The organism is Candidatus Thiodubiliella endoseptemdiera (genome assembly GCF_964212635.1).
GTDB lineage: Bacteria > Pseudomonadota > Gammaproteobacteria > PS1 > Pseudothioglobaceae > Thiodubiliella > Thiodubiliella endoseptemdiera.
In genome coordinates this window covers 344,559-402,229 of sequence record NZ_OZ156463.1, presented here as the reverse complement: position 1 = coordinate 402,229, position 57,671 = coordinate 344,559, and the positions used below count along the sequence as shown (strand labels likewise).

Here is a 57,671-nt window from a genome sequence, read left to right as displayed (position 1 = left end):
GAAAGCAGTAATGGCAATACTAATGTTGTTAGTCAAACTGCTCAAGTTAAAGTAAGCAGTCCAAGTGCGTTAACAGATTTAGCCTTCTCAGTAGCGGAAGATAATCTACTGGTGATTGATAAAAGTTCTATCATCAACAATATTGGTTTAAGTGATATAACTATCACCAATATTGTAAGTGAAAATTCCATCAGTTCCATTGATGAAAACGGCAATATCAAAATAGTGCCAAATGACAATTATAGTGGGATAGAAACTCTAACCTACACTGCAACTGATAGCAGTGGCAACACTTATCACAGTAATATCAATGTAGAGGTTGTTGCTAGAGCAGACAGTCCACTACTACTTATTGAGGCAAATGACTATGTATTTGATTTTGCCTCAGGCAATCTTAATAACTGGCAAACAGTTGGTGATGTTGATGTGGCGAGTAGTTATGATGGATTTAACTCAGCAGATAATGATGGCTATATGGCAAGGCTAACCACTGGATATGGTTCTGTTGACCAAAGTGTACTTGAGAGTTTTATGAATATGGGTAATGGTAAGCTAGATACCTTTAATGGCAATGCCACCAATGGCTCAGCCATGCAAACAGTGATAGATGTTAAAACAGGTGATGTAGTGTCTTTTGAATATATATTCTCAACCAATGATTATGCACCTTATAATGATTTTGCCTTAGTTAAAATTGGTGATGATAGTTTCAAGCTATCAGATGTTAGTACTGTAGGTGATTTTGGTGCATCCGATGGTTGGCAGAAATTTCAATATATCGCAACCAGTAATGGTAAGCTCAACCTTGCAGTTGCCAACCTTCTAGATACTGCAGTAAGTTCATCACTGATGATTGATAATGTGGTGATTAGCTCAAATAACACTTTAGAAGTAGCATCTAACTCAACCTTAGCATTGCCAATTACAGCAGTATTAAACGATACTGATGGCTCTGAGAGTTTGAGTATTAGTATTAAAAATCTGCCAAGTGAGATAATGCTTAACAACGGAATAAAGCAAGAAGATGGCTCTTACTTACTAAGTCAAAATGATTTAAACAATCTTCAACTCATAACAGGCGACTTTTCAGGTCATCTCAATATAGAAATTGAAGCAACATCAATAGAATCTTCAAATTCAGATACTGCAACAAGTTCTAAAACGCTAAGTATTGATGTTGTTCAAACAGGTGATGGCTTTGATAATCAACTCATTGGCGATGGAGGTGATAATATTATTAGAGGCTTGGCAGGTGATGACACAATAACTGGCAACCAAGGAGATGATACCTTGAGTGGTGGCTTAGGCAGTGATACATTTGTCTATAGTAATAATAATGGCAATGATACGATTACTGACTTTAGTTTATTTGAAGGTGATAAATTAGACCTCTCAGATTTAGTCGATTATCAAGAGGGGCAGAATATCACTGATTTTATTAGCGTTGAAAATACGAATGGCGATAGTATTATTAGTATTGATTCTGATGGTGTTGGTATTGGTGAGAGTTATGTGAATATTACACTATCTAATACTAGTCTATCATTTGAAGACTTATCTAATGCTAATGCTTTGATTGTGCTTTAAGTGTTGAATGTTTACTAGGTTGTTGTTATGAAAAGCAAAAATAATCACAAAATAAGCATCTCTTTGGCAAAAGTTGGTGACAAAGATACATTGATGAAATTAGCACAACAAGTCCATCACGAGAGTGTTTTTGCTGATATGCCGTTTAGCAGAGTTAAGTTTAGTGCATTTTATGACAAGATTATTAGTAAAAAGGCAATATGCTTAGTCGCTCGTATTGGTGATGAGATTGTTGGTTTTATTTACGCAACACTTGGTAGTTACTTTATTGCCGATTCACGCCCTATAGCAACTGTTAGCGTTATCTATATTAAGAAACAAATTCGCGATACATTAGCAGGTGGAAAAGTCGCTATGCGTTTAGTTAAGTCTGCAAAGAAATTTGCCAAAGATCATGGTGTGTCTCATTTATTATTTCATGTAACATCAGGCATCAGTATTGCCAATACTGATAGATTTTTTAGAAAAATAGGGGCAAAAACTTTAGGGGGTAATTATGCATTCAAGTTATAAAAGCCCTTAACCAAAGAAGTACGAGTTAATAACTCCAAGTCTTTTATTGCTTAAATTAATTACTTCGCCGATAGCTAATCACCTCAGTAAGGTGTTGGGTGTTAACGCTGTCTGAGTTATCTAAGTCTGCAATGGTTCTAGCGACTTTGAGGATACGGTGGTAGGCTCTGGCTGAAAGGTTGAATTTATCAATTGCCATTTCTAATAATTGCTTATTGTCTTTGTCTAGTTTAATGAGTTTGTCAATTTTATCAGGAATGAGTTTGTCATTGATTTTTCCTTGTCTCTTAATTTGTTTATTGTAGGCTTTTAACACTCTTTCTCGTATAACTTCACTTGACTCTGCGCTACTATTGGTTTGTTCAAGTAGTGCCTCTTTAGGCAGTGGTGGCACAGTAAGCACCATGTCAATTCTGTCAAGTAATGGACCTGATATTTTGTTTTTATACCGGTCAATTTGGTCTTCGGTGCAATGGCATTTTGATGTGCCATCGCCATAATACCCACAGGGGCATAGTTTCATTGCCTTGTTGCCGTTTCTTGTATTTACCGTTCCAAAGCCTATTGTAGGAATGCCCAAAGAATTAATCACACTGGGCGACCATATTAAAAAAAAGGTTGGAAAATATACAAACTCAAAAAGATGTTGGGAAAATCATAGGAACTGATAATTTTACTATAGTTAATTGGGAAAAGAATAGCACAAAAAACATACCTGCAAAATACTATCCTAAAATAATGGAGTTTTTAAATTACTGTCCCTTAACTCAAAATATTAAAAATATTAAAAACAAAAATGCACCAAAAACATTAGCCAAAAAAATTAAACTCCACAGACTCCACCAAGGACTTAATCAAAAACAATTTGCTCACCTGCTAAAAGTTGATTCAACCACGGTTAAGTTTTGGGAGGGTGGAGAAAGAAAACCTTCGGAAAAAATGGTCGAGAAATTACGACATTTACGGCTTTTATAAAAACTTTGAACTTGACATTTTTTATAAAAAATTTTAAAAAAATACTTGCAAAAAAAAACTGGTTATAATTGGAAAATTGTAATTCAAAAAAATGAGGCTAACAGCAATGATAAAAATAAACAACACAACAAATCTTAAAAACATATCAAAGTATTTTTTAGCAACCACTTTAGCACTTGGGTTGTTAAGTGCAGCTAACACAGTTATTGCCAACCAAAACTCTACGATAGACAACTACAACGACCGCTACACCCCAGAAGGTAGAAAAAAGGCAGGCAAGCGAGGCACCTACAAAAAAGATATCCATGTTTGGGTATACACCTCAGCCTTTGCCAAACGCTTTGGTATGCCAAAGCAGTGGATTGATGATGAATTAAAAGGCGCAGAGGCCTTAGCCTATCGACTTGATTTAGATGTCTATGGCACCAAGTGTGGTTACTTCTCTGAGGTAGAAAACTGCCGACCGTCTACCGCTTGTATTGTAGATATGTATATTGATGACAAGGCAGATTTGCCTTGGAATACTGAAAATAGGTTTGATAGTCGTTATGGTAGCAAATCTATTGGCGTTCTTATTCCTCAAAATATAAAGGATGATCCAGGTTGGAGGAAACGCGCTATTAAACGAGGTCAGCAATATAAGTTGGGGTTGGATGTAGTTTATGTCTCTGGCAGTAAAATACCACTAAATAATTATCACCTTTTAGAATATGATAGAGATATCTATAAAAATCTAGATTATATATCTGGCGCTATGACTTGTCGTAGTTTTGGCAAAAGCAGAGATATCAAGATAGAAATTGATAAACCTGTATTGCGTAAAAATGGCTCTATTAAATATAATTATGGTAGTCTTGCACACTCAATCACTACACCTAATTCTTTTATGCAACGCATAGAAGCCTATGACAAAGTTCAATACGAGCCCAATAGTCTGTTTAATGAACTCAGAAAACGCCTAAGCACCACTACAAAATCAAACAAATAACAACAATGGAGAAACACTATGCCAACACAAAATAACAACAACCCAATCACCTATTTTGAATCAACTTTATTGGCAAACGATGTTTATAAGAAGGATGCAAAAAACAGAGGGGTTAATGAATGGGAAGTAACTAATGACCAAAAAACAAATAATTTCGACTCAGGTCTACAAATCCAAAATTATCAAAATGCTAACCATCCTAACCATACTGTAATTGCTATTGCTGGCACCAATGGACTGAATGATTTGAATGATAATACATCTTTTTTAACGGGAAGTTTATCCGAGCAGTTTCAACAAGCACTCACCCATGTGGCACAAACAATTGATGCAGCTGTTAAAAACTCAGATGGTGCTAGTCAAACTGATACTTTTTCGGTAACAGGTCATTCCCTAGGGGGTGGTCTTGCCCAAATTGTTGCTTATACTTTTGGCTTAAACGGGGTTGCAATTGATGCTCCAGGTGCGGGTGCTATTGTGGCAAATAATGACTATCAAGTTTTTATTTCTTCACTTAGAGAGTCTTACCCAGATGCCTTTACCGAGGTTGCTGACACACCTAGTGTGGGTGCTAATTTCACCAACATCTCTGAGCAAGGTTCGGCAGTGAGTAGTATTGGCACACACCTAGGCGTTGAAGTAAAAATTGACGCAGTGAGTGACATTCAAACAAATGTAGGACTATTTTTAATGCGCCATCCTACAACTTTTTCACTAGGCTTAGCATTGACTGCCGATGGGTTAATAGACAATCACTCTTTAGAGGCTGCATTAGAATATATTGAACAAAATTATGAGGAAATACAGCAAGATGCTTCGGCTTTGCAATTGGAGCAATTCCAAAGCCAATTGGAAGCTTTGGCACACGAAGTTGCTCAAGGCAACCCAATCGACCAATTCACCTTCGACACCGCCACCCAAGCCTTCTCCCCATGGCAAAATGGCAACATCGTAGACCTTAACGAGCAAGGTGAGTGGTTCGTTAATGATCCAGATATCGCCTTTAGCGATATCGGTGATTTGTTTGATGCCGAAGATGCCATGCTTCAAGAACTACAAGAGGGCTGGATAACCTATAAGGAATTCAGCGCCTTCCAAGACTATGTGTTGGATTATTCCTTGGATGATTATGTTTTTGAACCTAACTATAATTTTGATGAATATGCCTACGACCCAATCGGTGCTTTTTATGACTCTCAGAGTGAAGAATATGACAATGCCTTGAGTATTGCTAGTCATACAGGTGTTTTATTGGATGCCAATAATCAGGCTTTAAGCATTGCACAGCTTCAAGCGCTAGATACTAATAATGATGGACAACTCAGCACTAATGAAACCACCAGCCTCAACCTATGGACAGATCTCAATGAAGATGGACATTTAAATACTGGCGAGTTAGTCAACTTAAGCACCCTTAACCAGCCTATTCAGCAATCTGATTATAGCTTTTATACTCAAGGCAATGGTCTTGTTGCCACTAACCAGCCTAATCAGGCTAATCAAGCAACTGAACCGACCACCCCTGATAGTAACTATCGTCATCTGCGAGATACGATTAACTTTATTGGTACATATGATGGGGTAATTTCTTGGGGTGCCGATGATATTAAAATCGATGAAGGTCGCACTCATATGCTAATCGGCACTGATGGCAATGATGCTTTTGATGTGAACTATTTTTCCAGTTACACCAGATACTTTAGCCTCAACGCACTCACTCACTTCTTAGCAGGCGATGGTAACGATCTGATGGGTGGTAGTGATAGAACTGATAACCTTTGGGGTGGTAAAGACGATGGTTTATTGGTATTTGACAAAAACAACAACGGCAAGATTGATGATGGTTCAGAGTTGTTTGGTAATAATACGGTTTTATCCAATGGCAATAAAGCTGCCAATGGCTTTGAAGCGTTAAAAGCCTTAGACAGTAATAATGATGGCAAAGTTGACAGCCAAGACGCAAACTTTAGCAATCTTAAAATCTGGCAAGACAAAAACTCTGATGGCAAATTAGACAAGGGCGAGCTTTTAAGTCTAAGCGAAGCAGGCGTGCAATCACTCAATACCACCTGCACCAACTCAAACGAAGTTGATAGCAGCAACAACGCCCATAAACAACAGGGCAGTTTTACCACTACTGATGGCACAAGTAACAAGATGAATGATGTGTGGTTTGATGTGGATTTGGTCAATTTAAAAAAAGTGGCTTGAGATGAATGAAATTTTAGCGTCATTTATACCAATAATAATTTTCACAATATTATTTTCATACCATGAAAGTTGGTTTTTAAATTCAAAATATATTTACAATGAAAAATGCACAAGCAAAACATCTAAAGCAATACAGTTTTTATTCAAGTTCTTTTTTTGGCCTGAACAACGAGGCTCTGGCAATATTGGAAACCTAATGTATTCTCGTAATAAAAGAATTTTTAACGGTCGTTGGTATTTGACTTTGACTTTTATCTATAGCGTTGGACTCGTTTTTCTTTCTTTAGACTTGCTCAATACCTTCTTGGTTTTAAATCACAAACCCAAGTTTTTATTTATTTATTTAATAATGATGATGGTGGCAATATTATTAAGATATTTTTTGTATAAATTTGATGGTGTTAACCAACTCATTTATGAACGCAAAAACAACATCAAAGTAGAGGGCGAATATCCATGGCAAGACTACTACCGCAAAAAAAAGAAGCAAAACTTAAAAATAAGAATAAAAAACAACTTAATAATAAAGGAGAATAACAATGGCTAAAATATTATTACCAACTCAAAGAGAAATAGATATTATTTTTCAATCTACTAAATTTCAAGTAAGTACTCTTCAAACGGTATCTGAAAGCAATGCAACAGAAGCTTTAGTTACAGGCGCCGATACCATGCATGCTGCTATTAGTATTTTTAAAACTGGCTTAAAAGTTAATGCTTTTGGTGCACTTATTAGTGGTACAGACTTATACAACTCAATAAATAATTGGGATAATATTTCAACTATAGATAAAGTAACTACCATCACGGGCGCGCTAAGTTCTGCTGCTATTTTTCTAAATCCAATTTCGGCATTAGCCTTTGGTGCGCTTACTCTTGGTCTTAGTATGTATGCTTTTGCTGAAGGCGACGAAGTGGCTTCAGCAGCAGTTGATGGACTAATTGACACTGTAGGCAACGCCATAGGCGACACTTGGCAGGACGCCACTTCATTACTTGATTTGGCTGATAGCAAGGCACAAACCCCTGCAGAAAAAATACAACAAATCAACAACCCAATCATTATCAAGGAGTCTCAAGCAGGCAACCCAATCGACCAATTCACCTTCGACACCGCCACCCAAGCCCTATCCCCATGGAAAAATGGCAACATCGTAGACCTTAACGACCAAGGTGAGTTGTTTGTTAATGACCCAGATGTTGCCTTTAGTGATATTGGTGATTTGTTTGATGCAGAAGAAGCCATGCTTCAAGAACTACAAGAGGGCTTGATAACCTATGAGGAATTCAGCGCCTTCCAAGACTATGTGTTGGATTATTCCTTGGATGATTATGTTTTTGAACCTAACTATAATTTTGATGAATATGCCTACGACCCAATCGGTGCTTTTTATGACTCTCAGAGTGAAGAATATGACAATGCCTTGAGTATTGCTAGTCATACAGGTGTTTTATTGGATGCCAATAACCAGGCTTTAAGCATTGCACAGCTTCAAGCGCTAGATACTAATAATGATGGACAACTCAGCACTAATGAAACCACCAGCCTCAACCTATGGACAGATCTCAATGAAGATGGGCATTTAAATACTGGCGAGTTAGTCAACTTAAGCACCCTTAACCAGCCTATTCAGCAATCTGATTATGGTTTTTATACTCAAGGCAATGGTCTTGTTGCCACTAACCAGCCTAATCAGGCTAATCAAGCAACTGAACCGACCACCCCTGATAGTAACTATCGTCATCTGCGAGATACGATTAACTTTATTGGTACATATAATGGGGTAATTCTTTGGGGTGTTGATGATATTAAAATCGATGAAGGTCGCACTCATATGCTAATCGGCACTGATGGTAATGATGAGGTTAATATCAACACAAATAAAAACACTATATTAGCAAACAATAATAGACTTGTATTTATTAATGTCAAGTCTTATAATCAAGGACAAACTTTAAAAGCGGCTTAATCTTTAATAAATTTATGGAATATATACTACCCAATGTAGCTATCTTTTTTTTACTGGTATCAATTTTGTATGGGGCTTACTATCAGTTGTTTTTTAAAAAAATAATTTACTATACGCTACATAAACCAGAATCAAAAATTTTATTTTGGCTTAAATTCTTTCTGCCTGATGAGTATATGCTATCACACGGCACTAGTTTTAATGTGCACTATTCGCGCAACAAAAGACTATTTAGTAAAGGCTGGTTAATATTATCATTTCTTTCTTTCTTGGGATTTCTTTTTGGCACTCCAGCTCTTTTGCTTGAAAATGCACAAAGAGTGCAGGAATTAGCAATACAGTCTATTAAAAAACAAAATTTACAGTATGTTTCTGCAAGATTAATCGTTGAAAAGAAAAATACAAAAAACCACATATTTTTATTGTGACAAAAGATAATAAAAAATATAAGTTTAATGATTATATTTACAAGAAAAATAACCCAAACATGGGTACGTACTTACAGCTAATACGCAACAATACGGAGATAGAGGTTGCTTATGTGCCTTTCCCTTATATGGGGTTTTTTGAGACTGAAAAATTACTTAGTTTAAAGTCTAAACAAGGGAAGGAAATCATACAGTTTTCTAAAGTAAAAAAAGAAATTCTCACTAGAAATATTTGGCTTTATAGTGAGAATACTTATTATGCGGGTATATTGCTATTGTTACTCACTATTGTTGCATTACCAATTCGCTACTATTTATATGGCTTTGATGGCGTTAAAAAATTAATAAAAGTTAAACACGAAGAATTAAAAAGATATGGTAAGTTTATCCATCAAGATGAGCGTTATATGAGTAAAGATGATATTCTTTCTGGCAAGCATTAGGGAGAAATTGAAATAAAAAAGGGGAGTAAAAAATGGCTATAAATCAAAATAACGTTAAATTTGCACAGGAAGCAATTGACAAAATACTAGGTGCAACTAGTTTTTCAGTTGGAAGTGCGACAACTTTACAAGAGGGTATTCAAAATGGTGATGCATGGCTTTATATAGACTTTAGAAAGGCAGCTTAATTATGAATGAAGATTTACAATCCATACTAGGATTTATAGCGTTGCTTATTCTAGGATTATTATTTGCCGCTCAAGAAAGATTATTTTTGCAATCAAGATACGCAGATGATGAAAAATGTAAAAGTAAGATATGCAAAACCATACGGTTTCTCATTAAATTCTTTTTTTGGCCTGAGCAGCAAGGTTCTGGGAATATTGGAAACTTAATGTATTCTCGTAATAAAAGAATTTTTAATGGTCGGTGGTATTTAACTTTGACAGCAACTTATACTGGAGGGTTAATTTTTACTGCTCTGTTTTTTATATTCCCTCCATCTGATGTATCTATTGGTTTTTATGATGAAAATTTTGGTTTTAAAAGCTTTTTATTAGCCATGCTATCACTTGTATTGAGATATTTATTTTATAAATTTGACGGGGTAAGCCAACTCATTTATGAGCGTAAAAACAACATTATAGTAGAAGGCGAATATCCATGGCAAAATTACCACAATAAAAAACGAAGAAAACAATAAATAATGAAAAATTTAACCACTAAGGAGAATAATAATGGCTAAAGTGTTAACGCAAAGAGAAATGGAAGAGTTTTTTCAAACTATTAAATTTAATACAGGCACTCTTCAAACGGTATCTGAAAAAAACCCATTAGATGCTATTATAATAGGTGCAGATACCTTGCATGCAGGTATTAGTATCATTAAAGCTGGATTTGGGGTTAATCTTTTTGGCTCATTGGTTGGCAGTGCTGATTTGATTAATACAATAAGTAACTGGGAAAACACTTCAACCCTTGACAAAATCACAACCCTTACCAATGCAGCTAGCTCTATTGCTGTATGGAAAACACCTTATTTAGCATTAGGTCTTGGTGCGGCGGCTTTAGGGCTTAGCATGTGGGCTTATGCTGAAGGCGATGCAGAAGTAACTGCAAAAATTGATGGGCTACTAGATGTCGTCGGCAACGCCATAAGCGACACTTGGCAGGACGCCACTTCATTACTTGATTTGGCTGATAGCAAGGCACAAACCCCTGCAGAAAAAATACAACAAATCAACAACCCAATCATTATCAAGGAGTCTCAAGCAGGCAACCCAATCGACCAATTCACCTTCGACACCGCCACCCAAGCCCTATCCCCATGGAAAAATGGCAACATCGTAGACCTTAACGACCAAGGTGAGTTGTTTGTTAATGACCCAGATGTTGCCTTTAGTGATATTGGTGATTTGTTTGATGCAGAAGAAGCCATGCTTCAAGAACTACAAGAGGGCTTGATAACCTATGAGGAATTCAGCGCCTTCCAAGACTATGTGTTGGATTATTCCTTGGATGATTATGTTTTTGAACCTAACTATAATTTCGATGAATATACCTACGACCCAATCGGTGCTTTTTATGACTCTCAAAGTGAAGAATATGACAATGCCTTGAGTATTGCTAGTCATACAGGTGTTTTATTGGATGCCAATAACCAGGCTTTAAGCATTGCACAGCTTCAAGCGCTAGATACTAATAATGACGGACAACTCAGCACTAATGAAACCACCAGCCTCAACCTATGGACAGATCTCAATGAAGATGGGCATTTAAATACTGGCGAGTTAGTCAATTTAAGCACCCTTAACCAGCCTATTCAGCAATCTGATTATGGTTTTTATACTCAAGGCAATGGTCTTGTTGCCACTAACCAGCCTAATCAGGCTAATCAAGCAACTGAACCGACCACCCCTGATAGTAACTATCGTCATCTGCGAGATACGATTAACTTTATTGGTACATATGATGGGGTAATTTCTTGGGGTGCCGATGATATTAAAATCGATGAAGGTCGCACTCATATGCTAATCGGCACTGATGGCAATGATGCTTTTGATGTGAACTATTTTTCCAGTTACACCAGATACTTTAGCCTCAACGCACTCACTCACTTCTTAGCAGGCGATGGTAACGATCTGATGGGTGGTAGTAATAGAGCTGATAACCTTTGGGGTGGTAAAGGTAATGATGAACTATTAGGCTATGCTGGAGATGACCATATTTATGGCGAACAAGGCAATGATAAAATATTTGCTGGCGTAGGAGATGATACTGTTCATGGCGGTAGTGGCAATGATGTGATTGTTGGCTTTACTGCTAGTAATGATGCCAAGCAAACCTTAGGTGCAGGAGAAACTGACAATGACACCTTATATGGTGGCGCAGGTGATGATAGTCTGTACGGTGGGCTTGGTAACGACATTATAGATGGCGGTGCTAATGACGATGCCTTGCTAGGCGAGCAAGGCAATGATAAGCTTTGGGGTGGCACAGGTAATGATGAAATCCAAGGTAATGATGGTAATGACGAACTCATGGGTGGTGATGGTGAAGACCGCCTGTTTGGGCAAACTGGTAACGACAAGCTTTGGGGTGGTGAGGGTAATGACCTGCTATTGGGTTTTACCGCTGCTAATCAAGCTAAACAAAGCCTAAGTGCTGGTGAAACTGATGATGACTATCTAAATGGCGGTAGTGGCAATGATGTTTTAATCGCTGGCTTAGGTAGTGATAGGCTTTATGGTGGCACAGGTAATGACGAACTTCAAGGGGGCAAGGGTAATGATAAACTCTATGGTGAGGCAGGTGATGATAACCTGTTTGGTCAAGTCGGTGATGATGTTTTGTATGGTGGTGATGGTAACGATTATTTAGCTGGCTTTACTGCCAGCAATGAAGCCAAACAAACCTTAGATACAGGGGAGAGTGACAACGATCATTTATATGGTGGTGCAGGTCAAGATACTTTGGTTGGTGGCTTAGGTAATGACTACCTCGATGGTGGTGCTGATGCGGATGTTATGGTAGGCGGACAAGGTGATGACATCTATATTGTTAACAGTGTTAATGATAGTATTTATGAGCAAAGCAACCAAGGCTATGACACTGTGATATCTAGCACCAGTTATCTACTGAATGCTAACATTGAAGAGCTTAGATTACTCGAAGGCTTTAATATCCACGGTACTGGCAACGCACAAGATAATAAAATCATCGGTAATAGCAGCGACAACATCATTGATGGTGTAACCGGTGCTGATGAAATGATTGGTGGTTTGGGTGATGATACCTATTATGTTGATAACATCAATGACCAAGTGATTGAAAATGCCAATCAAGGCACAGACACTATCCAAAGTAGCATCAGTCAAACCTTAGGTGAGCATATAGAAAACCTAACTCTGCTTGATTTTTCCAAGGCGGAGAAAGGTCGGGTTGATGGTGAAGATGTTTTAGTTTATGGCTTTCCAAAACGCAATGAACTTGATTATATACAAGGTGATGCTATCGAGAATTACAAAGGCACTTGCGCTTTAACTTCAATTGCTAATTTAATCACCCAAACAGGCACACCTACAACAGAAGGTGAAGTGGTTAATGTGGCTATTAATAACAACTGGGCAATAAATGACCCTAGCCTGCCTGCTAGTCAACTGGGTGGTTCAAACTACCTACAGCAACAAGCCATTTTAAATAGCTACAATATTGACAATGATGTTATTCATGGTTACAACGAAACAGGTATTGCTAACTTGCTTCGTGGTGGTCGTGGGGTGATATTGTCAGTCAATGCAGGCAAACTATGGGACGATCAAAATTATGTTGGTAATGGCGGTGTTAATCATGCGGTAACTTTGACAGGAGCAGTGCACAGTGCCAGCACTGGTGAATTAATGGGATTTTATATCAGTGATTCAGGACGCGGGAAAATTAATGATATGACCCGTTTTGTTGATGTTGAAACTTTCAGAGAAGCGGCTGATGTTATGAATGCTTATAGTATTTATACCGAAAAAGCAGTTAAACTTTGGGATGAAAATATAGACGGTACTGGCAATAACAATGCCAATAATATTATTGGTAATCGTGGGGATAATACTCTAGATGGTTTAGCAGGTGATGACACTATACGAGCGGAGGCTGGCAATGATGTCATTACAGGCGGTTTAGGTGATGACATTTTGGACGGTGGCAGAGGTAATGATACTTATCATTTTAATTTAGGTGATGGCAATGATACTATTATTGACACTCAGGGTGTGGACACTATTGTATTTGGAGAAGGCATACAAATTGCTGATGTTACTGTTACGACAAATGGAAGTGACTTATTACTTACTATAAATGCTCAAAATAGCATTTTGTTAAAAAATACCGCAGAAAATAGAGTAATTGAACGAATTATGTTTACCGATGACAGTGTATGGCACATTAATACGGCTGGGAATGATTTTAATTCAGGCGTAAGAGGGCGTATTTACCTACAAGGAGATGCAATAGAAGGACAAACTTTAACGCTAACAAATACTTTATCTGATGCTGATGGTATAGGTGAGTTAAGCCACCAATGGCAATACTCAACTGATGGACAAACTTGGGTGGATATTGTTGGTGCTACGAGCAGTGAACTAACCTTAGCACAAGCGCATACTGGCAAGTATGTACGAACTGTTGCTAGTTATACCGATGATCGTGGCACTTTAGAAAGTATAACCACATATTCTAGTGCTCAAATAACAGGTGCTGATGGCAACCATATTCCTATAATTAGCGCTGATGTTAGGCTAGATGATGGCTTGCAAGATAAGGATGTATTAATCACCACAGCACAATTATTAGCCAATGCTAGTGATATTGATGGTGATGATTTAACTATTATCAATTTAAGTGTAATTGGCGATAATGCCAGCATAACTAACAATAATGATGGCACTTGGACTCTAACTCCAAATGCTAATTTTAATGGTCAAGTGCAGTTGAGTTATAAGGTTAGCGATACTCACTCTAGTGTTAGTGCAAATGCTGGGGTTAACATCCTTCCAATTAATCACCTGCCAACTGTGAGCGGCGTGGTGAGCCTAGCAGGTACCGAAGATCAAAATTTAACTATCACCAGCGCACAATTACTAGCTAATGTTAGTGATATTGATGGTGATGATTTAACTGTTATCAATCTGAGTGTTGTTGGTGATAATGCCGCTCTAACAGTTAATAATGATGGCACTTGGAGCCTAACGCCGAATGCTAATTTTAATGGTCAAATAGAGTTAAATTATGATATTAGTGATGCTAGGGCAACAATTAGCAGTAGTGCCAATATTGACATAACTCCAGTTAACGATGCCCCAATCATTAGTGCTATTGTCAATCTATCAGGTGCTAAAGATAGAAATGTAAACATCACCACTACGCAATTACTAACTAATGTTAGTGACATCGAAGGTGATGATTTAACCGTAGTTAATTTGAGCGTAGTTGGTAATAATGGCATCCTAACAGTTAATAATAATGGTACTTGGACGCTACACCCAACTACTGGGTTTCTTGGTCAAATAGAGTTAAGTTATGAGGTTAGTGATGGCGAGGCGGCAACTAGTGTAACTGTTAATGTTAATATTATTGATGCAATATTAGGCACTGATGGTGATAATAATCTAAAAGGTGGTTTTGGCAATGACAACATTATTGGACTTAAAGGTGATGATGTTTTAAAGGGTGATTTTGGTAGTGATAAATATTATTATCAAAAAGGTGATGGGAATGATATTATTGATGATTATTCTGGAGAAAATAGGTTAATTCTGGCAGATATAAATGCTGATGAAATAACTATTTCTAGATCTGGCAACGATGCCATCTTAACCATTATCTCTACAGGTGAGACTATTACTTTTAAAGGTCAATTCTTTAATGCTGCAATTAGTGTAATTGAGTTTGCAGATGGTGCTCAGTGGAGTGCTCAGGATATATCAGACAATGCATTTTATATAGGCACTGATGGTGATGATGATATAAGAGGCGGATCTGGCAATGACAAAATTATTGGGCGTAAAGGCAATGATATTTTAAATGGCAACTCTGGGAATGATAAATATTATTATCAAAAAGGTGATGGGAATGATATTATTGATGATTATTCTGGAGAAAATAGGTTAATTCTGGCAGATATAAATGCTGATGAAATAACTATTTCTAGATCTGGCAACGATGCCATCTTAACCATTATCTCTACAGGTGAGACTATTACTTTTGAAAGTCAATTCTTTAGAGCTACAATTGGTGTAATTGAGTTTGCAGATGGTTCTCAGTGGAGTGCTCAGGATATATCAGACAATACATTTTATATAGGCACTGATGGTGATGATGATATACAAGGCAGTCTTTCTAACGATAAAATTATTGGACATAAAGGCGATGATATTCTAAATGGCAGATTTGGGAATGATAAATATTATTATCAAAAAGGTGATGGGAATGATATTATTAATGATTATTCTGGAGATGATTATTTAATTTTAACTGATATAAATGCTGATGAAGTTAGCATTGTTAAATCTGGTTATAACGCTATCTTAACCATTACCCCTACAGGCGAAACTATTACTTTTAATGATCAATTTTTTACAGGTGGTTCAATTGATGTAATTGAGTTTTCAGATGGCACTCAGTGGAGTGCTCAAGATATTTTAAATGCGGTTAATGATGCCCCAATTGTCAGTGCTAATGTCAGTCTAACAACCAATGAAGACCAAGTACTCACTATCACCACAGCACAACTGCTTGCTAATGCCAGCGATGTTGATGGTGATGCGTTAAGTGTGGCTAATCTTTCTGTTGTTGGTAGCAATGCCAGTCTGATTGATAACCAAGATGGTACTTGGACACTAACCCCAAATGCTGACTTCAATGGTCAACTACAACTGAGCTATGAGATTAGTGATGGCACAGCAACTATTACCAGTGCTGTAGATGTGGTGGTTACTACGGTTAATGTCACTCCTAGCGACATTGCTGACAATACCAGCACCACAGGCGAACTAACGCTAAATGATGTTATTATAGGCGATATTGAAACAGCCAACGATACAGACTGGTTCCGTATTGTCTTAGAAGCCAATATAAACTATCAAATTAACCTAGAAGGCTCTCCTACCAGTGCAGGCACATTAAGTGATACTTATTTGCGTGGCATTTATGATGCTAATGGTAATATGATAAATAGCACAACCAATGACGATGGTGGGCAATTATCTAACTCACAACTTGACTTTAACACAACAGAATCTGGCACTTACTATGTCTCTGCTGGAGCCTTTAGTTCAAATACAGGTACTTATTCACTGAGTATTGATGATATGAGTGTTATTTGATAGAAAATGTATTAGTGGTGTAATACTACATTACCTCAGTCTTTCTTAGTGACATCCCATACTTTATTTGAACTTTGTCCGATTTTATTACCAACTTCTTAGGCTTTCTCACTGCCTGTGGTATTCCACCAATTTTTAGTAGCGCTCCATGTCTTGTTTGAGCCTTCGCTGATTTTATTGCCAATTTTTGTGGCGGTGTTGCTGCCAGTTTGTTGGCAACAATATAACGGATGCTTGATCGTTGCTTGTTGTCTTGCTTTTGTACTTTGGTTAAAGGTGTAATGGTCTAACAATCTTGGACACAAAGATAGCCTTATAATACCAAACCATAAGGAGGTCAAAATGACACAAATAACCAAACCAAGAAAAGAACGTACTAACTTTACCATTGAACAGAAATTGGCACAACAAGTCCATCACGAGAGTGTTTTTGCTGATATGCCGTTTAGCAGAATTAAGTTTAGTGCATTTTATGACAAGATTATTAATAAAAAGGCAATATGTTTGGTCGCTCGTATTGGTGATAAGATTGTTGGTTTTATTTACGCAACACTTGGTAGTTACTTTATTGCCGATTCACGCCCTATAGCAACTGTTAGTGTTATCTATATTAAGAAACAAATTCGTGATACATTGGCAGGTGGAAAAGTCGCTATGCGTTTAGTTAAGTCTGCAAAGAAATTTGCCAAAGATCATGGTGTGTCTCATTTATTATTTCATGTAACATCAGGCATCAGTATTGCCAATACTGATAGATTTTTTAGAAAAATAGGGGCAAAAACTTTAGGGGGTAATTATGCGTTTAAGTTATAAAAGTCTTAACGAGAGCGTAAATTAAACTGTGTAAATCCGCCTTTTCACTCTTAACTATTTCTCGTATTTTTCCATAATCTCATCAAAAAATATACATAATTGAGGGTAAATCTCACCCCAGTTTCTAACTCTAGTTCTTTGCCATTTTTCCTGTATTTGTTGTGTTGCCAAGTATACCATTTTAAGCGCTGATCCTTGTGTTGGGAATGAGCCCTTAGATTTAGTTTTCTTCTTGATAATAGCATTTAATGATTCTATTGGGTTAGTTGTGTATATCAATGTTCTAACGCTTTGCGGATACTTAAAGAATGTTGATAGCTCACTCCAATGGTTATGCCATGATTTGGCAATATTAGGGTATTTTTTATCCCAAATATGTTTAAATTCATCTAGTGATAATAATGCCTGCTCTTCGTTTAAAGCCGTGTAAACAGCTTTTAAATCTTTAGCAACTGCCTTTGTGTCTTTCCAAGACACAAATCTTAGCGATGAGCGGATTTGGTGAACAATGCAGCGCTGAACCTCAGCTTTTGGGTAAACAGCCTCTATTGCTTTATTAAAGCCATTTAATCCATCAATAGCAAAGATTAAAACATCGTTAATACCACGCTTTTTAATATCGTTTAACACTGTGAGCCAGTACTTAGATGTTTCGTTTTCACCTATCCAAAATCCAATAATCTCTTTTTTACCTTCAAGACTTACACCCAGCATAATATACACAGCAATGTTTTTAACCACAGAATCAATCTTGATTTTAAGTACGGTAGCATCCATAAATATGATGGGATAAATCGCCTCTAAAGGACGATGCTGCCACTCATCTACCTTAACCATAATCTTCTCGGTAATGTTGGATATGGTGGTGGTAGATAGCTCATAACCATACAAATCATCAAGATGATTTTGAATGTCTCTAACGCTCATGCCTTTGGTATAAAGAGACAAGATTAAATCCTCACTGCCGTCTAAAATGACTTCACGCTTTTTGACTAGTTGTGGCTCAAAACTGGCTTGCCTATCTCTGGGGATGGCGACATCTATATTGCCATACTTGGATTTTAAAGTCTTTTTGTTATGCCCATTGCGATAATTACGACCGTCGTTATCTTTTAGTGATAACTGATTTTTTTGATAGCCAAGATGGCTTGATAGTTCTTCTTCGCTAGCAGTTTGAATAACCTCTCGCATTATGTTTTTAAATTCATCTGCGATGTTATCAAGGGAGGTAAATTCCCCTGTTTGGATTTGTCTTTTTAGTTCGTTGTGGTTGATTAAACTCATTTGTGTTTCTCCTTGTATTTTTAATGCTTTTGATTTTATAGGATCAAAAGCTTTTTAAGGATTTACACAGTTTAATTTACGCTCTCGGAATTTGCTAAACCCAATAGAGGCTTATGAATTACCAAAATCTTATAATCAATCAATAGATTTAATGGGATTGAAAGAAAAAATAAAGCAAGAAATTTTACTGGAGCTTAAATCTAAGTCTAAAGTTCAAAATACCTTCAATCGACAAAAAGCTTTGAAACGACGAGCGGCAATTAAAAAAGCACAGAAAGTAATAAAATTAGAGCAAGAGCAAAAGCAAAAGATTAGAAGGGCAAAGCAATTTAAAATAAGACTCTTAAATTGAGACCTTTGCATAAATAGGGATGATTAGCAAAATGACAGATTTTATTAAATTGGAAATTTTTTAAATCCACTCCTAGCAGGGCTAAGGGTGTTTTTAAAAAGTTTGTAATTTGATGAAAGATGGCGTTTTGATGATTATTCATATTTATGCAAAGGTCTCAAATTAAAAATAAATAGCATTTATAAAAGAAAGTTGTTATTAAAACCTCTTGTTTAATAATTCAGTATTCCTATTCTAAGATAAAAGAAAATAGATTTATTGATGATAATTTGGCGCTTCTTTGGTGATACTAACATCGTGTACATGTGACTCAACCATACCTGCTGAAGTTACCTGAACAAAAGTCGCATTGACGCGCATCTTATCCAAAGTTTCACATCCTGTATAACCCATTGATGACCTGACACCACCTATCATTTGGTGAATAATAGGGCGGATAGAGCCTTTAAATGGCACACGACCTTCGATACCTTCTGGGACTAATTTATCAGCTTTAGAGTCTGATTGGAAGTATCTATCAGATGAGCCGTGTGATTGGTTCATTGCACCGATTGAGCCCATACCGCGGTAAGACTTATAGGATCGACCTTGGTAAAGTTCTACTTCACCTGGGGATTCTTCAGTGCCAGCTAACATTGAGCCAAGCATGACGCAGTATGCACCCGCAGCAAAGGCTTTGGCAATGTCACCTGAGTAGCGAATACCACCATCAGCAATCAATGGAACACCTGTACCTTTAAGAGCGTCAGCGACATCAGAAATTGCGGTAATTTGTGGCACACCAACACCTGCAACAATGCGCGTGGTGCAAATACTGCCTGGGCCGATTCCGACTTTTACACAGTCTGCACCCGCTTTGACTAAATCCAATGCTGCAGCACCTGTGGCAATATTGCCAGCGATAATATTCAAATTTGGATATTTGGCTTTGGTTTTTTTAACACGGTCAAGTACACCTTGCGAGTGCCCATGTGCGGTGTCAACAACGACAACATCCACACCTGATTCAACCAAAGCATCAATTCGTTTACCTGTGCCAGCAGCTACACCAACGGCAGCACCGACACGCAGTTGCTCCTTTTTGTCTTTACAGGCATTTGGAAAATCGGTTGATTTTTGAATATCACGAACGGTAATCATACCTTGTAATTTAAAAGTATCGTCAGCAATAATCACGCGTTCAATACGGTGCTTGTGTAACAAGGCGCGCACTTTATCCATTTTTGTGCCTTCCTTAACGGTAATTAGATTTTCTTGTTGAGTCATAATGTTTTTAACCGAATCTTGAAGATTGGTTTCAAAACGCACATCACGACTCGTTACCATGCCAATAATTATGTTACCGTCTGTTACTGGCAAGGCAGAAATCTTGTATTGCTGTTGTTTATTAAGCACATCTTGAATGGTTGCCGTGGCGTCAATCGTGATTGGCTCTCTAATGATGCCAGACTCAAATCGCTTTACTTTACGCACTTCTGCTGCTTGCTCTGCTACTGACATATTTTTATGAATGATGCCGATGCCACCTTCTTGTGCCATTGTGATAGCAAGTTTCGCTTCTGTTACTGTGTCCATTGCTGCCGATAAAATTGGGGTATTTAGGGTAATGGTTTTAGTTAATTGGGTTTGTAAATTGACTTCTTTAGGCATTGTAGTTGAATGTGCAGGCACCAATAATACATCATCAAAAGTAAGTGCAGTTTTTAGTAAGTTCATTTTAAAATCTCCTGTTATTGTTGGTACGCTTAGGGAAAACAAAACCCATTATAAAGCCAAAAAACAGCACTAAGGCACCGACGATAAACCAGTTTCTGGAACTAGAATCTTGGTCAATCGTGCTGTTATTTTGTAATAGTTGTAATTCTGCGGTTAATTGTAAAGTTTGGGTTCTCAGATTTTTATTTTCATGTTCAAGTTTGAGAGAGTCTTGGTAGGTACTTCGAATATGCTTCTTTTCTGACTCTAATTTACCCACTTGAATAGATAAAGCTGTATTTTTTTTCTTTAACTCAAGGATGTAATCTTCAAGTGCAATATTCCTTTCATTTTGTTTGGAAAGTGATAATTGATTATTGTTACTACTGCGTCTAAGTCTTTCTAATTGCACTCTTGCAGGTGTATTAGAAGTTAAATAACGAGAAATCATCCAGCCTACGGTGTTTTCAAATTTAACTTTAGTCCAGCCATTTTCAGTGGCAAGAATTTTTAATTGTGTGCCAGAATCTAACATTTTAATGAGATTGCTTGGGTTATTTTGAATGCTATTATCAGAACGCATTGGAATAGGTACCATATCGGTAACATACACATAAGAATCAGCATCCACGACTGAACTGAGTAATAAAAAAGTGATAAGGAGGGTGTTTTTTAATTTCATAAGTTACCTATTTTCTTTAATTGTTCGGATAAATCAGTAATAGCACTTTCGGCCGAAGCCAATCGCTCTTTTTCAGTGTTTACAATCGCCTCAGGCGCACTACTGACAAATTTTTTGTTATTTAATTTTCCTTCAGACACCATTTTTTGTTTTTCTAATTTTTCAATTTCTTTGTTTAAGCGCGCTGCTTCTTGTTCTTTGTCAATCAACCCCGCTAACGGAATTAGTATTTTCATCTCACCAACCAATGCAGTTGCTGACTCAGGGGCTTCATTATTTGTTGCAAGTTTATCAATGGTTGCCATCTTTGACAAGGTGTTTAAGATATTTATATACTTATTTAGATACACTTCATCAGTTTTATTGAAGTTTTGTACAAAGCAATTAAGCGGTTTATTTGGCGGAATATTCATTTCCCCACGGATTTGGCGAATACCGAGGATAAAGGTTTGTAGCCATTTAATTTCCATCTCAGATTGCTCAGAAATGAGTTGTGATTCTACTTGTGGATAAGCTTGAGTTATTAAAGATTGATTATCTTTGTCGAGAATTGTATTGCATTGCTCAAAAATTTCTTCGGTGATAAACGGAATAATAGGGTGTAATAAAGTAACCATCTCATTCAAAACTTTAATCAATGTCGCCTGCGTCCCTGCCTTGGTTTTTTCATCTGCCAACAATGGCTTGGACAATTCCAAATACCAATCGCAATAATCACCCCACACAAATTCATACAGCTCTTGACTCATTAAATCTAAGCGATAATCCTTTAAATGTTTTTCAACCTTGGTTTTAGTACCTTGTAAACGCGACAAAATCCACTCGTCAGCAGTTGACAGTTTTGCATTGGTATCAATGGTTTCGCCTTCTAATTTCATCAATACAAAACGAGAGGCATTCCACAATTTATTACAGAAATTACGATAACCCTCAACCCGTTTTAAATCAAACTTGATATCACGACCAAATGAAGCGAGTGCCGCGAAAGTGAAGCGTAATGCATCGGTACCAAAAGCAGGGATACCGTCCGAAAATTCTTTTTTAGTTTGTTTTTTGATTTTTTCAGCCATTTTTGGCTGCATCATGCCTTGTGTTCTTTTCTTTAATAAATCTTCCAGTGAAATACCATCAATCAAATCAATGGGGTCTAAAACATTACCTTTGGATTTAGACATTTTTTGCCCTTGCCCGTCTTTGATTAAGCCAGTGATATAAATGTCTTTAAATGGTACTTCGCCCGTAAATTTAAGCCCGAACATAATCATTCTTGCTACCCAAAAGAAGATAATATCAAAACCTGTAACCAAAACATCGGTTGGATAAAAGCGTGCTAAGTCAGGTGTTTTTTCAGGCCACCCTAATGTTGAAAATGGCCATAAAGCAGAAGAAAACCAAGTATCAAGTACATCTTCATCTTGTCTGAGCGTTACTCCTTCACCCGCTTGTTTTTGCGCTTCCTCAAGTGAATCTGCCACGAAAATATTGCCATTTTCATCATACCAAGCAGGAATGCGATGCCCCCACCAAATTTGACGAGAAATGCACCAATCTTCAATGTTTTCCATCCAGTTATAATAAGTTTTGTCCCAATTTTCAGGAATAAAACGAATTTCACCCTTTTTCACTGCATCAATCGCTGGCTGTGCTAATGGTGCAACTTTTACAAACCATTGGTCAGTTAAATAAGGCTCAATCACTGCATTACTTCTATCGCCTCGTGGCACCATCAATTTATGTGGGTCAATCTTTTCTAGCAAACCTTGTTCATCCAAATCTTTCACTATTTGCTTGCGAGCCACAAATCTATCCATACCTGTATAAGTACTTTTAACTGTATCGTTGATTTTGGCATCATCTGTGAGAATATTAATTACTTCAAGATTATGTCGTTGCCCCATTTCATAGTCGTTGAAATCATGTGCAGGTGTGATTTTCACACAGCCCGTTCCAAAATCCATATCCACATAATCATCAGCAATAATAGGTATTTTTCTATCTGTTAACGGCAAATTAATGGTCTTGCCAACAAGGTGTGCATAACGCTCATCATCTGGATGCACTGCCACAGCACTATCGCCGAGCATCGTCTCAGGGCGTGTTGTTGCCACTACCATTACTTCATCTGTATCTGTAATGGGATAACGCATATGCCAAAGCGAGCCTTGTTCTTCGGTGCTAATCACTTCAAGATCAGATACCGCCGTGTGTAATACAGGGTCCCAATTTACCAAGCGTTTACCTCGATAAATCAAACCCTCTTTATGCAGTTGAATAAAAACTTTTTTAACTGCATTCGATAGTCCATCATCCATCGTAAAGCGTTCTTTTTCCCAATCTACCGACGCACCCATACGACGCATTTGTGAAGTAATCGTGCCACCAGATTGCTCTTTCCAGTCCCAAATTTTTTCAATGAATTTTTCACGCCCAACATCATGACGGGTAATATCTTTTGCAGCCAGTTGGCGTTCCACTACCATTTGTGTTGCAATTCCCGCATGGTCAGTGCCTGGTTGCCACAGTGTTTGTTCGCCTTTGCCCCGATGATAACGAGTTAGAATATCCATAATCGTATGCTGAAAAGCATGCCCCATATGCAGAGAACCCGTCACATTTGGTGGTGGCAGCATAATACAATAGGCGTTCGGACTGGTAGAATTTAAATCGGAAGAGAATAGATTTTCGCCCTCCCAAAGTGAGCGATATTTGCTTTCGATTTGTTCAGGGTTGTAGGTTTTTTCCATTGACTTGTAAAGATGGATTAAACTGTGTAATTATACCAACAAAATACCTATGAGTAACAATAAAATTTGGTTAGTGTATTTATTAGAATGCACAAATAACACCCTATATTGTGGTGTTACCAACGACATCAAAAAACGCCTTCGTCAACACAACGGAGAAATCATCGGAGGTGCCAAATATACCCGTGCCAATGGCCCTTGTGAATTGGTTTATCAAGAAAATGCCAAAGACCGCTCCACTGCCCAAAAACGCGAATGTGAAATTAAGGCACTGTCTCGTAGTGAAAAATTAACACTTATTAGGCAGACCTTGGAACAATAATTCAACACAAAATCCTTGATATGATTTTGCGTGTTAAAATAGTTGAAATTTAAAGACAATATAACGGAAAAAATATAATGACAGTAAAAAAAGACAAAGTAGTTGAGATTCATTACACGCTAAAAAATGATGATGGTGAAGTGTTGGATACATCAAAAGGGCAAGAGCCAATGCCGATTTTGCAGGGGCATGGGAATATTGTACCAGGGTTGGAAAAGGCGATTGAAGGGATGAAAAAAGGCGAGTTTTGTGATGTTAGTGTTGAGGCAAAAGAAGCGTATGGCGAGTATCATGTCGAAGGTGTGCAGGATATTCCGATGGAAGCATTGCAAGGTATTTCTGATTTGCAAGTAGGGATGGAATTACAATCGCAAGATGAGCAAGGCAATCCGTTTATTGTTGTGGTGAAAGACATTGCTGATGATGTGGTAACGGTAGATGCTAACCACCCTTTGGCAGGGCAGGCACTGCATTTTAGTGTCAGCATTGAAGATGTGCGTGAGGCAACTAAGGAAGAATTATCACACGGACATGTGCATTCACATGATAGTTCTTGTTCGCATTGATTGTTGGTGGTTACATTTATTGACAATTAGTTTATGGATTTGAAATGGCGTTCGGCTTGTTTTTTGATGCAGAAAAGTGACGAATAGTTATTAAATTCACGATATTTGTATAAAAACTGTGAAAAATGAATAAAAGTCAGCAAATCGTGACACATACTTGCCCTTTATGCTATTCCCACAGTTTATCATCTTATTACCAAAATAAGTATGCTGAATATTTACAGTGTTCACAATGTGATCTGGTGTCCGTTCCTGTGCAGTTTCATCTGAGTGCTGTAGATGAAAAATTGCGTTACGATACCCACGAAAATAACCCTGAAAACGCAGGCTATCGGGCATTTTTGTCGCAGGTATTTGAGCCTGTTATTGCACAGATTGGTAAGGGTGATAAAGGCTTGGATTTTGGTTGCGGGCCAGGACCAACTTTGTCGTTGATGTTTGAAGAAGTTGGATATTCGGTGGATTTGTTTGATAAATTTTATGCGAATAATTTAGAGGTATTTGAACGACAGTATGATTTTATTACGGCGACTGAGGTGGTTGAGCATTTGCGTGAGCCAAGGGTTGAGATGGATAGATTGTTGGGAATGCTGAAACAGGGTGGGGTGTTGGCGGTGATGACGCAAATGATTAGTGAAAAAGTGGATTTTGCGTCTTGGTATTACAAAAATGACCCGACGCATATTTGCTTTTTTTCTAAAAAAACCATGTATTATTTAGCAAAACAATGGGGTATAAAAGTTACATTTTTCGGTGATAATGTTGCTTTATTTATGGCATAATTAATTTTTTTTACTAAGGTGTTGGTGATGCGTTATCTTTTGATGGTTAGTGTGGTTTTTACTTTGTCAAGTGTGCAGGCGGGGTTTGGTGATTGGTTTGCCAGTAATAAGACTAAAGTTACTAAGCCTATTGTTAAAGTGATTGAGCCTATTAAGCCAGAATTAGTCAATATCAATACAGAAGCATTGCTAAAAATATTAGATACAGACCCTAATGTGTTGTTGATTGATGTGCGTGTGCCATTTGAAATCAAGAGTACTGGCACAATTAATCGTGGGCAGAATATTAATATTATGCGGGGTTGGATTGAGACACAAATTGCAGATTATGCTGAAGATAAAAACACGCCAATTGTAGTGTATTGTGGACTAAACATCCGTTCACCACTTGCTGCTCAAACTTTGATGGAGATGGGCTATACCAATGTTAAAAACTATGCTGATGGGTTTATGACCTGGAAAGAGCAAGGCAACCCAGTGTGGATCAGTGATTATGAACCTGATAATATTTTATATAGAAAACCCATTGAAGTTATCCCGAATGTTTATTCAGCAATTGGAGCAGCACAGCCAGGTAATTATGAAAATTCCAATCATAATAATAATTTATCATTTATCGTTACCACTAATGGCGTTCTAGTATTCAATGCTGGTGGTAGCTATTTATTGGCAAAGGCAATGCATGAGGAAATTAAAAAGATAACCAATCAGCGTATTCTGTATGTGGTGCTTGAAAATGCACAAGGGCATGCAATTTTAGGTGCTAATTATTGGAAGCAGCAGGGTGCAACTATTATTGCACACACAGAGGCAGATAAACAAATCAAAGAAAATGGCGAAGAGATTTATGCACGCACTTTAACTCGACAAAAAGACAAACTGATTGGCACCAAAGTCATTCGCCCAGATATAGTCTTTGATGAGCACTTTAATTTGAATATGGGCGGCACTAAAATTGAACTTATGCATCTTGGTGCTTCTCATTCACCTGATGATATTCAATTGTGGATGCCAAAACAAAAGTTATTAATTGGTGGTGACACCACATTTAACGAACGCTTGTTGCCTATATTTTTGCACACTGATATTGTAGCATGGGTTAAAACTTGGGATAAAGTGGTGGACTTAAATCCTAAAATTATCATTCCTGGGCATGGACATCCAACCGACTTAGCAACCGTTACCAAATTCACCAAAGAGTATTTAGTTTATATGCATACACAAGTAACTAAGATATTGGATGAAGACGGTGATTTGGCAGATGCTTATGATATTGACCAATCTGCCTATAGGGATTGGGGGACTTATCGCGAGTTACATCGTCAAAATGCGGGAAGAATTTTCCAACAAATGGAATTTTAGCAAATTGAGACCTTTGCATAAATATGAATAATCATCAAAACGCCATCTTTCATCAAATTACAAACTTTTTAAAAACACCCTTAGCCCTGCTAGGAGTGGATTTAAAAAATTTCCAATTTAATAAAATCTGTCATTTTTCTAATCATCCCTATTTATGCAAAGGTCTCAAATTAAATTTAGGTAACTTTCATAGCGTTTAGGGTGAATACTGCCATTACCTAGAGCATTTTTAATTGCACAGTCGGGTTCGTTGATGTGGACGCAGTTCCTAAATTTACATTGTCCAATAAATGGTTTAAATTCTCTAAAACCACTGAGAATTTCTTGGCTAGTGAGGGTGTTGAGGTGGAATTCACGAACACCGGGGGAATCGATTAAATCACCACCTGAGGGAATGTGGTAGAGGGTGGTATTTGTGGTGGTGTGTTTTCCGAGTTTACTTTTTTTGGATATTTCATTGACTCGAAGGTTTAAATTAGGGATTAATTCGTTAATGAGGGAGGATTTTCCAACGCCTGATTGCCCCAAGAAAATGTGGGTTTTATCATTGAGTTGTTGCTTAAATTCTGCGGTGCCGATTTGCTCTTTAACACTTAAATAACTGACTTTATAGCCGATAGATTGATACATGGCAAAGTCGGTTTTGACTTGCTCAATATTTTTGGACAGTTCAATTTTATTAACAACAATTCTAATTGGTAAATTGCCATTTTCTGCCACCACCAAATAGCGGTCAATTAAATCAAACTGATAATGCGGTTCAATGGCAACGACTAACCAAAGTTCGTCAATATTGGCAGCGATAATTTTGTGCGAGCGTTCTAAGGTGTTATCTCGTTCTAATAGGGCGGTAACGACACCTGTATTGTCATCATTCATTTGGAAAATCACTTGGTCACCAGCGACGGATAAATCAATGTTGCGTCTGGCGGTACATTGGACTAAATCGCCTGCTTCACTCTCTACTAATAAGCGTTGCCCGTAGCGGGTGATGACTAGGCCTATTTGCACTTCGGCACTATTACCTAAATTTTGATTACTGTCTGCTGCTTTGTTGGCTCTAACAACACGCTCGGCTTGAATTTTTTCAATACGCCATTTTTGTCGTCGGGTTAAACTCAAAGTGAATTACTTGAATTTATAATAGTGTTTATTTAGGTAATCTACTACAGATTTTTCTTCCTCAGGAAACCAGCCAGTGCGGAAGTTTTGTGAGCAAAAGCTCACTTGTTGGCGTAATGCCGCATAACTGTCTTTTTTGTTATCACGCGTGTACATACTTGATGTATGGCAACGAATACAAGATTCATCGTGCAACTCTTTGCCTTCGCTCTCCTTGTCAGAATCGGCAAATGAAGTGCTGGAAAATAATAGGAGGATTGTTAATAATAGTGTTTTCATTGTGTTATCTCTCTTAAATGATTTATTCTAATAGATGCACTGGGGTGTGAATCATGAAATGCTGAGTATAACCTATCTGGCGTTAGCGTTGATGCATTATCCCTATACAATTTAACCAAACTTGATACCAAATCATCAGCATTTGTGTGTTTAGCGGCAAAGGCATCGGCTTCAAATTCGTATTTACGAGAAAATAAACTGCTAATCGGAGTAATGAAAAAACTGAATGAAGGCATTGCCAAACTGAATAAAACTAAGGCGGTATAATTGCTCATTTGACTGATACCTAGTCCATGAAAAAACCAAGTTTGCGTGATTAAATAACCGAGCAACGCTAAGCCGAGTAAGGTGATTAAAAATGAAATTACCATTTGTTTGCGAATGTGTTTATGATGAAAATGCCCCAATTCGTGCGCCAAAATTGCCTCTACTTCTTGCTCTTCCATACCTTTAAGCAGTGTGTCAAAAAACACGATGCGTTTGTTTTTGCCAATGCCAGTGAAATAGGCGTTACCATGGGATGAGCGTTTAGAGCCATCCATGACAAATACGCCATCGCTTTTAAAGCCTGTGCGTTTTAATAAATCGTCAATTTTTGTTTTTAGTGTTTGATTTTCCAATGGATTAAATTTGTTAAACAGTGGTGCAATAAATGTAGGATAAAGCCACAATATTAACAAAGAAAACCCCGTCAGTACCAGCCAAACAGTTAGCCACCAATATTGTCCCATTTCATTCATTAGATACAAAATCGCATACAGCAACGGCAAACCAACCACCATCATCAGCACAAAACCCTTAGCCATATCGCCAATCACCGTGCGTATTGTGGTTTTATTAAAGCCAAATTTAGCCTCTAACACAAAAGTGCGATACAAACTGAATGGTAAATCAATCACCGTGCCAATCAGTAATAAACTAATAATAAAGCCAACCCCAATATACAGCGTATCAGGCGTTACAGAACGCCAAAACCCATCCAGCCATTCTAACCCGCCACCCAATGTCCAACCTAATAATACCAAAGTTGAAAAGACAATTTCCAAATTGCTAATCTTTAATTTTGCACGGGTGTAATTCGCTGCTTTTTGGTGTTGCTTCAAAGTGATTTTTTCTGTAAATTCATCAGGCACTTTGGCAAATGAATTTTGCACTGCTTTTGCCTGTCGAATATTGAGCCATATCATTATGATTACATAGGCGAATGTAGCGACTAAAAAAATAGCGGTAAATAGGTTGAATTGCATAATAATAATGGAGACCTTTGCATAAATATGAATAATCATCAAAACGCCATCTTTCATCAAATTACAAACTTTTTAAAAACACCCTTAGCCCTGCTAGGAGTGGATTTAAAAAATTTCCAATTTAATAAAATCTGTCATTTTGCTAATCATCCCTATTTATGCAAAGGTCTCAATGATAAATAATAAAGTTGCCTATTTTACTGTTTTTTTATTTGTCTAATGCTTTTTTAAATGCACAGAGGTCGGTATAATTCAGGCATTAATTTTTATTTTTATATTCGTGGCGTTAATTGTTCAAAAATATGGTGGCACTTCAGTTGGCTCAGTAGAGCGAATTCAAGCGGTTGCTGCAAAAATCAAGGCTTTTGCTGATAGTGGTAACCAGTTGGTTGTTAGCGTTTCGGCAATGAGTGGCGAAACCAACCGTATGACTGCACTTGCGAAAACGGTTCAAAATACGCCGTCTTTAAGGGAAATGGATGTTTTGCTGACGACAGGTGAGCAGGTGACGATTTCTTTGTTGACAATGGCGTTGCAGCAACTTGGTTGCGATGCGATTTCTTATACAGGCTCACAAGTGCGTATTATCACCGACTCTGAGCACGGCAAAGCACGCATTAAATCCATTGACGACCATCGTATTCATGCCAGTTTAAATGCGGGTAAAGTTGTGGTAGTTGCAGGGTTTCAAGGGGTGGATGAAGAAGGGCACATTACCACGCTCGGTCGTGGTGGTTCTGATACGACTGCAGTTGCACTGGCAGCGGCATTGAAAGCTGACGAATGCCAGATTTATACCGATGTTGATGGGGTTTATACTACTGACCCTCGCATTGAGCCGAATGCCAGAAAAATGAAGTCCGTGAGTTATGAGGAGATGTTAGAGATGGCATCACTAGGCTCAAAAGTCTTGCAAATTCGTTCGGTTGAGTTTGCGTCAAAATACAAAGTGCCGTTAAGAGTATTGTCATCGTTGATTGATAATCCAGTAGGCACATTAATTACCAGTGAGGAAAATATTATGGAACAAGCCGTTATTTCGGGAATTGCACACAATAAAGATGAGGCAAAACTGAGTTTGATTGGGGTGCCAGACGAGCCAGGGATTGCGTATAAAATTCTCAAGCCGATTAGTGAAGCCAATATTGAAGTAGATATGATTGTACAAAGTGTTTCCGCTCGTGAAGGGCTGACGAATTTTGCCTTTACCGTGCATCGCAATGATTTTGACAAAGCACAGAAAATTCTGCAAGGTATTTGCACGGATTTAAAAGCCAAAGCAGTGCAAAGCGACGACAAGGTGGTTAAAGTATCATTAGTTGGTATTGGAATGCGTTCACACGCAGGGATTGCCGCACAGATGTTTGAAGTATTGCATCAAGAAAATGTGAATATTCAAATGATTTCCACTTCCGAGATTAAGATTTCGGTAGTGATTGATGCAAAATATTTAGAATTGGCAGTGCGTTCATTACATGCTGCATTTGAATTAGATAAGGAATAAAAATGACAGGATTTGAAGACAGAGATGGTTTGATTTGGTTTGATGGTGAATGGGTTGATTGGCGTGAGGCCAAAGTCCATGTGCTAACCCACACGCTACACTACGGTATGGGTGTGTTTGAAGGGGTTCGTGCTTATCAAACTGACAAGGGTCCAGCGATTTTCCGCTTGGAAGAGCATACTAGGCGTTTGTTCAATTCTGCTAAAATTATGGCAATGGACATCGGCTATTCTCAAGAGGAAATTAATCAAGCACAACGCGATGCCGTGGCTAAGAATAACTTAGACAGTGCTTATATCCGACCAATGTGTTTTTATGGATCAGAAGGGATGGGCTTGCGTGCTGATAATTTAAAAGTGCATACCATTATTGCAGCATGGGAATGGGGTTCGTATCTCGGCGAAGATAATATGAAGAATGGTTTGCGTATTCGCACCTCAAGTTACACCCGTCATCACGCCAATATCGCAATGACCAAGGCAAAGGCAAATGGCAACTATATTAACTCAATGCTGGCATTGCAAGAAGCATTGACCGATGGTTACGATGAAGCTTTATTGCTAGATGTTGATGGTTTTGTTGCTGAAGGCAGTGGTGAGAATATCTTTATTGTGCGTGATGGCGTGATTTATACCCCTGATTTGACTTCGGCATTGGCAGGTATTACTCGTGATACGATTTTTGAACTTGCTACAGACTTAGGTTATAAAGTAATTGAGAAGCGTATTACTCGCGATGAGGTGTATTGTGCTGACGAAGCCTTCTTTACAGGCACAGCAGCAGAAGTTACCCCAATTCGTGAGTTAGATAATCGAACCATTGGTAATGGTTCTCGTGGGCCGATCACTGAAGAATTACAAGTATTATATTTTGATTGCGTTTATGGTCGCAACGACCAATATCAATGCTGGGTTGCTAAAGGAGGTTGCTAATGATAATAGGCATAGATGATTTTCAACAAAAGAATGTGAGTTTTAGTATAGTAAAAAAAGCAGATTTACCTACACACTGCCCACCAATTGAAGTACAAAAATGGAGTATGCATCCTAAAGTATTTATGCAGTTTGATGAGCAAGGTGAGGCAACTTGCCCTTACTGTGGCTCTAAATACCAATTGGTAGATTAATCGCACACATATCTGATGGCTAAGCCAGTACAAAATGTTGTTTTAGTTGGGCCAATGGGTTCTGGTAAAACATCGGTAGGACGCCGACTTGCCTGCGTCCTTAAACGCGATTTTTTTGATACCGATTTTGAAATCGTAGCACGCACAGGTGTTGCTATTGATTATATTTTTGATGTAGAAGGGGAAGAGGGCTTTCGTCAGCGTGAAACGAAAATGCTCAAAGACTTATATGAAATCTCTAATATTGTAATTGCCACAGGTGGCGGCATTGTTATCAAAGAAGAAAATCGTGACCTGTTAAAACACAATGGTTTTATTGTGTATTTGTCTTCTAGTATTGAGCAATTGGTCAAACGCACTGCTAAATCTAAAACCCGTCCCTTGTTAGAGCAATCCAATGACCGTGAGAAAACACTGCGTGATTTATTAGCAGCTAGAGAAGACTTTTATCAAGAAGTGGCAGATTTAGTGGTGGATACCACGGGCAAAAAACTTTATTCTATTATCAACGAAATAAAAAAAGGCATTCCCAAATGAAAAAGAGCGTGGTAATTGCGATGTTATTTAGTACTATTGGCGTTCAGGCGATGACTGAACAAGCCTTTGTTGAACGCTTGAAAGAAATACATCCTTTTTTCAAGCAACAAGCATTATCCACTGACATCAAAAAGATTGAAAAACAAGCGACAACAGCAAACGAAGATTGGATTATTTCCATTAACAGCACTTACCAAAGTGAAAAAAATGCCAAAGATGCAGCAGCAGTTTATAACAGTTTAGACACCGCTTTAATTGGCATCTCTACCACTAAAAAACACGCTGCTACAGGCAGTGAAATCACCATTGAGCATACTTGGGTGAAAAAGAATAAAGACCTTAACAGTAATCGTAATCAGTTTTCTATGGATTACAGCTACCCATTGTTACGCAATAAAGACGGCATTAATGACCGTCTCAGCGTTGATGTGGCGCAAATTGCTATTACTCAAAATAAATTAGAGCGACTTGAGGCGGAAGAAGGTTTTATTTTGGAGCAATTAACACGATTTCTTGATTTGGCGTATGCACAGCAACAGCTATTGATTAATGAGCATCGATTGACACTTGCAAAAAAAGAATTGGCATTAGTAAAAGAAAAATACACCGCTTCGGTGGTGGAGAAAGTCGATGTATTACTACAAAAAGATGCGTATCAAAGAGCAAAGCAACAGTTGTTGCAAGCACAACAGGAGTTGACCCTATTGCGTTATGAAATTGCCATCACTCTTGGAACGGACTTTGAGAAGATTGTGGCAGAAACTGATTTATATAAAATTGACAATTTTAAAATAATCGCCTTAAAAGATTATTTGGCTAAAAATTCTAGAATTTTGAAGATTAACGATTTGGCAAAAAATACAGTCAAGCGTCAATTACTCAGTTTTAAAAATCAGTCTAAAGCGAAATTAAATTTAAATTTAGGGCTTAGTAGCACAGGTGAAAAAACCAGTTATTCAGACTCACTTGACAACCAAAGCACCACTTGGAAAGTAGGGTTGAGTTTGGTTTATCCATTGGGAGGTACCGCAAGTAATAGTAATATTCAAAAAGCCAATAAGCAACTTTTAAGTTTACAACAATCTAAGCAGCAACAATTACTTAAGGTCTATACACGGGCAAAAATTTTACAAGAAAAAATCAAATTACTAAAAGAAATACTGCTTTCTAACGAAGTGCAAATCAATATTGCCAAAGCCCGTACCAAAGAAGAAAAACAGCGTTATAGCAATGGCAATGGGCAGGCAAGTTTTGTTATTAACGCACAAAACAATGAACAAGTTGTGGAGCTTAATTACGCCAAAACTGCCAAGGATTACCAAAAGGCAGTGCTTGAATTTAAAGCCAGTATCGACCATCTTATTAGATAATCAACGATGATTTACTATCAAATTACCCCTAAAAATGTCAATGCACACATCTTTGAAGTGCAATTAACACTAGATAATCCAAACCCATTGGGGCAAATATTTTCACTACCAAGCTGGATTCCAGGTAGTTATTTAGTGCGTGATTTTTCCAAGCACATTATCAGTGTTCAGGCAAGTAGTAATGGCAAATCAATGGCAATTAAGAAACTCAATAAAAACCATTGGATTGTGCAGTCTTGCAAACAGAAAATCACGCTTATTTACAAAGTCTATGCTTATGATTTATCGGTGCGTTGTGCGTATTTAAGCAATCAGCGTGCGTTTTTTAATGGCAGTAGTGTGTTTTTAAAAGCCGTAGATTTTGACGATACACCTTGTGAGGTTACGATTAATTACCCAACCGACAGCGTTTTAGGGCAATGGAGTTGTGCGACGACCTTAATGCCAAAAGAAAAACGCCAAAATAGTGAGATTTACAGCGCCAAAAACTACCAAGATTTAATTGACCACCCTGTGGAAATGGCAGACTTCACTCGCTTTGAATTTAACATCGAAGACACCCCACACGCAATGACGATTACAGGCGAACATAATACCGACATTGCCCGATTACAAGCCGATTTACAGCGTATTTGCCAGCATCATATTGATTTTTTTGGCGGCAACATTCCATTTGATAATTACTTATTTTTAACCTTGGCAACCACCAAAGATTACGGTGGTTTAGAACACAAAAAATCCACCAGTTTGATCTGCTCTAGAAAAGAACTACCCACCACAGAAAAACCCAATATAACCCCTGAATACACCCGATTTTTAGCACTCTGCTCACACGAATATTTCCACGCATGGTGGATTAAAACCATCAAACCCGCCAGTTTTCATCAACTCAACATGAGCCGTGAAAACTACACCGAACAACTGTGGATATTCGAAGGTTTCACTTCTTATTATGACGAACTTGCATTATTACGAGCCGAGTTGTTATCGGTTGAGCAATATCTAACCCTATTCGCACAAACCATCAGTAAAGTGCAAATGGGCACAGGGCGCTACAAACAATCTTTGGCAGAATCCAGTTTTGACGCGTGGACAAAATTCTACCAACAAGACGAAAATGCCCCAAATGCTATTGTTAGTTACTACACCAAAGGTGCAATATTGGCTTTCGTATTAGACATCGAAATCCGCAAACGCACCCATGACAAACACACCTTAGGCAGTGTCATGCGAGCCATTTGGAAAGACTATCAAGACATAGGTTTAGAAGACAACACCGTGCAAAAAGTGGCTGAACACCTAACACAAAGCGATTTTAGCGATTTTTTTGAACAATATTTATACGGCGTAACCGATTTACCTCTAAAAGACGCTTTTAATTATATTGGCATCCACTGCGATTTTATCCACAAAGAAAACGATTTATCTAATATCGGTATCGGCATCAACAAAACCCAGAAATACGCTATTATCAGCCACATTCTCGATAATTCCTGCGTCCAAAACGCCGGCTTATATGTCAAAGACAAAATCCTAAGTATAGACAACATCAAGGTAGAGGCTAAAGATTTGTCAAAAGCAATCGGCGTTTGTAATGAGGGTGATGTCGTTAAAATCAAAGTTTTAAGAGATGAATTGCCATTAGAAATTGAACTCACCATCAAGCTCAGCGAAAAATCTCATTGCGTTTTAACGCTTGACACCAACCTCAATCAAGAGACTTTTAAGAGACGAAGAGAATGGATATCAGCAGAATAAAAATTCCTAAATTATTGGTGAAACCAGTCGGGCGAGCGATTGCTGATTTTAATATGATTAGGGCAGGGGATAAGATTTTATTGGCTGTATCTGGTGGTAAGGATTCACTTAGTTTGTTTTATATTCTGCGTCATTTTCAAGCACATTCACCCGTAAAATTTAAACTCGGTGTGGTTACGATTGACCCGCAAGTTGAGGGCTTTGAACCGCAAGCGTTAGATGTTTTTTTTAAGAAGTTTGATACGCCTTATTTTTTTGAAGAATTTCCGATTTTAGAGCAAGCCAAAAAAAGTATGAAAGGGGATTCTTATTGTTCATTTTGTGCCCGTATTAAACGCGGTTTGATGTATAAAGTTGCACGAGAACAGGACTATAATGTTTTGGCATTGGGACAACATTTGGACGATTTGGCTGAAAGTTTAATGATGTCAATGTGCCATAATGGTAAGATTCAAACTATGAAAGCACATTACATCAACGATGATAAAGACCTGCGAGTGATTCGCCCGATGGTGTATGTGCGTGAGCGACAATTGGCAGATTTTGCGATTACTGCAGATTTGCCTGTAATTGCTGATTCTTGTCCCGCCTGTTTTAGTATGCCGACTGAGCGCGATTACTTTAAACAGTGGCTGCTAACCGAGGAAAAACGCTTGCCTAATTTATACAGAAATTTACTTAGTTCAATGAAACCGATGTTGGATGAAACCAATGATTAAGTTTATACTTAAATTTTTTTCTATAATGCCACTTTGGCTTAATCATTTTATTGGTGGGCTGATTGGTAAGATTTTATATTGGACAAATGGTCGCTCTAAAAGGATTAGTAAGCAGAATATTGAACTTTGTTTTGCTGAGTTAACGCAAGTACAACAAGATAAATTAGTGAAAAAATCATTGATTGAAATGGGCAAGGGGCTAAGTGAATCGGGGTTTATTTGGTTTAATAATTTTGAACATAATGCCAGTTATATTAAAAAAATTAAGGGGCTGGAACATCTTTTTAGCGAGCCTAACACTATTTTATTGGTGCCACATTTTGGTTGTTGGGAGATTGCTGCTCGTGTGGTGTCATTACACAAGCCAACGACTTTTATGTATAAAGCATTGCCTAATAAAAAGCAAAATGCGTTGTTATTGTCTGTGCGACAGCAACGGGATTTAGCAATGGCAGCAGCGGATAAAAAAGGTGTTTTAAAATTGCATCGTGCTTTAAAAGAAGAGCAATTGATTGCCATTTTGCCTGACCAATATCCTGGTGATGAAGGTAGTATTTTGTCAACTTTCTTTGGCCAAAAAGCGGTAACGATGACACTATTGGCGAAGATGGCAAGAAAAAATAATGCCAAGGTGTTAATGACTTGGGCACAGAGGTTGGATAAAGGGCAGGGCTATGAATTAAATTTTAAACCAATTGATATTTTGTCAGAGTCGGGTGTGTTAAAAGAGGATGTGGCAAAAATGAATCAGGCGATTGAGGCGTTGATACGCACCAAACCTGAACAATATTTGTGGAACTATAAACGCTTTAAAGGCGTTATTCAATATTAGAGACCTCAGAATAACTTATAGCCCTCATAGGGTGTTGAATATCTGATAAAAATATAAGCCCTATGTTGACATCGTTATTTAATGTCAATGGTATAATACTTTGATGAAATTTACTGAAGACATCCAAAGCGTTTTTGACCGCGACCCTTCGGCACGCAATACCTTTGAAATAATTACTTGCTACTCAGGCGTTCAAGCAATGCTATTTTATCGCTTGGCACATAATCTATGGATGCTTAAACTCAAATGGTTAGCGCGTTTTATTTCGATGATTGGCAGGTGGTTTACTGGGATTGAAATCCATCCTGCGGCAACGATTGGCAGACGCTTTTTTATTGATCATGGGATGGGTGTGGTGATTGGCGAGACGGCTGAAATTGGCGATGATTGCACTTTGTATCATGGGGTTACTTTGGGCGGCACGACCTGGAATAAGGGCAAACGCCATCCGACACTGGGTAATAATGTTGTCGTCGGTGCAGGGGCTAAAATTCTCGGTCCTGTTACTTTGGCTGACGGGGTTCGTGTTGGTTCTAATTCAGTGGTGGTTAAATCCGTTGATGCAGGTCAAACTGTTGTCGGTGTGCCTGCACGCGTACTCAAAAATTCTAAAAAACAATCAGCAAGTTTTGACTCTTATGCGGTGGGTACTGAGGCGGATGATCCAACAGTTAAAGCCATTAATTCAATTTTGTCACATTTGCACGATATGGATGCACAACTGCATAAAGTTTCAAAAGAATTAAATATCGAAGAAGGTAGAAGTACTTCCGTCAATGATTTAGAGATTGAAAGTAAGTAGTTGACTAAAATAGTAGGTTAAGCGTATAATTGGTTTTTTTAAAATGCAAAACTGATATATGCAACTCACTACAAAAGGGCGTTATGCGGTAACAGCGATGTTGGATTTAGCATCAAATAATACAGGTAATCCGATTACCTTGGATGTTATTTCGCAAAGACAAAACATCTCCTTGTCTTATTTAGAACAATTATTTGCTAAGTTGCGTCGTGCAGAATTGGTTAAAAGTGTGCGTGGACCAGGGGGCGGTTATCTGCTTGATGCACAGGCACAAGACATTAGTTTGTCTCAAATTATTGAAGCAGTTGATGAAAATATTGACCTGCGTCGTTGCAAAGGTATGAGCAGTTGCAACAATGGTCGTCAGTGTATTTCACATCAATTGTGGTGCGAGGTTAGCGCTCAAATCAGAACATTTTTAAATGGTAAGACCTTGCAAATGGTCATTGACAATCATAACATTAATAAAGGAATATAATTATGACAACACCAACTTATATGGATTATTCTGCCACTACGCCTGTTGATGAGCGAGTTGCGGCGGTAATGATAAAATACTTAACGATGGATGGCGATTTTGGCAATCCTGCTTCTAATTCTCATTATTATGGCTGGCAAGCGGATGAGGCAGTTAAAAAAGCCAGAAAACAAGTGGCAGATTTAATCGGTGCTGACCCTAGGGAGATTGTTTTTACCTCGGGTGCGACTGAATCAGACAATTTAGCCATTAAAGGGGTGGCACATTTTTATAAAAAGAAAGGCAATCATATTATTACCCTAAAAACTGAACATAAAGCGGTATTAGACACTTGTCGCCAGTTAGAACGAGAGGGTTTTGAGGTGAGTTATTTAGACCCAATGCCGAATGGTTTGCTAGATTTAGAGGTATTAAAAGATGCCATTCGTGAAGAGACAATTTTAGTGTCTATTATGCATGTGAACAATGAAATTGGCGTTATTCAAGATATTGCGGCTATTGGCGATATTTGCCGTCAACACAAGGTATTTTTCCATGTAGATGCCGCACAATCTGCGGGCAAAGTGGCTATTGATGTGACTAAATTACCAGTTGATTTAATGAGTTTTTCAGCCCATAAAATTTACGGACCTAAAGGTATTGGTGCGTTATTTGTGCGTCGTAAGCCACGCATTCGTTTAGAAGCACAAATGCACGGTGGTGGACATGAACGCGGTATGCGTTCAGGCACATTGGCAACCCATCAAATCGCAGGTATGGGCGAGGCATTTGCTATTGCTCAGGCTGAAATGGAGATAGAAAACAAAAACATTAAGCAATTGCGAGAGCGTTTATTAGCAGGTTTTGCTGATATGGAAGAAGTGCAAGTTAATGGCGATTTAGAACATCGTATTGCGGGCAATCTTAACATCAGTTTTAACTATGTTGAAGGTGAATCTTTGATGATGGCAATTAACGAGATTGCCGTCTCCTCAGGGTCGGCTTGTACCAGTGCCAGTCTTGAACCTTCTTATGTATTGCGAGCATTGGGCTTAAATGATGAATTGGCACACAGTTCCATTCGTTTTAGCATCGGTCGCTATACTACAGAAGCAGACATTGATAAGGCGATTATTTTGGTGCGTGAAAAGGTACAAAAATTACGCGACTTATCGCCATTATGGGATATGTTTAAAGAGGGCATTGACCTGAGTAAGGTAGAATGGTCGGCACACTAAACGAAATATTTAAAAATAGGTAAGAGGTTCAACCTCTTACAAAATAAAGGAGAAATAAAATGGCATATGGTGAAAAGGTATTAGATCATTACGAAAACCCACGCAATGTAGGGGTTTTAGACAAGGACGCAAAAAATGTAGGCACAGGAATGGTCGGTGCACCCGCTTGTGGCGATGTGATGCGTTTGCAAATCCAGGTAAATGATGATGGCGTGATTGAAGAAGCAAAATTCAAAACTTACGGTTGTGGTTCTGCGATTGCATCCAGTTCATTATTGACAGAATGGGTTAAAGGCAAAACTTTAGATGAAGCAGCACAAATTAAAAATACTGACCTTGCAGAAGAATTGGCGTTACCACCGGTTAAAGTGCATTGCTCCGTATTGGCGGAAGATGCGATTAAGGCGGCAATTGCAGATATCCAAAGCAAGGCATAAAATTTAATGTCAATCACTCTTACAGACACTGCTGCAGAACGCGTAACTGGCTTTTTAGTCAATCGTGGATCAGGCATCGGTATTCGTTTGTCCGTGCAGACAACAGGCTGTTCGGGTTTGGGTTACAACATAGAGTTTGTTGATAATACCAATGATGATGATACTGTATTTGATAATAATGGCGTTAAAGTCATTATTGATGCTAAAAGTTTGATTTATTTGGATGGCACTGAAGTGGATTTTGTTAAAGAAGGTTTGAATGAGGGGTTTGAATTTAACAACCCAAACGCCAAAGCTGAATGTGGTTGCGGTGAATCGTTCACGGTTTAGTGCTTTTTTGCTATGCAAAACTATTTTGAGTTATTTTCTTTATCACCTGATTTTGCAATAGATTTAAGTGCTTTAGAGCAAACTTATCAGACACAAATCGCACAATATCATCCTGATAAATTTGCCACTCATGGTGACAAAGAAAAAACCATAGCAGTGCAAAATACCTCGCTGATTAACAGTGCTTTTGACACACTAAAATCACCGCTTAATCGTGCCACTTATTTGTTAGAGTTGCAAGGCATTAACGCTTTTGATGAAAAAGACACGCAAATGGATGTGGGTTTTTTAATGGCTCAAATTGAGTTAAGAGAGTCATTAGAAGCAATAAAAGCAGAAAAAGACGAGATAGCTTTGGATGATTTTATTGAGGATATTAGCGAAAAAATAAAGAAAAATATCACCCAAATTCAAGAATTTTTCAAAGAGAATAATACTAATAAAATTAAAAATAATGTGCGTGAACTAAAATTCCACACCCAACTCAGTGCACAAGCAAGCCGATTAATGGATGAATGGTTATGAAGCAAAAATTCGATAAAAAAGAAAAATCAATACGCGAGTTAGATGCTTTATTAAAAGACTGTTATACAGATTATGGCAAGCCTTTTGATGAAAATTCCAATGTGGTAAAAGCCACGAGAAAAACCCTTGCTTATTCCAATCGGCTAAATAAATAATGGCTTTACTGCAAATCTCAGAACCCGGGCAAACAAGCGCACCACATCAGCATAAATTGGCGATTGGTATTGATTTAGGCACGACTAATTCTTTAGTGGCAGCAGTGCAAAGTGGCGAGAGTAGGGTGCTGACAGATGAGAATAATCAAGCGATTTTACCCTCGGTGGTGCATTGCGGCAAAGACAACAAACTCACTGTAGGTTGCGATGCCTGTCCCTATGCAAAAACCGACCCAACCAACACAATCGTATCGGTCAAACGCTTTATGGGATTGGGTTATCAAGAAATTAAAGCCTTTAAAAATTGCCCTTATCAATTAGTAGAAAATGGCAACAATGTGCAATTTCACACCGCAATGGGCGACTTGTCCGCTGTAGAAATTTCCTCCAGTATTTTATCCTCACTCAAACAACGCGCCGAAAAATCATTGGGCGGTGATTTAACGGGCGCTGTGATTACCGTGCCTGCTTATTTTAACGATGCACAACGACAAGCCACCAAAGATGCGGCAACACTGGCGGGATTAAACACTTTAAGGTTATTAAACGAGCCAACAGCAGCAGCGGTTGCCTATGGCTTAGAATCAGGTGAAGAGGGGATACACGCTGTGTACGACCTAGGTGGCGGAACCTTTGATATTTCAATTTTAAGTTTTCAAAAAGGTGTGTTTAAAGTGCTGGCAACAGGCGGTGACTCAACACTGGGTGGCGATGATTTTGATCAATTGATTATTGATGATTGCATCGAAACCTTAAAACTGGGCGAATTAACCCCCATACAAATGCAAAAAATCAAACAGTTTGCACGCACCGCTAAAGAAACCCTAAGCGAAAATGCGTTTGCTGAATTTAATTGTGTAGAAGCACCCTATCGTATTACCAAAGCAACATTTGAATCCTTGTCCAAAACACTCATTAAACGCACGCTACTCCTTACCAAACGCGCTATAAGAGATGCCCAGATTACCCTAAATGAGGTTAAAGATATTATTATGGTTGGCGGATCAACGCGTATGCCACTCGTGAGAAAGATGGTTGGCGACTTATTTGACAAGCCCGTTTTATCAAGCATCAACCCTGATGAAGTGGTCGCCAAAGGTGCTGCCATTCAAGCCAATTTATTAGTAGGTAACAAATCACAAGACGATATGCTGCTGTTAGATGTTCTGCCCTTGTCGCTAGGTTTGGAGACAATGGGTGGCTTGGTAGAAAAAGTGGTGCATCGCAATACCACTATCCCTATTGTCCGTGCTCAGGAATTTACCACCTTTAAAGATGGGCAAACGGCGATGAGTGTGCATGTCCTGCAAGGTGAGCGAGAGTTGGTTAAAGATTGCCGTTCACTTGGGAAATTTGAATTGAGGGGTATTCCAGCGATGGTGGCAGGTAGCGCACGCATTCGAGTCGAGTTTCAAGTAGATGCAGATGGCTTGCTTTCAGTCAGCGCCATGGAGGAAACTTCAGGCGTTAAAACACAGGTAACGATTAAGCCATCTTATGGATTAAGTGATGTCGAGATGGAGAAGATGCTTAAAGACTCTATTTTGTTTGCTAAGGATGATATTGAAGCCAGACAACTGCACGAAACACAGGTGGAGGCGAACAGAACGCTAGAGGCCATTGATTCAGCACTGGCGAAAGATAAGAAAATACTTGATAAGGCAATGCTTGATGATATTAGACAAGCTAGGGTGGAATTAGCAACCGTTGCAAAAGACAATAATGAGAAAGTCATTCAAGATAAAATTGACAACTTGGAGGCTGTCAGTGCCAAGTTTGTAGAAATGCGTATGAACAGTAGCATTGCACAAGCCATGCAAGGTCATAATGTTGATGAATTTTCCAATTGATTATCAGTCAATTTAATAAAGGAGTAAAAAAATGCCACAAATGATTATATTACCACATGAAGACTTATGCCCAGAAGGCAGCGTTATTGAAGTCGAAAACGGTACCAGTATTTGCCAAGCAATGCTTGCCAACCACATTGAAATTGAACATGCCTGTGAAATGTCAAATGCCTGCACCACTTGCCATATCTATGTGCGTGAAGGTTTTGATAGCATAGAAGAATCTGATGAAATTGAAGATGATTTACTAGATAAAGCCTGGGGTTTAGACCCCGATTCTCGCCTATCTTGTCAGGCAATGATGGGGGATAGTGATTTAGTGATTGAAATTCCTAAATACACCATCAATCAAGTGTCAGAAAATCATTAAAATTTAAAAAAACTTAGAGATAAAGCCTTTGCTTTCTATGACTGGAGCAAATTTTTCTATTACATCTTCTGGCTTAGTTTTAGATAAGAGCCATTGCGGAATAGGTGGATTTTCACTGCTGCCACAGGCTTTTCCTAAGTTATTTGGATTGAATATTTTGATGAAAGTTGGGTTCTCTAAATCATCAACATACACAATCCCACAATAGCGTTCTTGATGCTCAGCTTTAAGAATATCGTGGATTTTGATTAATTTTTTTACTAGGTCGTCAGTATTAATTGTCCTTTGTGGCAGAGGTAATAAAGTATCATAAAAATACCAATCGTTAGCAGGGTTGGCAATCAACTTTTCCAATAACGCATCGCAGTCATCCCATTGCATAATACCAATGAAACGCCCTTGAAACTCTGTTAAATAATCCACGCTAATCTCACACCAATAACGCTTTACTCAATGGTAATACTTGGGAATGCACCAAGTGCTTTTTCTTGTAGCGTTAGTTTTGCAGAAACCTTTTTGGCGATTTCTTTGTAGATTTGTGACACTCTGCCTTCTGGATCTTTAGCAACAGTCGGTGTACCTTCGTCCACATCAGTTCTGATATCCATTTCTAATGGTAGGGCACCTAAGAAATTAACATCGGCGTCTTTTGCCATTGATTCACCGCCACCAACACCAAAGATGGCTTCTTCGTGACCACATTTAGAGCAGATATGCAGAGACATATTTTCAACGATGCCGAGAATTGGAATATTGACTTTTTCAAACATTTTCAAGCCTTTTTTAGCGTCTAGTAAAGCGATATCTTGCGGAGTCGTAACGATAACTGAGCCACTGACTGGGATTTTTTGCGACAAAGTTAATTGTGTATCACCTGTTCCTGGCGGTAAGTCGATAATCATATAATCAACACCACGCCATAGTGTATCACGCAGCATTTGCTCTAATGCCTGCGTTACCATAGGACCACGCCAAATCATCGGATTGTCTTCATCAACCAAATAACCAATTGACATAGATTGCATGCCGTGCCCTAAAATTGGCAATAATTTACCTTCGCCTGTGGTTTCAGGTTTAAGTTTAGAAACGCCTAACATTCTCGGCTGGGAAGGTCCATAAATATCTGCATCTAAAATTGCAACTTTTGCACCTTCTGACTGTAAGGCAAGGGCAAGGTTAACTGCTGTGGTTGATTTACCAACGCCACCTTTGCCTGAAGCAACAGCGATAATATTTTTGACTTCTGATAATATATCCACCCCTTTTTGAGTGGCGTATTTGGCAATTTTTGTGTCAATATTAACGCTAACATTGTTGATGTTAGCATCTGCCAATGCGCTTGTAATTGAATCTGTTAATTCCTGGTGGTAGCTTTGTGCTGGGTAGTTAAGTAAAATGCTAATGGTAACTTTATCATCATTAATCTCAATACTATCTGCAATAATACCTTGCTCCGTGTAAATATCAGTAACACCTTCGAGAATTTTTTCGATGTTGTCTTGGGTTAAATTTGCCATCAGTCTGTCCAATTAAGTAAAATACGCTATTTTATCGTATAACGATATAAGATAACCCTAGTATTAATAATGACACACAGAAAAATTCTCGTTACCTCTGCACTACCTTATGCCAACGGTGAAATCCACCTTGGGCATTTGTTAGAATATATCCAAACTGATATTTGGGTGCGTTTTCAAAAAATGATGGGTAATGAATGTCATTTCGTTTGTGCAGACGACGCACATGGCACTCCGATTATGCTTAAAGCTAACGAATTGGGCATTGCCCCTGAAGAATTGATTAAGGGCGTAAGTGAACGACACCAAGCAGATTTTAAAGAATTTTCTATTGGTTTTAGTCAATATCATTCAACGCATTCGGAAGAAAACAAAGAAATTTCAGCAAGTATTTACAACAAATTAAACGATTCAGGCTTTATCAAAACTCGCACCATTTCTCAGGCATTTGACCCTGAGAAAAAAATGTTTTTACCCGACAGATTTATTAAAGGCGACTGCCCAAAATGCGGTGCAGTAGAACAATATGGCGACAATTGTGAAGTTTGCGGTGCAACTTATTCACCCACTGAATTAAAAAATGCTAAGTCTGCCGTATCAGGTGCAACGCCGATTACCAAAGATTCAGAACATTATTTCTTTGATTTGCCACAGTTTGAGGCACAACTCAAAAAATGGACGAATGCAGGGCATTTACAAGACGAAGTCAGCAATAAATTAGCCGAATGGTTTGAGCAGGGTTTACAACAATGGGACATTTCTCGTGACGCACCATATTTTGGCTTTCAAATCCCAAATGTTGAAGGCAAATACTTTTATGTGTGGCTTGATGCACCAATTGGCTATATGGCAAGTTTCAAAAAATTATGCACCGAGCAGGGCGTTAATTTTGACGAATACTTTAACAAAGACTCGGAAACTGAGTTGTATCATTTCATCGGCAAGGATATTGTCTATTTCCATTCGTTATTTTGGCCTGCAATGTTGATGGGTGCTGATTATCGCACCCCAACGGCTATTTTTGCACATGGATTTTTGACTGTGAATGGGCAAAAAATGAGTAAATCGCGTGGCACATTCATTCAAGCACGCACTTATTTAGAAAGTTTAAATCCTGAGTGTTTGCGTTATTATTATGCGTATAAGCTCAATAATAAAATTGATGATATTGATTTAAATTTAGAAGATTTTAAACAGCGTGTTAATTCCGATTTAGTCGGCAAAGTTGTTAATATTGCTTCTCGCAGTGCAGGCTTTATTGTTAAAAAATTTAATAAAACCTTATCTGCATATGCAATTGAAGGTGATTTATACAATGAATTCGTTGCCAAAGGTGATGGTATTGCCAAGCTTTATGAAGCGCGACAATACAATCAGGCAATGCGTGAGATTATGAAACTTGCTGACAAAGCCAATCAATACATTGACGAGCACAAACCATGGCAAATGGTGAAAGAAGAGGGCAAAGAAGCACAAGTCCACGATGTTACTTCGCTTGCCATCAATTTATTTAGAGTGTTAATGACCTACTTAAAACCTGTGCTACCATTGATGGCAGAGCAAGTAGAGGCATTTTTAAATATCGATGTACTGACTTGGAACGACCTACAACACCCACTCACCAAACACAAAATTAACAAATTTAAGCCATTAATGTCACGCATTGAAGATGAACAAATTGCCACTGTGATTAAATCATCAAAACAAACCATTGTTGCCGAAGTAGAAACAAAAGAGGAGGAGGATAACATGATACAGATTGACGATTTCACAAAAATTGACCTACGCATTGCTAAAATTGTTAAAGCCAACACCGTCGAAGGTGCAGACAAATTATTACAACTCACCCTTGACATTGGTGAAGAAAAAACCCGCAATGTCTTTGCTGGCATTAAAGCCCACTACACCCCAGAAGATTTAGAAGGGCGTTTAACGGTAATGGTTGTCAACCTTGCCCCAAGAAAAATGAAGTTCGGCATCTCTGAAGGCATGGTGCTCGCCGCTGGCAATGGAAAATCCCTGCATATCTTATCCCCCGATTCTGGTGCACAAGCAGGGATGAAAATTAGCTAAGTCTTGGTTAAAAATCAGTAAAATATAGTCCTTACGGAAGAATGTCAGAGCGGTTTAATTTGCTCGCTTGGAAAGCGGGTGTACCTCACGGTACCGAGGGTTCGAATCCCTCTTCTTCCACCAAATTACCTCGTCTTTTTTCTTTGACATGTGTTAAATTTTAAAAATTTACCTAGTTCAAAGAAAAAATACTTGCAATTATTTTTAAATTATAGAGACCTTTGCATAAATATGAATAATCATCAAAACGCCATCTTTCATCAAATTACAAACTTTTTAAAAACACCCTTAGCCCTGCTAGGAGTGGATTTAAAAAATTTCCAATTTAATAAAATCTGTCATTTTGCTAATCATCCCTATTTATGCAAAGGTCTCTATAAAATATGAAAAATACACCTAATTTTCAACCAAAAAATATTGTTAAAACCATTCAAACTTTAACTGAAAAAGGTTTAAAAGTGGTGGATAGGGCGACCCAAGGTAAAACTTGGGCGGAAGTGGTTGAACCAATCGATGCGTTTGAATTTGAATTGGGGCAGCATACCAGTGTGAATTCACATCTTAATGCAGTGATGTTTAGCGAGGAATTTAATGCTGAATATGAGCAGACTTTGTCGTTGATTACCAATTTTTATAGCGAAGTGAGCAGTAATAAGGCTTTGTATCAAGCGTATAAAGACCTTTTGAAGACGGATTTGAATACACAACAAACCTATATTCTCAACGAAACTATTAAGGATTTTGAGCTGTCTGGTGTCGGTTTAGAAAGGGCGATGTCAAAACGCTTTAAGGCGATTAAAGGGCGCTTGAGTATATTGAGTAATCAGTTTTCTAAGAACAGTTTACTGTCCACTAATGAGTGGAAAAAGACGGTGACTAAAACTGATTTAGCAGGGTATGACGAAGATAGTTTAGCAAAAGTAAAAACTGATAGTGGCTATGAGATTAGTTTACAAATGCCGATTTATATGGATGTTATGGCGTATGCGGATAGTCGTGATTTGCGTGAAGAAGTCTATAAAGCCTATATTTCTCGTGCATCTGAAGTGGGGATTACTGACAAAAAATTTGACAATAAATCGACAATGAATGAAATTTTGACATTGCGAAAAGAGATGGCAGAAATTTTAGGTTTTGAAAATTATGCGGCGTATTCTATTGCTGCCAAAATGGTGGACTCTGATAGGCAAGTAACTGATTTTTTAGATGATTTGGTAATGCAGTCAAAACCACAAGCAGAACAAGAATTGGCAGAGCTAAAAGTCTTTGCAGGAGTAGATTTAATGCCTTGGGATTTGGGCTATTATGCCGAGAAACTTAAAGAGCAGAAGTTTGATTTTAAAAAGTCAGATTTAACTCCATATTTCCCAGAAAAGCGAGTATTAAAGGGTTTATTTATCACCATTGAAAACCTATATAAAGTCAGCATCAGTATCGTTGATGAAGCCTGCTACCATCCTGATGTGCGTATTTTAGATATTAGCAACTCAGTAGAAACAGTAGGGCGTATTTATTTAGATATTTATGCCAGAAAAGACAAGCGTGGCGGGGCGTGGATGGCAGATTATCAGCCATTGATGGGTGACGAAAATCCTGTGGCGTTTGTTGTATGTAATCTCAATTCGTCAACCGAGGATAAACCCGCTTTATTTGAATTTGATGAAATTGTTACCCTATTCCATGAGTTTGGGCACGCACTGCATCATATTCTCACTCAAGTTAAATATCCATCTGCTGCAGGTATTTCAGGGGTTCCTTGGGATGGAGTAGAATTACCGAGTCAATATATGGAATTTTTTTGCTACGAAAAAGCCGTGGTTAAATTACTGTCTAAGCATTGGCAAACGGGTGAATCTTTACCTGATGATTTGTATGATAAATTGATTGCTGCTAAAGATTTTCAATCGGCACTCGGTATGTTGCGACAATGTGAATTTTCTTTATGGGACATTAAAACCCATTCAGAAAATAAAGACACTTACGCCGTCTTAAATGAAGTGAGAAAAGCGACCGCTTTGATAAAAATAGTAGATGAAAATCGCTTTTTGAATACTTTTGGACATATTTTTAGCGGTGGTTATGCTGCAGGTTATTTTAGTTACAAATGGGCAGAAGTGCTGGCAGCGGATGCTTACTATTATGTTAAATCACAGGGCGGCATTGGCTCACAAGCATCTGTTGATTTTATGCATTGTATTTTAGAGGTTGGTGGTAGTCTTGATTTTATGCAACAATACCTTAAATTTAGAGGTGAAAAACCGTCGGTTACAGCCCTGCTAAAAGCTAATGGCATTAACAATATTAGAAAACAATGATATTTGTAAATAAAACAGGTAAAATTACCATTTTTTAAATAATTAACAATAGGATTTTGATATGATTAAGTTTTTATTAGGTGTTGTCGTAGTATTGGCATTGGTTGGCGGTGCAGTTCAATTTAAAGCAACTGACAAAGATTGGTCTTTAATTATAAATAAAGAAATAGCGTTGAATAGTGTAAAAACAGGTTCTATTAAGATTTATAACTTGATTACAGATACGCTTGCTGATGCTAAAAAATCCACTGAAGAAACTTCTGCGCCAACAGCAGAGACAAAATAGTTTTAAGGTCTTAGTTAGTCAAGACCTTAAAATATGACACTAATTATGAGACCTTTGCACAAATAGGGATGATTAGCAAAATGACAGATTTTATTAAATTGGAAATTTTTTAAATCCACTCCTAGCAGGGCTAAGGGTGTTTTTAAAAAGTTTGTAATTTGATGAAAGATGGCGTTTTGATGATTATTCATATTTATGCAAAGGTCTCTATGTATAATAACCCAAATTATAATAAAAATGAGCGCCCCATGCCAGGACAAACAAAATACTTCATCAGCAACACCAACGGCTTCTTCGTCAACTGGTATTCCGATATCACCGGACTTGAATCTCACGGACAAGCATTAAAAGTATCTGGCAATAGTGGAGACGATGCCGTCTATGTAGGACAAGGCACCAAAGTCGATGCAACAGGGCTTACTTCAACAGGTGGCAATGATTCAATTTATTTAACCGGCACTTTTAACAACTACGAACAAACACTAGATGGCAATACCTACACCTTCAAAAGAACGGTTACTATTAACGATACTGAATACCAAGAAGAAGTCTCCTTCACAGCCTCTAATGGCGACAAGGTTTATTTTGCAAATGGTTTTTTTAAGATTGATATAGCAGGCAATGATGGGCTATCAAATGCAGGCGTTTTTCAGAAAATTAAATCCACTGATATTGACTCCAGTTCAAGCACACCCACCGACCCTTTAACCAGTCAACCCGCCATTGACAAAGGTGGTGCTACTAAAGTATTTATTTCTGATAACAACGGTGAGCACATTACCCCTGGTGTCAAAGGCTCAGTATTTAAGATATCTGGCAATAGTGGCAATGACACAGTCTATGTTGCCCAAGGCACCAAAGTTGATGCAACAGGACTCACCTCAACAGGTGGTAACGATGTTGTTTATTTAACCGGCACTTTTAACAACTACGAACAAACACTAGATGGCATTACCTACACCTTCAAAAGAACTGTTAATATTAACAGTACTGATTACCAAGAAGAAGTCTCCTTCACAGCCTCTAATGGCGATAGGGTTTATTTTGCAGATGGTTTTGTTAAGATTGATATAACAGGCGATGATGGGCTATCAGAAGCAGGTGCTTTTAAGAGAATTATATCCACTGATATTGACGGCAGTGAGTCAACTCCAGGTTTGGGGATTGGTTTAAGTATTACTGATGATTTAGCAGAAACAAGCATCATTAACAAGGCAAAGGTAGGCACAGATATTACCTATACTTTTACTTTTAAAGATGATGTTACTGGTTTTGATAAAACTGATATTGAAGTGACAGGTGGAACAAAAGGTGCTTTCAGTGGCAGTGGTAGTGTTTATTCGTTAGTAGTCAGAGTGACAGATAACTCAACAACTGACTTATTTGTTGGTGTGGCAAAAGATGCGGCAATTGGAGGAAGTATTGGCACAGAATACGCTAGTAATAGTCATAAAGTTGATACCGTTGTACCCAGCAAACCCATAAGTTTAGATTTAGCCACAGAGGACGATTCAGGCACAAGTAATAGTGACAACCTAACTAATAAAACCTCAAACCTCACCATCACAGGCAGTGCAGAAGTCGGTGCTACTATAAGATTATACAATGGTACCAACACAACAGCCATAGGCTCTGAAACAGTAAAGGCTAATGGCACATTCTCTATTGATATCAGTTTAACCCAAAGCACAACCCCACACAGCATTACCGCAAGAGCAACAGATGTTGCGGGTAATGAAAGTTTGGTTTCTGATGCTTTGGCGATTACTGTGGATACTACTACTGCTACTCTCACCGCACAAGCAATGAGCGTTATCTTGGGTGAAGACTCTAACCTAGTAATTGACTTTAGTGAAAACATCAAAGCCGGCACAGGCAATATTGTCATTCATAAAGCCAGCGACAATACCATTGTAGAAACCATTGCTATTGACAATAGTAAAATTAGCATTGCTAACGATAAACTTACTATTAATCCTACTGCTGATTTAACTGAAGGCACTTATTACATCAAAATGGCATCTGGCGTAATCACCGATATGGCAGGCAATGTCTTTGCAGGTATCACTAATTTAGGTGCTGACACCACTTGGGCATTTAAAACCAAAGCACTTTTTACCACAGTTATGGTAGAAGGTTTGAATGATGGTTATATTAACTACTCTGAAAAATCTACTGTTGAAATATCAGGTGTAATCACTAGTGGAGGTGATAATCCTACCATTAATAAAGTTGAATTTTTTAAAGACGGTTCAAGCGATGCCATAAAAACAATAAACAATGTTTCTGTTGATAATAATAAAATTTGGAAAATTGAGAATAACGAGTTAGTGGCGCTTAATTTAGACGATGGCTCTTACACGCTTAAGATTACCTTAGCAGATGGTGGCACATCCGTTACATCAATTTTCCCAACCAGTGGTTCGATAATTATTGACACCTTAGCACCAACGGCATTAAATGTAACAGCAACACTTATTTCAAATACAGATTCTGATATCACAGTAACAAGCACAGATTCTAGTGTGGGTTATTTGGTTCACAACTCATTGTCTGGCGATGCGATTAATACAGTTGCTAAACTTGAGGCTTTAGTAGCTGGCAATAAAGTCAACAAAGTAACGGGATTAGGGGGTGATGCTCGTAGTTTTAACCCGCATGATTTAATAGAGGGTACTTATAATTGGTATTTAGCTGACCAAGCAGGAAATATTTCAGCTGAATCTAATGATGTGGTAATGGACAACACTGCCCCAATCCTAACAACACAAGCTTCGGCCGAATTGGGTGAAACCTCAGACCTGATACTTGATTTTAATGAAGACATTCAAGCAGGTAGTACAGGTAGTATTGTTATTAAAGGTAGTGATGATGGAGTAATAGCAACCATTAATATTACTGAGACAACTAAATTCAGCATTGCTGGCGATAAACTCACCATTGATGTGTCAGCATTAGGTTTAACTGATAATAAATTAACCCAAGGCAGTTACTATATCACCATGGATGCAGGCACAGTAACTGACATAGCGGGCAACGGTGCCGCTGCCATTACTAAAGATACTAACCAATGGGCATTTGAAATCATCGTCCTTACTACCGACATTGTTTGGGCAGGTGCCGATGATAATTACATTAATAATAACGAGAAAGATGCAACCACACTCTCAGGCAAAGCAACTGGAATAGGTACTTTAACGATTACCAAAATTGAGTTTTTTGAAGGTAGTAATACAGTAGGCACAGCAATAACTTCAGGATTACCAGCTGTTGCAGCTGACGGCACCTGGACACTCGCACATTCTGCTATGCCATCTGAATTAGCCGATGGAAAAACCTACACGGCTGTAGTAACGCTTAGTGATGGCACCAATTCAACAATTAGCACTAGCACAGCAGTAACTTATGACACCATTAACCCAACCCCAATCACGACCAATCCATGGACTCTAAGCAATATTCCAGCAGGACAATCTGCTTTTAAGGTAGGCGATGTTATCAGCCTAACACTGACAATGAGTGAGACCTTGAAACTTAATAACACCACAGGCTCTAAAGTGGTCATTGCAGGCAAAGACTTTGTTTTGGATAAAACTGCCTCTACAACTGTAGGTGATAAGAAACTGGTGTTTAAATATAGTGTTCAAGCTGGAGATAGCATTGCCGCTACAGACTTTGATATTGACAATCCAACAAGCGATATTACGCTAAATAATATAACAGATGTCGCAGGTAATGCACCAGTATTTACCGCTGATAGAGTAGTGTTGGCTAAGACTAAGCTTGAGTATATTGAAAAAACAGGTTCGGGCAATAATCCTTTTGAGGGTATTGATGTGGGGAATGCTTCTGCGCCAACCCTGGCTGATATTGACAGCGATGGCGACCTAGATTTAGTGGTGGGTGAGGAGAATCGCACCCTTAAATACTATCAAAATACAGGCACTACTTCTAACCCTGCTTATGAAGCAAAAACTGGAGATAGCAATCTTTTTAATGGCATTGATGTGGGGGGTTTTGCTACGCCAACCCTAGCCGATATTGACGGCGATGGCGACCTAGATTTGGTGGTGGGTGAGAATAATGGCACCCTTAAATACTATCAAAACACAGGCACTACTTCTAACCCTGCTTATGAAGCAAAAACTGGAGATGACAATCCTTTTAATGGCATTAATGCAGGATATTCTTACTCACCAATCCTAGTCGATATTGACGGCGATGGCGACCTAGATTTGGTGATGGGTGAGGCTTATGGCACCCTTAAATACTATCAAAATACAGGCACTACTTCTAACCCTGCTTATGAAGCAAAAACTGGAGATGACAATCCTTTTAATAGCATTGATGTGGGGGATTCTTCCAAACCAACCCTAGCCGATATTGATGGCGATGGCGACCTAGATTTGGTGGTGGGTGAGAGTGATGGCACCCTTAAATACTATCAAAATACAGGCACCACTTCTAACCCTGCTTATGAAGCAAAAACTGGAGATGACAATCCTTTTAATGGCATTGATGTGGGGCGTTATTCCGCACCAGTCCTAGCCGATATTGATGGCGATGGCGACCTAGATTTGGTGGTGGGTGAGCAGAATGGCACCCTTAAATATTATTACAATCAACAACCTTCTTCTGTAGATACTCAAGCTCCAACCCCAATCACTACCAATCCATGGGTTTTAAGCGATATTCCAGCAGGGCAATCTGCTTTTAAGACAGGCGATGTTATCAGCCTAACACTGACAATGAGTGAGACCTTGAAACTTAATAACACCACAGGCTCTAAAGTGGTCATTGCAGGCAAAGACTTTGTTTTGGATAAAACTGCCTCTATAACTGCAGGTGATAAGAAACTGGTGTTTAAATATAGCGTTCAAGCTGGAGATAGCATTGCCGCCACAGACTTTGATATTGACAATCCAACAAGCGATATTACGCTAAATAATATAACAAATGTTGCAGGTAATGCACCAGTATTTACCGCTGATAGAGTAGTGTTGGCTAAGACTAAGCTTGAGTATATTGAAAAAACAGGTTTGGGCAATAATCCTTTTAATGGCATTGATGTGGGAGGTTATTCCACGCCAATCTTGGCTGATATTGACGGCGATGGCGACCTAGATTTAGTGGTGGGTGAGAAGAATCGCACCCATAAATACTATCAAAATACAGGCACTACTTCTAACCCTGCTTATGAAGCAAAAACTGGAGGTAGCAATCCTTTTAATGGCATTAATGCGGGGTTTTTCCCCAAACCAACCCTAGCCGATATTGATGGCGATGGCGACCTAGATTTGGTGGTGGGTGAGCAGAATGGCACCCTTAAATACTATCAAAATACAAGCTCTACTTCTAACCCTGCTTATGAAGCAAAAACTGGAGATAGTAATCCTTTTAATGGCATTGATGTGGGACATTATTCCACGCCAAACTTGGCTGATATTGACGGCGATGGCGACCTAGATTTGGTGATGGGTGAGGCTTATGGCACCCTTAAATACTATCAAAATACAGGCACTACTTCTAACCCTGCTTATGAAGTAAAAACTGGAGGTAGCAATCCTTTTAATAGCATTGATGTGGGGGATTTTTCCGCACCAACCCTGGCCGATATTGACGGCGATGGCGACCTAGATTTGGTGGTGGGTGAGTTTAATGGCACCCTTAAATACTATCAAAATACAGGCACTACTTCTAACCCTGCTTATGAAGCAAAAACTGGAGATGACAATCCTTTTAATGGCATTGATGTGGGGCGTTATTCCGCACCAGTCCTAGCCGATATTGATGGTGATGGCGACCTAGATTTGGTGGTGGGTGAGGAGAATGGCACCCTTAAATATTACTACAATCAACAACCTGCTTCTGTAGATGGACAAGCCCCAACTCCAACGGCTACTAACTCATGGACTCTAAGCAATATTCCAGCAGGACAATCTGCTTTTAAGACAGGCGATGTTATCAGCCTAACCCTGACAATGAGCGAGACCTTGAAACTTAATAACACCACAGGCTCTAAAGTGGTCATTGCAGGCAAAGACTTTGTTTTGGATAAAACCGCCTCTACAACTGCAGGTGATAAGAAACTGGTGTTTAAATATAGCGTTCAAGCTGGAGATAGCATTGCCGCTACAGACTTTTATATTGACAATCCAACAAGAGATATTACGCTAAATAATATAACAGATGTCGTAGGTAATGCACCAGTATTTACCGCTGATAGAGTGGTGTTGACCATGACTAAGCTTGAGTATATTGAAAAAACAGGTTCGGGCAATAATCCTTTTGAGGGTATTGATGTGGGGGATTTATCTGCACCAACCCTGGCCGATATTGACGGCGATGGCGACCTAGATTTGGTGGTGGGTGAGAGTGATGGCACCCTTAAATACTATCAAAACACAGGCACTACTTCTAACCCTGCTTATGAAGCAAAAACTGGAGATGACAATCCTTTTAATGGCATTGATGTGGGATATTATTCCTCACCAACCCTAGCCGATATTGACGGCGATGGCGACCTAGATTTGGTGATGGGTGAGGCTTATGGCACCCTTAAATACTATCAAAATACAGGTACTACTTCTAACCCTGCTTATGAAGCAAAAACTGGAGATGACAATCCTTTTAATGGCATTGATGTGGGGGATTCTTCCAAACCAGCCCTAGCCGATATTGATGGTGATGGCGACCTAGACTTGGTGGTGGGTGAGGATAAAGGCACCCTTAAATACTATCAAAACACAGGCACTACTTCTAACCCTGCTTATGAAGCAAAAACTGGAGATGACAATCCTTTTAATGGCATTGATGTGGGATATTCTTCCTCACCAACCCTAGCCGATATTGACGGCGATGGCGACCTAGATTTGGTGGCGGGTGAGGAGCAGAATGGCACCCTTAAATACTATCGAAATACAGGCACTACTTCTAACCCTACTTATGAAGCAAAAACTGGAGATAGCAATCCTTTTAATGGCATTGATGTGGGAAATTATTCCACGCCAAACTTGGCTGATATTGATGGTGATGGTGATCTAGATTTGGTAGTGGGTGAGGTTTATGGCACCCTTAAATACTACAATCAACAACCTGCTTCTGTAGATGGACAAGCTCAACGACCTCTGTCTGTAGATGAACAAGTTCCAACCTTTACAGAAAAAACCAGCGATACCAATGTCTTAGGCGAGCCTTCAAATCTAGTAATTGAGTTTTCTGAAAACATCAAAACAAATGGTGGCATTGTTGAAATCTGGAATAGCGCAGAAAAAGTTGCAACTATTGGCATTACTAATGCTAATATTAGCGACACAACACTCACTCTCAACCCAAGTAATTTAACTTCAGGTGTTTATTACATCAAAATGGCATCAGGCGTTATAACTGACACCTCGGGTAATGACTTTGCAGGTATTGATAATACCTCAGGTAAAACTTGGGCATTTGCATATAATTTTTATATCGGCACCGATAACGCCGATACTATAACGGGTAGTGCAGGTGACGATACTATAAATGGTGGTGCAGGCAACGATACTATAAATGGCGGTTCAGGCAGTGATATTTTTGTTTATGCAAGTACAGATAATGGCGAAGACACCATAACTGGCTTCATATTTGGTGCTGGTGGCGATAAATTAGATTTAAAAGATTTTATTACCGCTAGTGGTAACCAAGCGACACTTTTTGCTAATATTGATAAATATATTACAGTGTCAGATACTGA

At 38.4% G+C, this 57,671-nt stretch carries 55 protein-coding genes and 1 tRNA gene (2 of these 56 cut by a window edge); 43 read left to right on the top strand and 13 right to left on the bottom strand.

Features of this window, described 5'->3' with window-relative positions; all coding sequences use genetic code 11:
- Both AB8525_RS02045 and AB8525_RS02040 read left to right on the top strand, forming a co-directional pair.
- Nucleotides 1–1,587, top strand: the 3' portion of a protein-coding gene (locus tag AB8525_RS02045) for a tandem-95 repeat protein (RefSeq protein WP_369178293.1). The gene continues 3,078 nt to the left of window position 1, outside the view; 1,587 of the gene's 4,665 nt are visible here — the last part of the coding sequence; the start codon falls outside the window, past its left edge; its stop codon occupies nucleotides 1,585–1,587.
- 93 nt (nucleotides 1,588–1,680) lie between these two features.
- On the top strand, nucleotides 1,681–2,100 hold the full coding sequence (locus AB8525_RS02040; RefSeq protein ID WP_369178291.1) for an N-acetyltransferase family protein: 420 nt from the start codon (nucleotides 1,681–1,683) through the stop codon (nucleotides 2,098–2,100).
- 55 nt (nucleotides 2,101–2,155) lie between these two features.
- On the opposite strand, the gene AB8525_RS02035 is transcribed toward AB8525_RS02040, so the two are convergent.
- Nucleotides 2,156–2,692, bottom strand: a complete 537-nt coding sequence (locus AB8525_RS02035; protein WP_369178289.1) for an ATP-binding protein — start codon at nucleotides 2,690–2,692, stop codon at nucleotides 2,156–2,158.
- 26 nt (nucleotides 2,693–2,718) lie between these two features.
- Here AB8525_RS02035 and AB8525_RS02030 point away from each other — a divergent pair, with 26 nt between their 5' ends.
- From AB8525_RS02030 to AB8525_RS01985, 10 genes are all read left to right on the top strand, one after another.
- Entirely contained in the window at nucleotides 2,719–3,075 is a 357-nt protein-coding gene (locus AB8525_RS02030) for a multiprotein-bridging factor 1 family protein (protein ID WP_369150205.1), read from the top strand.
- A 106-nt stretch (nucleotides 3,076–3,181) separates the two neighbouring features.
- Complete coding sequence (locus AB8525_RS02025) at nucleotides 3,182–4,063, top strand: hypothetical protein (protein ID WP_369150204.1); 882 nt, start codon at nucleotides 3,182–3,184, stop codon at nucleotides 4,061–4,063.
- Between the two features lie 18 nt (nucleotides 4,064–4,081).
- The gene (locus tag AB8525_RS02020; protein WP_369178287.1) at nucleotides 4,082–6,274 is read left to right on the top strand and encodes a lipase family protein; all 2,193 of its coding nucleotides are present in this window, start codon (nucleotides 4,082–4,084) and stop codon (nucleotides 6,272–6,274) included.
- A 1-nt stretch (nucleotide 6,275) separates the two neighbouring features.
- A complete protein-coding gene (locus AB8525_RS02015) occupies nucleotides 6,276–6,821 on the top strand; it encodes a hypothetical protein (protein WP_369178285.1) in 546 nt (181 codons plus the stop codon).
- Nucleotides 6,814–8,244: a hypothetical protein gene (locus AB8525_RS02010; RefSeq protein ID WP_369178283.1), complete on the top strand. Its 1,431-nt coding sequence runs from the start codon at nucleotides 6,814–6,816 to the stop codon at nucleotides 8,242–8,244. The genes AB8525_RS02015 and AB8525_RS02010 overlap by 8 nt, the downstream gene beginning before the upstream one ends.
- A gap of 14 nt (nucleotides 8,245–8,258) precedes the next feature.
- The gene (locus AB8525_RS02005; protein ID WP_369178281.1) at nucleotides 8,259–8,672 is read left to right on the top strand and encodes a hypothetical protein; all 414 of its coding nucleotides are present in this window, start codon (nucleotides 8,259–8,261) and stop codon (nucleotides 8,670–8,672) included.
- On the top strand, nucleotides 8,669–9,115 hold the full coding sequence (locus AB8525_RS02000; protein ID WP_369178280.1) for a hypothetical protein: 447 nt from the start codon (nucleotides 8,669–8,671) through the stop codon (nucleotides 9,113–9,115). Before AB8525_RS02005 ends, AB8525_RS02000 begins: the two co-directional genes overlap by 4 nt.
- A 32-nt stretch (nucleotides 9,116–9,147) precedes the next feature.
- Nucleotides 9,148–9,303, top strand: coding sequence for a hypothetical protein (locus tag AB8525_RS01995; RefSeq protein WP_369178278.1), 156 nt, complete (start codon nucleotides 9,148–9,150; stop codon nucleotides 9,301–9,303).
- Nucleotides 9,304–9,305: 2 nt separating this feature from the next.
- Nucleotides 9,306–9,818, top strand: a complete 513-nt coding sequence (locus AB8525_RS01990; RefSeq protein WP_369178276.1) for a hypothetical protein — start codon at nucleotides 9,306–9,308, stop codon at nucleotides 9,816–9,818.
- A 34-nt stretch (nucleotides 9,819–9,852) separates the two neighbouring features.
- Nucleotides 9,853–16,491, top strand: a complete 6,639-nt coding sequence (locus AB8525_RS01985; RefSeq protein ID WP_369178274.1) for a cadherin-like domain-containing protein — start codon at nucleotides 9,853–9,855, stop codon at nucleotides 16,489–16,491.
- A gap of 98 nt (nucleotides 16,492–16,589) precedes the next feature.
- Here AB8525_RS01985 and AB8525_RS01980 read toward each other — a convergent pair whose 3' ends face one another.
- Complete coding sequence (locus AB8525_RS01980) at nucleotides 16,590–16,784, bottom strand: hypothetical protein (protein ID WP_369150197.1); 195 nt, start codon at nucleotides 16,782–16,784, stop codon at nucleotides 16,590–16,592.
- A 49-nt stretch (nucleotides 16,785–16,833) separates the two neighbouring features.
- Here AB8525_RS01980 and AB8525_RS01975 point away from each other — a divergent pair, with 49 nt between their 5' ends.
- Complete coding sequence (locus AB8525_RS01975) at nucleotides 16,834–17,304, top strand: N-acetyltransferase family protein (protein ID WP_369150196.1); 471 nt, start codon at nucleotides 16,834–16,836, stop codon at nucleotides 17,302–17,304.
- Nucleotides 17,305–17,358: 54 nt separating this feature from the next.
- On the opposite strand, the gene AB8525_RS01970 is transcribed toward AB8525_RS01975, so the two are convergent.
- Entirely contained in the window at nucleotides 17,359–18,588 is a 1,230-nt protein-coding gene (locus AB8525_RS01970; protein ID WP_369150210.1) for an IS256 family transposase, read from the bottom strand.
- Between the two features lie 151 nt (nucleotides 18,589–18,739).
- On the opposite strand from AB8525_RS01970, the gene AB8525_RS01965 reads away from it, so the two are divergent.
- Nucleotides 18,740–18,940, top strand: coding sequence for a hypothetical protein (locus AB8525_RS01965; protein WP_369178272.1), 201 nt, complete (start codon nucleotides 18,740–18,742; stop codon nucleotides 18,938–18,940).
- Here AB8525_RS01965 and AB8525_RS01960 read toward each other — a convergent pair.
- The 4 genes from AB8525_RS01960 to AB8525_RS01945 form a co-directional block, all read right to left on the bottom strand.
- A complete protein-coding gene (locus tag AB8525_RS01960) occupies nucleotides 18,918–19,082 on the bottom strand; it encodes a hypothetical protein (protein WP_369178270.1) in 165 nt (54 codons plus the stop codon). The genes AB8525_RS01965 and AB8525_RS01960 overlap by 23 nt on opposite strands.
- A gap of 113 nt (nucleotides 19,083–19,195) precedes the next feature.
- Nucleotides 19,196–20,656, bottom strand: coding sequence for an IMP dehydrogenase (gene guaB / locus AB8525_RS01955; RefSeq protein WP_369152183.1), 1,461 nt, complete (start codon nucleotides 20,654–20,656; stop codon nucleotides 19,196–19,198).
- 1 nt (nucleotide 20,657) lies between these two features.
- Complete coding sequence (locus AB8525_RS01950; RefSeq protein WP_369152180.1) at nucleotides 20,658–21,317, bottom strand: TIGR04211 family SH3 domain-containing protein; 660 nt, start codon at nucleotides 21,315–21,317, stop codon at nucleotides 20,658–20,660.
- A complete protein-coding gene (locus AB8525_RS01945) occupies nucleotides 21,314–24,061 on the bottom strand; it encodes a valine--tRNA ligase (RefSeq protein ID WP_369178268.1) in 2,748 nt (915 codons plus the stop codon). Before AB8525_RS01945 ends, AB8525_RS01950 begins: the two co-directional genes overlap by 4 nt.
- Nucleotides 24,062–24,110: 49 nt before the next feature.
- On the opposite strand from AB8525_RS01945, the gene AB8525_RS01940 reads away from it, so the two are divergent.
- The 5 genes from AB8525_RS01940 (at nucleotide 24,111) to AB8525_RS01920 (ending at nucleotide 27,293) form a co-directional block, all read left to right on the top strand.
- Entirely contained in the window at nucleotides 24,111–24,383 is a 273-nt protein-coding gene (locus tag AB8525_RS01940) for a GIY-YIG nuclease family protein (RefSeq protein ID WP_369152178.1), read from the top strand.
- Between the two features lie 77 nt (nucleotides 24,384–24,460).
- Nucleotides 24,461–24,949, top strand: a complete 489-nt coding sequence (locus tag AB8525_RS01935; RefSeq protein WP_369178267.1) for a peptidylprolyl isomerase — start codon at nucleotides 24,461–24,463, stop codon at nucleotides 24,947–24,949.
- A 254-nt stretch (nucleotides 24,950–25,203) separates the two neighbouring features.
- Nucleotides 25,204–25,731: a class I SAM-dependent methyltransferase gene (locus AB8525_RS01930; protein ID WP_369152175.1), complete on the top strand. Its 528-nt coding sequence runs from the start codon at nucleotides 25,204–25,206 to the stop codon at nucleotides 25,729–25,731.
- A 27-nt stretch (nucleotides 25,732–25,758) separates the two neighbouring features.
- Nucleotides 25,759–27,093, top strand: coding sequence for a rhodanese-like domain-containing protein (locus AB8525_RS01925; protein ID WP_369152174.1), 1,335 nt, complete (start codon nucleotides 25,759–25,761; stop codon nucleotides 27,091–27,093).
- Nucleotides 27,094–27,116: 23 nt separating this feature from the next.
- Nucleotides 27,117–27,293, top strand: coding sequence for a hypothetical protein (locus AB8525_RS01920; RefSeq protein WP_369152173.1), 177 nt, complete (start codon nucleotides 27,117–27,119; stop codon nucleotides 27,291–27,293).
- Here the strand turns inward: AB8525_RS01920 and rsgA are convergent.
- From rsgA to AB8525_RS01905, 3 genes are read right to left on the bottom strand one after another with little or no spacing between them, the layout of a single operon-like run.
- The gene (gene rsgA, locus AB8525_RS01915; RefSeq protein ID WP_369152172.1) at nucleotides 27,259–28,215 is read right to left on the bottom strand and encodes a ribosome small subunit-dependent GTPase A; all 957 of its coding nucleotides are present in this window, start codon (nucleotides 28,213–28,215) and stop codon (nucleotides 27,259–27,261) included. The two genes, AB8525_RS01920 and rsgA, sit on opposite strands and share 35 nt — an antisense overlap.
- Before the next feature lie 6 nt (nucleotides 28,216–28,221).
- A complete protein-coding gene (locus AB8525_RS01910; RefSeq protein WP_369152170.1) occupies nucleotides 28,222–28,494 on the bottom strand; it encodes a hypothetical protein in 273 nt (90 codons plus the stop codon).
- Nucleotides 28,491–29,780 carry a M48 family metallopeptidase gene (locus tag AB8525_RS01905; RefSeq protein ID WP_369152169.1) on the bottom strand — a complete coding sequence of 430 codons (1,290 nt, stop codon included), beginning with the start codon at nucleotides 29,778–29,780 and terminating at the stop codon, nucleotides 28,491–28,493. Before AB8525_RS01905 ends, AB8525_RS01910 begins: the two co-directional genes overlap by 4 nt.
- On the opposite strand from AB8525_RS01905, the gene AB8525_RS01900 reads away from it, so the two are divergent.
- The 18 genes from AB8525_RS01900 (at nucleotide 29,769) to fdx (ending at nucleotide 43,751) form a co-directional block, all read left to right on the top strand.
- Nucleotides 29,769–29,924, top strand: coding sequence for a hypothetical protein (locus AB8525_RS01900; protein WP_369152167.1), 156 nt, complete (start codon nucleotides 29,769–29,771; stop codon nucleotides 29,922–29,924). The genes AB8525_RS01905 and AB8525_RS01900 overlap by 12 nt on opposite strands.
- Before the next feature lie 97 nt (nucleotides 29,925–30,021).
- Nucleotides 30,022–31,245 carry an aspartate kinase gene (locus tag AB8525_RS01895; protein WP_369178265.1) on the top strand — a complete coding sequence of 408 codons (1,224 nt, stop codon included), beginning with the start codon at nucleotides 30,022–30,024 and terminating at the stop codon, nucleotides 31,243–31,245.
- Between the two features lie 2 nt (nucleotides 31,246–31,247).
- Nucleotides 31,248–32,177 carry a branched-chain amino acid transaminase gene (locus AB8525_RS01890; RefSeq protein ID WP_369152165.1) on the top strand — a complete coding sequence of 310 codons (930 nt, stop codon included), beginning with the start codon at nucleotides 31,248–31,250 and terminating at the stop codon, nucleotides 32,175–32,177.
- Nucleotides 32,177–32,371, top strand: coding sequence for a zinc-finger domain-containing protein (locus tag AB8525_RS01885; protein WP_369152164.1), 195 nt, complete (start codon nucleotides 32,177–32,179; stop codon nucleotides 32,369–32,371). The genes AB8525_RS01890 and AB8525_RS01885 overlap by 1 nt, the downstream gene beginning before the upstream one ends.
- A 15-nt stretch (nucleotides 32,372–32,386) precedes the next feature.
- Nucleotides 32,387–32,908: a shikimate kinase gene (locus tag AB8525_RS01880; protein ID WP_369178263.1), complete on the top strand. Its 522-nt coding sequence runs from the start codon at nucleotides 32,387–32,389 to the stop codon at nucleotides 32,906–32,908.
- Nucleotides 32,905–34,278 (top strand): TolC family protein, encoded by a 1,374-nt coding sequence (locus tag AB8525_RS01875; protein ID WP_369178261.1) that lies wholly within the window; start codon nucleotides 32,905–32,907, stop codon nucleotides 34,276–34,278. Before AB8525_RS01880 ends, AB8525_RS01875 begins: the two co-directional genes overlap by 4 nt.
- A gap of 6 nt (nucleotides 34,279–34,284) precedes the next feature.
- Nucleotides 34,285–36,036: a M61 family metallopeptidase gene (locus AB8525_RS01870; RefSeq protein WP_369178260.1), complete on the top strand. Its 1,752-nt coding sequence runs from the start codon at nucleotides 34,285–34,287 to the stop codon at nucleotides 36,034–36,036.
- Complete coding sequence (locus AB8525_RS01865) at nucleotides 36,018–36,755, top strand: tRNA 2-thiocytidine biosynthesis TtcA family protein (protein WP_369178258.1); 738 nt, start codon at nucleotides 36,018–36,020, stop codon at nucleotides 36,753–36,755. The genes AB8525_RS01870 and AB8525_RS01865 overlap by 19 nt, the downstream gene beginning before the upstream one ends.
- A complete protein-coding gene (locus AB8525_RS01860) occupies nucleotides 36,748–37,587 on the top strand; it encodes a lysophospholipid acyltransferase family protein (RefSeq protein WP_369178256.1) in 840 nt (279 codons plus the stop codon). The genes AB8525_RS01865 and AB8525_RS01860 overlap by 8 nt, the downstream gene beginning before the upstream one ends.
- Nucleotides 37,588–37,690: 103 nt before the next feature.
- Nucleotides 37,691–38,389 (top strand): serine O-acetyltransferase, encoded by a 699-nt coding sequence (cysE, locus tag AB8525_RS01855; RefSeq protein WP_369178255.1) that lies wholly within the window; start codon nucleotides 37,691–37,693, stop codon nucleotides 38,387–38,389.
- 58 nt (nucleotides 38,390–38,447) lie between these two features.
- Nucleotides 38,448–38,867: an Rrf2 family transcriptional regulator gene (locus AB8525_RS01850; protein ID WP_369178253.1), complete on the top strand. Its 420-nt coding sequence runs from the start codon at nucleotides 38,448–38,450 to the stop codon at nucleotides 38,865–38,867.
- A 2-nt stretch (nucleotides 38,868–38,869) separates the two neighbouring features.
- A complete protein-coding gene (locus AB8525_RS01845) occupies nucleotides 38,870–40,084 on the top strand; it encodes an IscS subfamily cysteine desulfurase (protein WP_369178252.1) in 1,215 nt (404 codons plus the stop codon).
- A 59-nt stretch (nucleotides 40,085–40,143) separates the two neighbouring features.
- Nucleotides 40,144–40,521 carry a Fe-S cluster assembly scaffold IscU gene (iscU, locus tag AB8525_RS01840; protein ID WP_369178250.1) on the top strand — a complete coding sequence of 126 codons (378 nt, stop codon included), beginning with the start codon at nucleotides 40,144–40,146 and terminating at the stop codon, nucleotides 40,519–40,521.
- A 6-nt stretch (nucleotides 40,522–40,527) separates the two neighbouring features.
- Entirely contained in the window at nucleotides 40,528–40,851 is a 324-nt protein-coding gene (gene iscA, locus AB8525_RS01835; protein ID WP_369178248.1) for an iron-sulfur cluster assembly protein IscA, read from the top strand.
- A gap of 12 nt (nucleotides 40,852–40,863) precedes the next feature.
- Nucleotides 40,864–41,376 carry a Fe-S protein assembly co-chaperone HscB gene (gene hscB, locus AB8525_RS01830; protein WP_369178247.1) on the top strand — a complete coding sequence of 171 codons (513 nt, stop codon included), beginning with the start codon at nucleotides 40,864–40,866 and terminating at the stop codon, nucleotides 41,374–41,376.
- Nucleotides 41,373–41,531: a hypothetical protein gene (locus AB8525_RS01825; protein WP_369152143.1), complete on the top strand. Its 159-nt coding sequence runs from the start codon at nucleotides 41,373–41,375 to the stop codon at nucleotides 41,529–41,531. The genes hscB and AB8525_RS01825 overlap by 4 nt, the downstream gene beginning before the upstream one ends.
- Nucleotides 41,531–43,381 (top strand): Fe-S protein assembly chaperone HscA, encoded by a 1,851-nt coding sequence (gene hscA, locus AB8525_RS01820; protein WP_369178246.1) that lies wholly within the window; start codon nucleotides 41,531–41,533, stop codon nucleotides 43,379–43,381. Before AB8525_RS01825 ends, hscA begins: the two co-directional genes overlap by 1 nt.
- A gap of 31 nt (nucleotides 43,382–43,412) precedes the next feature.
- Complete coding sequence (gene fdx, locus AB8525_RS01815) at nucleotides 43,413–43,751, top strand: ISC system 2Fe-2S type ferredoxin (protein ID WP_369178244.1); 339 nt, start codon at nucleotides 43,413–43,415, stop codon at nucleotides 43,749–43,751.
- Nucleotides 43,752–43,754: 3 nt separating this feature from the next.
- Here the strand turns inward: fdx and AB8525_RS01810 are convergent, their stop codons facing one another.
- On the bottom strand, nucleotides 43,755–44,174 hold the full coding sequence (locus AB8525_RS01810) for a hypothetical protein (protein WP_369178242.1): 420 nt from the start codon (nucleotides 44,172–44,174) through the stop codon (nucleotides 43,755–43,757).
- A 23-nt stretch (nucleotides 44,175–44,197) separates the two neighbouring features.
- Complete coding sequence (apbC, locus tag AB8525_RS01805) at nucleotides 44,198–45,268, bottom strand: iron-sulfur cluster carrier protein ApbC (RefSeq protein ID WP_369152139.1); 1,071 nt, start codon at nucleotides 45,266–45,268, stop codon at nucleotides 44,198–44,200.
- Between the two features lie 69 nt (nucleotides 45,269–45,337).
- Between apbC and metG the strand changes: the two genes are divergently transcribed.
- The 5 genes from metG to AB8525_RS01780 all read left to right on the top strand — a co-directional run bounded on the left by metG (nucleotide 45,338) and on the right by AB8525_RS01780 (nucleotide 49,942).
- Entirely contained in the window at nucleotides 45,338–47,341 is a 2,004-nt protein-coding gene (gene metG, locus AB8525_RS01800; protein ID WP_369178240.1) for a methionine--tRNA ligase, read from the top strand.
- Between the two features lie 35 nt (nucleotides 47,342–47,376).
- Nucleotides 47,377–47,464, top strand: a tRNA-Ser gene (locus tag AB8525_RS01795).
- A gap of 108 nt (nucleotides 47,465–47,572) precedes the next feature.
- Nucleotides 47,573–47,728: a hypothetical protein gene (locus tag AB8525_RS01790; RefSeq protein ID WP_369152137.1), complete on the top strand. Its 156-nt coding sequence runs from the start codon at nucleotides 47,573–47,575 to the stop codon at nucleotides 47,726–47,728.
- Nucleotides 47,725–49,656, top strand: a complete 1,932-nt coding sequence (locus AB8525_RS01785; protein WP_369178238.1) for a M3 family metallopeptidase — start codon at nucleotides 47,725–47,727, stop codon at nucleotides 49,654–49,656. The genes AB8525_RS01790 and AB8525_RS01785 overlap by 4 nt, the downstream gene beginning before the upstream one ends.
- A 61-nt stretch (nucleotides 49,657–49,717) precedes the next feature.
- Complete coding sequence (locus AB8525_RS01780; protein ID WP_369178237.1) at nucleotides 49,718–49,942, top strand: hypothetical protein; 225 nt, start codon at nucleotides 49,718–49,720, stop codon at nucleotides 49,940–49,942.
- Between the two features lie 26 nt (nucleotides 49,943–49,968).
- Here the strand turns inward: AB8525_RS01780 and AB8525_RS01775 are convergent, their stop codons facing one another.
- Nucleotides 49,969–50,133: a hypothetical protein gene (locus AB8525_RS01775; protein WP_369152133.1), complete on the bottom strand. Its 165-nt coding sequence runs from the start codon at nucleotides 50,131–50,133 to the stop codon at nucleotides 49,969–49,971.
- Nucleotides 50,134–50,190: 57 nt separating this feature from the next.
- Here AB8525_RS01775 and AB8525_RS01770 point away from each other — a divergent pair, with 57 nt between their 5' ends.
- Nucleotides 50,191–57,671 carry the 5' portion of a beta strand repeat-containing protein gene (locus AB8525_RS01770; protein WP_369178235.1) on the top strand. Its footprint extends 166 nt past the window's final position, so only the first 7,481 of its 7,647 coding nucleotides appear in the window; the start codon lies at nucleotides 50,191–50,193; its stop codon lies off the right edge, out of view.

Bases quoted from the DNA above. Each gene is read 5' to 3' on its own strand.
- AB8525_RS02040 (WP_369178291.1), top strand. From the start codon at position 1,681: ATGAAATTAGCACAACAAGTCCATCACGAGAGTGTTTTTGCTGATATG.
- AB8525_RS02025 (WP_369150204.1), top strand. From the start codon at position 3,182: ATGATAAAAATAAACAACACAACAAATCTTAAAAACATATCAAAGTAT.
- AB8525_RS02020 (WP_369178287.1), top strand. From the start codon at position 4,082: ATGCCAACACAAAATAACAACAACCCAATCACCTATTTTGAATCAACT.
- AB8525_RS02015 (WP_369178285.1), top strand. From the start codon at position 6,276: ATGAATGAAATTTTAGCGTCATTTATACCAATAATAATTTTCACAATA.
- AB8525_RS02010 (WP_369178283.1), top strand. From the start codon at position 6,814: ATGGCTAAAATATTATTACCAACTCAAAGAGAAATAGATATTATTTTT.
- AB8525_RS02005 (WP_369178281.1), top strand. From the start codon at position 8,259: ATGGAATATATACTACCCAATGTAGCTATCTTTTTTTTACTGGTATCA.
- AB8525_RS01995 (WP_369178278.1), top strand. From the start codon at position 9,148: ATGGCTATAAATCAAAATAACGTTAAATTTGCACAGGAAGCAATTGAC.
- AB8525_RS01990 (WP_369178276.1), top strand. From the start codon at position 9,306: ATGAATGAAGATTTACAATCCATACTAGGATTTATAGCGTTGCTTATT.
- AB8525_RS01985 (WP_369178274.1), top strand. From the start codon at position 9,853: ATGGCTAAAGTGTTAACGCAAAGAGAAATGGAAGAGTTTTTTCAAACT.
- AB8525_RS01975 (WP_369150196.1), top strand. From the start codon at position 16,834: ATGACACAAATAACCAAACCAAGAAAAGAACGTACTAACTTTACCATT.
- AB8525_RS01970 (WP_369150210.1), bottom strand. From the start codon at position 18,588: ATGAGTTTAATCAACCACAACGAACTAAAAAGACAAATCCAAACAGGG.
- AB8525_RS01965 (WP_369178272.1), top strand. From the start codon at position 18,740: ATGGGATTGAAAGAAAAAATAAAGCAAGAAATTTTACTGGAGCTTAAA.
- AB8525_RS01960 (WP_369178270.1), bottom strand. From the start codon at position 19,082: ATGAATAATCATCAAAACGCCATCTTTCATCAAATTACAAACTTTTTA.
- guaB (WP_369152183.1), bottom strand. From the start codon at position 20,656: ATGAACTTACTAAAAACTGCACTTACTTTTGATGATGTATTATTGGTG.
- AB8525_RS01950 (WP_369152180.1), bottom strand. From the start codon at position 21,317: ATGAAATTAAAAAACACCCTCCTTATCACTTTTTTATTACTCAGTTCA.
- AB8525_RS01945 (WP_369178268.1), bottom strand. From the start codon at position 24,061: ATGGAAAAAACCTACAACCCTGAACAAATCGAAAGCAAATATCGCTCA.
- AB8525_RS01940 (WP_369152178.1), top strand. From the start codon at position 24,111: ATGAGTAACAATAAAATTTGGTTAGTGTATTTATTAGAATGCACAAAT.
- AB8525_RS01935 (WP_369178267.1), top strand. From the start codon at position 24,461: ATGACAGTAAAAAAAGACAAAGTAGTTGAGATTCATTACACGCTAAAA.
- AB8525_RS01925 (WP_369152174.1), top strand. From the start codon at position 25,759: ATGCGTTATCTTTTGATGGTTAGTGTGGTTTTTACTTTGTCAAGTGTG.
- AB8525_RS01920 (WP_369152173.1), top strand. From the start codon at position 27,117: ATGAATAATCATCAAAACGCCATCTTTCATCAAATTACAAACTTTTTA.
- AB8525_RS01910 (WP_369152170.1), bottom strand. From the start codon at position 28,494: ATGAAAACACTATTATTAACAATCCTCCTATTATTTTCCAGCACTTCA.
- AB8525_RS01900 (WP_369152167.1), top strand. From the start codon at position 29,769: ATGAATAATCATCAAAACGCCATCTTTCATCAAATTACAAACTTTTTA.
- AB8525_RS01905 (WP_369152169.1), bottom strand. From the start codon at position 29,780: ATGATTATTCATATTTATGCAAAGGTCTCCATTATTATTATGCAATTC.
- AB8525_RS01890 (WP_369152165.1), top strand. From the start codon at position 31,248: ATGACAGGATTTGAAGACAGAGATGGTTTGATTTGGTTTGATGGTGAA.
- AB8525_RS01885 (WP_369152164.1), top strand. From the start codon at position 32,177: ATGATAATAGGCATAGATGATTTTCAACAAAAGAATGTGAGTTTTAGT.
- AB8525_RS01880 (WP_369178263.1), top strand. From the start codon at position 32,387: ATGGCTAAGCCAGTACAAAATGTTGTTTTAGTTGGGCCAATGGGTTCT.
- AB8525_RS01875 (WP_369178261.1), top strand. From the start codon at position 32,905: ATGAAAAAGAGCGTGGTAATTGCGATGTTATTTAGTACTATTGGCGTT.
- AB8525_RS01870 (WP_369178260.1), top strand. From the start codon at position 34,285: ATGATTTACTATCAAATTACCCCTAAAAATGTCAATGCACACATCTTT.
- AB8525_RS01865 (WP_369178258.1), top strand. From the start codon at position 36,018: ATGGATATCAGCAGAATAAAAATTCCTAAATTATTGGTGAAACCAGTC.
- AB8525_RS01860 (WP_369178256.1), top strand. From the start codon at position 36,748: ATGATTAAGTTTATACTTAAATTTTTTTCTATAATGCCACTTTGGCTT.
- cysE (WP_369178255.1), top strand. From the start codon at position 37,691: ATGAAATTTACTGAAGACATCCAAAGCGTTTTTGACCGCGACCCTTCG.
- AB8525_RS01850 (WP_369178253.1), top strand. From the start codon at position 38,448: ATGCAACTCACTACAAAAGGGCGTTATGCGGTAACAGCGATGTTGGAT.
- AB8525_RS01845 (WP_369178252.1), top strand. From the start codon at position 38,870: ATGACAACACCAACTTATATGGATTATTCTGCCACTACGCCTGTTGAT.
- iscU (WP_369178250.1), top strand. From the start codon at position 40,144: ATGGCATATGGTGAAAAGGTATTAGATCATTACGAAAACCCACGCAAT.
- iscA (WP_369178248.1), top strand. From the start codon at position 40,528: ATGTCAATCACTCTTACAGACACTGCTGCAGAACGCGTAACTGGCTTT.
- hscB (WP_369178247.1), top strand. From the start codon at position 40,864: ATGCAAAACTATTTTGAGTTATTTTCTTTATCACCTGATTTTGCAATA.
- AB8525_RS01825 (WP_369152143.1), top strand. From the start codon at position 41,373: ATGAAGCAAAAATTCGATAAAAAAGAAAAATCAATACGCGAGTTAGAT.
- hscA (WP_369178246.1), top strand. From the start codon at position 41,531: ATGGCTTTACTGCAAATCTCAGAACCCGGGCAAACAAGCGCACCACAT.
- fdx (WP_369178244.1), top strand. From the start codon at position 43,413: ATGCCACAAATGATTATATTACCACATGAAGACTTATGCCCAGAAGGC.
- apbC (WP_369152139.1), bottom strand. From the start codon at position 45,268: ATGGCAAATTTAACCCAAGACAACATCGAAAAAATTCTCGAAGGTGTT.
- metG (WP_369178240.1), top strand. From the start codon at position 45,338: ATGACACACAGAAAAATTCTCGTTACCTCTGCACTACCTTATGCCAAC.
- AB8525_RS01790 (WP_369152137.1), top strand. From the start codon at position 47,573: ATGAATAATCATCAAAACGCCATCTTTCATCAAATTACAAACTTTTTA.
- AB8525_RS01785 (WP_369178238.1), top strand. From the start codon at position 47,725: ATGAAAAATACACCTAATTTTCAACCAAAAAATATTGTTAAAACCATT.
- AB8525_RS01780 (WP_369178237.1), top strand. From the start codon at position 49,718: ATGATTAAGTTTTTATTAGGTGTTGTCGTAGTATTGGCATTGGTTGGC.
- AB8525_RS01775 (WP_369152133.1), bottom strand. From the start codon at position 50,133: ATGAATAATCATCAAAACGCCATCTTTCATCAAATTACAAACTTTTTA.